Source organism: Naasia sp. SYSU D00057, from assembly GCF_017916505.1.
Taxonomy (GTDB): domain Bacteria; phylum Actinomycetota; class Actinomycetes; order Actinomycetales; family Microbacteriaceae; genus Naasia.
Genome location: NZ_JAFMSZ010000002.1, coordinates 446,700 through 499,897 on the forward strand (window position 1 = coordinate 446,700; position 53,198 = coordinate 499,897).

Consider the following 53,198-nt stretch of genomic DNA (forward strand, 5'->3'; position numbering starts at 1 on the left):
ACGCCCGCCATGTTCACCTTGATCGGGATGTACGTGTTGTTGCCGCCGTAGGTGCGGCGGCCGACCATCCGCTTCGCGTACTGCACCGGGATGCGCCGCTGGCTCTGCTCGACGAACACGACGAGGCCGACGATGACGAGGCCGATCGCGATGACGAGGACCATGACCTCGATGCCCTGCGCCTGGCCGATCAGCCAGATGGAGTTGGGGAAGCTCGCCGCGATCGACGTGAAGATCAGCAGGGACATGCCGTTGCCGATGCCGCGCTCCGTGATGAGCTCGCCGAGCCACATGATGAGGCCGGTTCCCGCGGTCATCGTGACGACCATCAGCAGGATGGCGTACCAGGCGTCGTTCGTGATCAGCTGCGAGCACGACGGGTCGCTGTTCTGCGGGAACAGGGCGCCGCTGCGCGCGACGGTGATGAGGGTCGTCGACTGGAGGACGCCCAGCGCGATCGTGAGGTAGCGCGTGTACTGGGTCAGCTTGGCCTGGCCGGCCTGACCCTCCTTGTACAGCGTCTCGAAGTGCGGGATGACCACGCGCAGCAGCTGGGTGATGATCGACGCCGTGATGTACGGCATGATCCCGAGGGCGAAGATGGACAGCTGCAGCAGCGCGCCGCCGCTGAAGAGGTTGACGAGCTCATAGAGGCCCGAGGTGCCCTGGTTCTGGGCGAGGCACGCCTGCACGTTCGCGAAGTCCACGAACGGGGCCGGGATGAACGATCCCAGCCGGAAGAGGGCGACGATGCCCAGCGTGAAGCCGATCTTGCGTCGCAGATCGGGCGTGCGGAAGATCCGCCCTATAGCTCTGAACACGCTGGTCTGCCTGCTTTCAAATGGGGGTGAAACACGACGTGGCCGGGGTTGTCCCCGGCCACGTCGTCACTAGCGTTCGGGAGCAGTCGCTCCGCGGCGGCTACTTGATCGAGCCGCCGGCGGCGACGATCTTCTGCTCAGCGGAGCCGGAGACCTTGTCGACAGCAACGTTCAGCTTAACCGCAATGTCCCCGGTGCCGAGCACCTTCACCTTCTCGTTCTTGCGAACGGCGCCCTTGGCGACCAGGTCGGTGACGGTGACGTCCCCACCCTGCGGGTAGAGCTCGGCGAGCTTCTCCAGGTTCACGACCTGGTACTCGACGCGGAACGGGTTCTTGAACCCGCGCAGCTTCGGGGTGCGCATGTGCAGCGGCATCTGGCCGCCCTCGAAGCCCGCCTTGACCTGGTACCGGGCCTTGGAGCCCTTGGTGCCGCGGCCGGCGGTCTTGCCCTTCGAGCCCTCACCGCGGCCGACACGGGTGCGCTCCTTGCGGGAGCCCGCGGCGGGGCGGAGGTGGTGCACCTTGAGGACGCGCTCGCGGGCGGCGACCGTCTCCGGCTCGCTCGCGGCGGCCTTCGCGGCACCGGCCTTGGGGGCCTTCGCGGTGGTGGCGGGAGCCGCCGCGGCGGCGGTCTCCTGCTCCGCGGCCGGCTTGCGGGCGCGCGGCTTCTTCGGGGCCGCCTCGGCGGCCTGGTTGGTGGCGTCGTCGGCCATCAGTCGATCTCCTCAACCTTCACGAGGTGAGCGACCGCGCGGACGTAGCCGCGGTTCTGCTCGTTGTCCTCGCGCTCGACGCTGTCGCCGATGCGCTTCAGACCGAGCGAACGCAGCGTGTCGCGCTGGTTCTGCTTCTCGCTCACCTTGGACTTGATCTGGGTCACCTTGAGGGTGGCCATCAGGCACCTGCCTTCACGTCGGCGGCGTGGGCCGCTGCATCGGTCTCGGCGCGCTGCATGCGGGGCGTGAGCACCTGGTCGAGCTCGAGCCCGCGGCGCGCGGCCACGGCGGCCGGCTCCTCGAGGCGCTTCAGCGCGTCGACGGTGGCGTGCACGATGTTGATCGTGTTGCTGGAGCCGAGCGACTTCGAGAGGACGTCGTGGATGCCGGCGCACTCGAGGACGGCGCGGACGGGGCCGCCCGCGATGACGCCGGTACCGGCGGCGGCGGGGCGCAGCAGGACGACGCCGGCCGCGGCCTCACCCTGCACGGGGTGCGGGATCGAGCTCGCGATGCGGGGGACGCGGAAGAAGTTCTTCTTCGCCTCCTCGACGCCCTTGCTGATGGCGGTCGGGACCTCGCGCGCCTTGCCGTAGCCGACGCCCACGAGGCCGTTGCCGTCGCCGACGATCACGAGAGCGGTGAAGCTGAAGCGACGACCACCCTTCACGACCTTGGAGACGCGGTTGATCGTGACGACGCGCTCGAGGAACTGGCTGTCCCGGCCGCCGTCACGGCCGCCCCGGTCGCTGCGGGGGCTGCGCTCACGGCTGCCCCGGCGCTGCTCACGCGGCTCGCTGCGGGTGTCCGTCGACGGAGCGGAGCCCGCCGAGGTCTCGACCAGCGTCTCGCTGGTCTCGTTGTTCGTGCTGCTGACGTCGCTCACAGGCTGAGCCCACCTTCCCGAGCTCCTTCGGCGATAGCCGCGACGCGGCCCGCGTACTTGTTTCCACCGCGGTCGAACACGACCGCGTCGATGCCCGCCGTCTTCGCGCGCTCGGCGACGAGCTCGCCGACCTTGCGCGCCTTGGCGGTCTTGTCGCCCTCGAACGCCCGCAGGTCGGCCTCGAGCGTGGACGCCGACGCGAGGGTGTGGCCCTTGCTGTCGTCGACGACCTGCACGAAGACGTGCCGGGCGGAACGGGTCACGACCAGGCGCGGCCGGACGGCCGTGCCCTCGATCTTCTTGCGCAGACGGCTGTGGCGACGGATGCGCGCAGCAGACTTCGTCTTGCCACGGGTGACAGTGGCCATGATTACCTACCTGACTTTCCGGTCTTGCGGCGAACGGCCTCGCCCGCGTAGCGGACACCCTTGCCCTTGTAGGGCTCCGGCTTGCGGATCTTGCGGATGTTCGCGGCCACCTCGCCGACGGCCTGCTTGTCGATGCCGGTCACCGTGAGCTTGTTGTTGCCCTCGACCTGGAACGTGATGCCGGCCGGCGGCGTGACGACAACGGGGTGGCTGAAGCCGAGCGCGAACTCGATGTCAGTTCCCCGCGCCATGACGCGGTAACCGGTGCCGACGACCTCGAGGCTCTTGGAGTAGCCCTGGGTGACGCCGACGATGTTGTTGGCGATGAGGGTGCGGGTGAGGCCGTGGAGCGAACGCGACTCGCGCTCGTCGTCCGGACGGGTCACGAGGACCTGGCCGTCCTGGACGGCCACCTCGATGGGACGGGCGACGGTGAGGTTCAGCTCACCCTTCGGGCCCTTGACGGTGACGGCGCTGCCGTCGACCGTGACGTCGACCCCCGCGGGGATCTCGATGGGAAGTCTGCCGATACGCGACATCTCAGGTCACCACACGTAGGCGAGGACTTCCCCACCCACGCCCTTCTTCGACGCCTGGCGGTCCGTGAGGAGGCCCGACGAGGTGGACAGGATCGCGACGCCCAGGCCGCCAAGGACCTTGGGGATCTCGTTCGACTTGGCGTAGACGCGCAGGCCGGGCTTCGAGACCCGCTTGATGCCGGCGATGGAGCGCTCGCGGTTCGGGCCGTACTTGAGGTCCAGCACGAGGGTCTGGCCGACGCGCGCGTCCTCGACGCGCCAGTCGGCGATGTAGCCCTCCGCCTTCAGGATGTCGGCGATGTGACCCTTGAGCTTCGAGTGCGGCAGGGACACCGTCTCGTGGTAGGCCGAGTTCGCGTTGCGCAGCCGCGTGAGCAGGTCTGCGACCGGATCGGTCATGGTCATGGAGTGTGTTTCCTTACGGTCACCAGGTTTCGCAACACCGCCGTGCGGAGCACTGCACGGTGGACGACCTGTGGTGGGTTGTGGTCCGGGGAAGCCAACGCCGCGGGGCGGCGCCGGCATTCCCGGATCACGAGATCTCGTTCAGGCGAACGCGATCGTCAGTTGGAGTTCTCGGCCGTCCGGAACGGGAACCCGAGGGCGCGGAGCAGGGCCCGGCCCTCCTCGTCCGTCTTGGCCGTGGTCACGACGGTGATGTCGAAGCCGCGGACCCGGTCGATCCGGTCCTGGTCGATCTCGTGGAACACGCTCTGCTCCGTGAGACCGAAGGTGTAGTTGCCGTTGCCGTCGAACTGCTTGTCCGACAGGCCGCGGAAGTCGCGGATGCGGGGCAGGGCGAGCGAGATCAGGCGGTCCAGGAACTCCCAGGCGCGGTCGCCGCGCAGCGTCACGTGGGCGCCGATCGGCTGGCCCTCGCGGAGCTTGAACTGGGCGATCGACTTGCGCGCCTTCGTGACCTGCGGCTTCTGGCCGGTGATCTTGGTGAGGTCGGCGACCGCACCGTCGATGATCTTGCCGTCACGCGCGGCGTCGCCGACGCCGGTGTTCACGACGACCTTCACGAGGCCCGGCACCTGGTGCACGTTCGAGAACCCGAACTGCTCCTTGAGCTGCGGGAGGATCTCGCTGCGGTACTTCTGCTTGAGGCGAGGCTGCACCTTGACAGCCGTCGCGGCAGTGGTATCGGTCATTACAGGTCCTTACCTGACTTCTTGGCGTAGCGGACGCGCACGTTCTTGGTGACGCCGTCCTTCGTGACCTGCTCCACCCGGTGGCCGACGCGGGTCGGCTTCTTGGTCTCCGGGTCGACGAGGGCCACGTTCGAGATGTGGATGGGGGCCTCGTGCGTCTCGATGCCGCCCGTCTTGGTGCCGCGCTGGGTCTGGCCGACGCGCACGTGCTTCGTGACGAAGTTGACGCCCTCGACGACGACGCGGTTCTGGTCCACGAGGACCTCGATCACACGACCCTGCTTGCCGCGGTCACCGCCGCGGGCCTGGCTGGCGCCCGAGATCACCTGGACGAGATCGCCCTTCTTGATCTTGGCCATTGGTCAAATCACCTCCGGGGCGAGCGACACGATCTTCATGAACTTCTTGTCGCGCAGCTCGCGGCCCACCGGGCCGAAGATGCGCGTGCCGCGCGGGTCGCCGTCGTTCTTGAGGATGACGGCGGCGTTCTCGTCGAACTTGATGTACGAGCCGTCCGGGCGCCGCGTCTCCTTGACGGTGCGCACGATGACGGCCTTGACGACGTCGCCCTTCTTGACGTTGCCGCCCGGGATCGCGTCCTTGACGGTCGCGACGATCGTGTCACCGAGGCCGGCGTAGCGGCGGCCGGAGCCACCGAGCACGCGGATGGTGAGCAGCTCCTTGGCGCCGGTGTTGTCGGCGACCTTGAGCCGGGATTCCTGCTGGATCACTTGGCCTTCTCCAGAATCTCGACGAGGCGCCAGCGCTTCGTGGCGGACAGCGGACGGGTCTCGCTGATCACGACGAGGTCGCCGATGCCCGCGGTGCCCTGCTCGTCGTGGGCCTTGACCTTCGACGTGCGGCGGATGACCTTGCCGTAGAGGGGGTGCTTAACGCGGTCCTCGACCTCGACGACGATGGTCTTCTCCATCTTGTCGCTGACCACGTAGCCGCGGCGGACCTTGCGGTACCCGCGCTCGCCCTCGACCTTGACATCGTGGGCGGCGGACTCGTGGCCGGTCGGCTTCACGTCGGTGGACGCGGACGCGGCGGCCGCGCCCTTCGTCTCTGCCTTCGCCATTACTTGGACTCCTCAGCGGTCTCGGGAGCCGCGGTGTCGTCGGCCTTGGCCTCCGACTTCTTGGTGCGGCTCTTCTTCTCCGCCTTCGCGGGAGCCTCGACAGGCGCCGGGGTGGCGCGGATGCCGAGCTCACGCTCGCGGATCACGGTGTAGATGCGGGCGATGTCCCGCTTGACGGCCTTCAGGCGGCCGTGGCTCTCGAGCTGACCGGTGGCCGACTGGAAGCGCAGGTTGAACAGCTCCTCCTTGGCCTTCTTCAGCTCTTCGACGAGACGCTCCGCCTCGAAGGTGTCGAGCTCTGCGGAGGCGAGCTCCTTGGATCCGACGGCCATTACGCGTCGCCCTCCTCGCGCTTGATGATGCGTGCCTTCAGGGGCAGCTTGTGGATGGCCCGGGTGAGGGCTTCGCGAGCGAGCTCCTCGTTGACGCCGGCGACCTCGAAGAGAACGCGGCCGGGCTTGACGTTGGCGACCCACCACTCGGGGGAGCCCTTACCGGAACCCATGCGGGTCTCGGCGGGCTTCTTCGTGAGCGGACGGTCGGGGTAGATGTTGATCCACACCTTGCCGCCACGCTTGATGTGACGCGTCATGGCGATACGAGCGGACTCGATCTGACGGTTCGTCACGTAGGCGGGCGAGAGGGCCTGGATGCCGAACTCACCGAAGCTGACCTTCGTGCCGCCGGTGGCCTGGCCACTGCGACCCGGGTGGTGCTGCTTGCGGAACTTGACCTTGCGGGGGATCAGCATTACGCGCTCGCTCCTTCTGCGGCCGGCGCACCGGCGTCGTTACGAGGGCCACGACCGCGGCCGCCGCCATCGCGGCTGTCGCGGCGGTCGGGGCGCTGGGACCGCTGGCTCGCCTGCTCGCGCGCCAGCTCCTTGTTCGTGATGTCGCCCTTGTAGATCCACACCTTCACGCCGATGCGGCCGAACGTCGTCTTGGCCTCGTAAAAGCCGTAGTCGATGTTGGCGCGGAGCGTGTGCAGGGGCACGCGGCCCTCGCGGTAGAACTCGCTGCGGCTCATCTCCGCGCCGCCGAGGCGGCCGGAGACCTGCACGCGGACGCCCTTGGCGCCGGCGCGCTGAGCGCCCTGCAGGCCCTTGCGCATGGCGCGACGGAACGCGACACGGGCGGAGAGCTGCTCGGCGATGCCCTGGGCGACCAGCTGAGCCTCGGCCTCGGGGTTCTTCACCTCGAGGATGTTGAGCTGGATCTGCTTGCCGGTGAGCTTCTCGAGGTCGGCGCGGATGCGCTCGGCCTCGGCGCCGCGGCGGCCGATGACGATGCCGGGACGGGCCGTGTGGATGTCCACGCGGACGCGGTCGCGGGTGCGCTCGATCTCGATGCGCGCCACACCGGCGCGGTCGAGCGAGGTCTGCAGCATGCGGCGGATCTTCACGTCCTCAGCGACGTAGTCGCTGTACTTCTGACCGGCCTTGGTGCTGTCCGAGAACCAGCGCGACACGTGGTCGGTGGTGATCCCGAGACGGAAACCGTACGGATTGACTTTCTGTCCCATTACTTGCTCGCCTTCTTCGCAGTGCGGGTCGCCGCGACGACGTCGGGGGTGGCCAGCACCACGGTGATGTGGCTGGTGCGCTTGTTGATCCGGAACGCACGGCCCTGGGCCCGCGGCTGGAACCGCTTGAGGGTCGTGCCCTCGTCGACGAACGCGCGGGCCACGACGAGGTCCTGCTCGTCGAGGTACGTGTTCTCGGCGTCGGCCTTCACCCGTGCGTTGGCCATCGCCGAGGCGACCAGCTTGTACACGGGCTCGCTCGCGCCCTGCGGCGCGAACTTCAGGATCGCGAGGGCCTCAGTGGCCTGCTTGCCCCGGATGAGGTCGACGACACGACGAGCCTTCTGGGGGGTCACGCGGATGTGTCGCACTCGGGCGATCGACTCCACCATCTCTTCTCCTCCTTCGTCACCGCGACTAGCGGCGACGGCCCTTCTTGTCGTCCTTCTCGTGTCCACGGAAGGTGCGGGTCGGGGCGAACTCGCCGAGCTTGTGCCCGACCATGGTCTCCGTCACGAAGACGGGGATGTGCTTGCGGCCGTCGTGCACGGCGATCGTGTGCCCGAGCATGGCCGGGACGATCATCGAGCGGCGCGACCAGGTCTTGATCACGTTCTTGCTGCCGGCCTCGTTCGCCACAACGACCTTGCGAAGCAGGTGGTCGTCGACGAAGGGGCCCTTCTTGAGACTGCGCGGCATCTTCTTCTCCTACTAGCGCTTCTTGCCGACGTTGCGACGACGAACGATGAGCTTGTCGCTCTCCTTGTTCCGATCACGGGTGCGGCCCTCGGGCTGACCCCACGGGCTGACCGGGTGGCGACCACCGGAGGTCTTGCCCTCACCACCACCGTGCGGGTGGTCGATCGGGTTCATGGCGACACCGCGGACGGTCGGGCGGACGCCCTTCCAGCGCTTGCGGCCGGCCTTGCCCCAGTTGATGTTCGCCTGCTCGGCGTTGCCGACCTCGCCGATGGAGGCGCGGCAGCGCGCGTCGACGTTGCGGATCTCGCCGCTCGGGAGACGCAGCTGGGCGTACGGGCCGTCCTTCGCGACGAGGCGGACGCTGGCGCCGGCGGAGCGGGCCATCTTCGCGCCGCCGCCGGGGCGGAGCTCGATCGCGTGGATGACGGTACCCACCGGGATGTTGCGCAGCGGCAGGTTGTTGCCGGGCTTGATGTCCGCGGCGGGACCCGACTCGACGATGTCGCCCTGGCGCAGCTTGTCCGGCGCGAGGATGTAGCGCTTGGTGCCGTCCACGAAGTGGAGCAGCGCGATGCGCGCGGTGCGGTTCGGGTCGTACTCGATGTGTGCGACCTTGGCGTTCACGCCGTCCTTGTCATTGCGACGGAAGTCGATGACGCGGTACTGGCGCTTGTGGCCGCCACCGATGTGACGCGTGGTGATGCGCCCCTGGTTGTTGCGGCCGCCGGTCTTCGACAGGGGCTTCAGCAGCGACTTCTCCGGAGTGGTCCGGGTGATCTCCGCGAAGTCCGCGACGGACGAGCCACGGCGACCGGGGGTCGTCGGCTTGTACTTGCGAATAGCCATTGTTCTGTTCCTCCCGGGCCTAGCCGACAGCCGTGAAGATGTCGATGGAGCCCGACTTGAGCGTGACGATGGCGCGCTTGGTGTCCTTGCGCTTGCCGAGACCGAACTTGGTGCGGCGCGTCTTGCCCTGACGGTTGATGGTGTTCACCGAGGCGACCTGGACGTTGAAGATCTTCTCGATGGCGAGCTTGATCTCCGTCTTGTTCGACCGGGGGTCGACGACGAAGGTGTACTTGCCCTCGTCGATCAGGCCGTAGCTCTTCTCGGAGACGACGGGCGCGATGATGACGTCGCGCGGGTCCTTGTTGTAGCCGCTCACGCGGAGACCTCCGTGTTCTTGCTCTTCGCGGCCACGAAGGCCTCGTAGGCGGACTGCGTGAAGACGATGTCGTCGGAGACGAGCACGTCGTACGCGTTCAGCTGGTCCCAGGCGAGGACGTGCAGCGACTTGAGGTTGCGCACGCTCTTCCAGGCGACCTCGTCGGTGCGCTCGAGGACGACGAGCACGTTCTTGCCGGGCGCGACGCGGGCGAGCAGCTCGGCGGCGGCCTTCGTCGACGGGCTCTCACCCGGGACGAGGGACTCGACCACCTGGAGCCGGCCACCGCGGGCGCGGTCCGAGAGAGCGCCGAGCAGAGCCGCGGCGATCATCTTCTTGGGGGTGCGCTGCGAGTAGTCGCGCGGCACCGGCCCGTGGACGATGCCACCGCCGCGGTGCTGCGGCATGCGGACCGAACCCTGACGGGCGCGGCCGGTGCCCTTCTGCTTGAAGGGCTTGACGCCGGAACCGGACACCTCGCCGCGGTTCTTGGCCTTGTGCGTGCCCTGGCGGGCGGCGGCGCGCTGGGCGACGACGACCTGGTGCATCAGCGGCACGTTGGCCGGCACGTCGAAGATCGCGGCGGGCAGGTCGACCGAGCCGGCCGAGGAGCCCGCGGCGGTCTGGATGTCGAGCGAAGCCATGGTCGTCAGGCTCCCTTCACAGCGTTGCGGACGAAGACGAGGCGGCCACGAGCACCGGGGACGGCGCCCTTGACGAGCAGCAGACCCTTCTCGGCGTCGACGGCCTGGACCTGCAGGTTCAGGACGGTGGTGCGGTCGCCGCCCATGCGGCCGGCCATGCGCATGCCCTTGAAGACACGGCTGGGCGTCGAGGACGCACCGATCGAGCCGGGCTTGCGGTGGTTGCGGTGCGCACCGTGGGAGGCGGAGACGCCCTTGAAGTTGTGGCGCTTCATGACGCCGGCGAAGCCCTTGCCCTTGCTGGTGCCGACGACGTCGACCTTGGCACCGGCCTCGAACACGTCGACGGAGATCTCCTGGCCGAGCGAGTAGTCGGCGGCGTCCGCGGTGCGGAGCTCCGTCAGGTGGCGGCGCGGCGTGACGCCGGCCTTGTCGAAGTGGCCGGCGGAGGGCTTGTTGACCTTGCGCGGGTCGATGGCGCCTGCGGCGATCTGGACGGCGGCGTAGCCGTCGACCTCGGGGGTGCGGATCTGGGTCACGACGTTCGGCGTGATCTGGATCACGGTGACGGGCACGAGCTTGCCCTGCTCGTTCCAGACCTGCGTCATCCCGAGCTTCGTGCCGAGCAGACCCTTGAAAGTCTTGGTGGCGGTAGACATGCGGTTCCTCAGTGCTTCGCTCTGGCTCAGAGCTTGATCTCGATGTTGACGTCGGCGGGGAGGTCGAGGCGCATGAGCGAGTCGACCGCCTTCGGCGTCGGGTCGATGATGTCGATGAGGCGCTTGTGGGTGCGCATCTCGAAGTGCTCGCGGCTGTCCTTGTACTTGTGCGGCGAGCGGATCACGACGACCACGTTCTTCTCCGTGGGCAGCGGGACCGGTCCGACGACGCTCGCGCCCGCACGGGTCACGGTGTCGACGATCTTGCGCGCCGAGGTGTCGATGACCTCGTGGTCATACGACTTGAGTCGGATGCGGATCTTCTGTCCGGCCATCAGTCACTCGCTCTCTTTCGTTGCTTCCGCGGACCCCCTGGCCCGCGAAGTTCCTGCTTCCGCGACCTGGGTCGCGATGCGCTTCCTGCACCGGGCCTCGCGACCCGGCGGACCCCGCACACCGGATGGCCGGCGCGCGGAAACTCGCAGCACTGTTCTTCTGTCAATGTGGCTGTCCACCCCGGACGCCCGGCGCGCGCGTGCGCGCCACGATGTTCTGGAGTGGGTCGGCCTGCATCCCCGGATCCGCTCTGCGGAGGGACTGCCTGTTCTGCTGCCCGCGGCCTAGCTCTCGTCCCCAAGGGGAAGCTATGCACTGCCTGGCAGTGATCCGGACTGCGCGCCTCGCACAGCGGTCCGGAATGTGGAACTTGAAGAGTTTAGCCTCCGCCTCGGGGTCCCTGCAACCCGGGCGTGTCGCGCCCGGCTGCGGGGGTTGAGGCTGCGCTCCGGAGGAGCTGCTCGGAGCCCCTCGAGAGACGCTCCGCCATGGTCCAACGGCTGCTCCGGTCCCGTACTTCCCGCGTTCGCGCCCCCGTTCCGCGACGGATGCGCCCCCGTACCGCGCCGCTGCCGCGGGGCCTCAACGCCGAGCGCGCCCGGCCTCCGCCGAACGCACCTTGAAACGCCGAACGCACCGCGTGCACACGGCGCGTTCGGTGCGTGAGGGTGCGTTCGGAGAGGGTCGGGCGCGCGCGGTGATCAGCCCCGGGTCCGGCGCGGCACGCCGGCGGAGGCGAGCAGGTCCTCGAGACGGCGTCGGTCGCGGAGGTCGTCCCAGGTCCACCGGATCACGCCCCGGCGCACCCGACGGATCTCGTTCTCACGATTCTTCTCGTCGATCACGACCTGCTCGGGCGTCCTGCCTCGCCGGTAGTCGAGGCGCCGATACTTCACCTCGCCGTCGAACTCACCGACCAGTCCCGCCTCCGCCCACTCGAAGTCGACCACCGCGACGCGTTTGCGGCCGACGTGCACGGGCGCCTGCAGCTGCGGTCGTGAGAAGCCCAGCTCGGAGATGAGGACACGCGACCAGGACTCCCCCGGCGATCCGGACAGGGGATCCGCGAAGGCGAGCACGCGAGCGGCGCGACGGATTCCCCGCGTGCCGGGTGCCAGCTCGGCGAGGAGCTCCGCGAAGTCGTCGCGCGCGCCCGGAAACCGGGCGAAGACCGCATCGGCGACCACCACCGCGTCGGCGAAGGTGCGGGACAGTGCCATGTCGAGCGCGGTCCGGGCCGGCGAGGTGCAGGCCAGCGCTCCGACCGGCACCACGTCGACCGGGTTCACGCCTATGCAATGGCGGACGACGTCGCCTTTCGTGCGCCCGCCAGGGCTCGAGGGTGCGATCACGTGGACCATCGACGGCCACGGTCGCAGCGCGGGCAGGCCCAGCATGCGCAGGGCGGATTCATGGGAGAAGACGAGGGGGCCCTGCACCCGCTCACCCACTGCGCGGATCCGCAGACGGTACTGCTCGTCGAGCGTCGCCGTCCGCCAGTTGCCGGCGTCGGCGTAGACCCCTCGGCGCAGCCGCTCCAGGTCGCCGCCATCGCGGGCGCGGCGTTCCGGGTGCGCCTCCCCCAGTGCCCTCAGTCCGGTCGTGGTGAGCAGCGGTGCCTCGGAGTCCATCCCCCGATGCTCGTTCCGGCAACCGCGCTCAGGAACGGGCGGGGCGGAGCCGGTGGAGTTCCGCCGACGCCGTCATGGTGAGGAGGACCGACGTCTCAGCGCTGCGACGCCGAGCGCACCCTTCCGGCACCGAACGCGCCTCTGAGCACCGAGCGCACCTTGTGCACGGGGTGCGCTCGGTGCTTCAGGGTGCGCTCGGCGGACGAGGGGCGCACTCGGCGAAGCGTCGCCTCAGTCGCCCGGGTACAGGAGGGCGCGGACCTCCTTCTCCGGGGAGCGCTCCGGGTCGATCGTCTCGCCCTCGAGGTAGTGCTCCACGACGCGGGGGTCGACGTAGCTCGCCTTCGCGATCGACGGGGTGTTGCCGAGCACCTCGGACGCGTCGCGCATCGCCTGCGCGACCGCCTTCTGGCGCTTCGTCTTGCTCTCCTCCGGGCCGTGCTCGGCGAGGCTCTTCGCCGCCTCCACGGTGCCGTGCAGCGTGCGGAAGTCCTTCGCGGTGAAGCCCTCCCCCGTGTGCTCCTTCACGTACTCGTTGATGTCCGACGCCGACACCGGGTGCCAGCCCTTCTCGTCCTTGAACGCGAGCAGCCGCGCGTTGGCGCCACGGCGCTTCAGCGCGCGCACCACCCGCGCGAGGTCCGGGTCCCGGATCTCCGACTCCCACTCCTGGCCGCTCTTCGCGGGGAACCGCAGCCGCACCACATCGTCGGCGGTCACGGTGGCGTGCGAGCACAGGAGGGTGGACAGCCCGTGGCTGCCGTTCTCGGTCGCGTACCGCTCCGAGCCGACGCGCAGGGAGCCGGTGTCGAGCATCCGGAACGCGGCGGCGAGGGCGCGGTCGCGCGTGGGTCCGTCGGAGCGGAGGTCCATGGTCACCCGTCGCCGCGCGTTCGTCAGCGCCTCGGACAGGCGCAGGGCGCGGTCGTACTTGACCTTGTCCTTCTTCTCCCGCCAGTACGGGTGGTAGAGGTACTGCTTCCGGCCCTGGCTGTCGAAGCCGATCGCCTGGATGTGGCCGTTGTCGTACGGGGCGATCCACACGTTCTTCCAGGCCGGCGGGATCGCGAGGGCGTCGAACCGCGCCTTCAGCTCGGGATCGGTGACCGGCTTCCCGTTCGAGATGGCGTGATACGAGAAGCCCTTGCCGCGGCGCTTCCGCGTGTACCCGTCGCGGGCACCCACCTTCGACCGGCGCAGGTTCGGCATCAGGCCACCGCGGGGCCGGCCCCGGACCGGCGCCGGAACAGAACGAGGGACGTGACGGCCAGCGCCGCGATCGCCGCGGCGGCGAAGAGGGCGACGTGGACGAGGGCGACGGGCACGAGCAGCATCCCGAACTCGCCGGAGGTGAGACCGATGAGCGCCCAGAAGGCCAGCGCCAGCAGCGCGACGGCGAGGGTGAGCACGATGGCCGGGCCGAGCCGCAGGCGCCCGCCGGTCCGGCCCGCCCGCCGCGCGGCGACGAGGATCGCGACCGCCCAGAGGAGGAACGGGATGCCGAGGAGGGTGGCCGCGTTGCGGGGCCCGGCGCCGAGGAACGCGTCCGCCGGCGACCCCTCGCCGCCGAGGGCGATGAGGCCGGCGCCCAGCAGCACCAGCACCGCCGTGAGGGCAACGGCGGCGACCGCCTCTGCCACCGCTCGTCCGGTCATGCTCCGCATTCTACGGCGCACCCCTGCGGGGGCGCCCCGAGGCTTGCAACCGGACGACCGCTCTGCAACGGCGCGCGGTTGCGAAACGGTCGTTCTGTTGCGGAACGGGTGGAGGCGGGCGGATCAGGACGCCAGGTCGCGGGAGGGCGCCGCCTGGTATCCCGCCTCCTGAAGCGCGGAGCGGGCCTCGTGGCGCGCCGAGTAGGGGGTGCGGACGCCCTGGATGTCGCGGTAGTTCTGGTGGCCCGGTCCCGCCCAGAGGATCGAGTCCTCGGGCGACGCGAGGGAGACCGCGAGGCGGATCGCCTTCTTCGGGTCGCCCTCCTCGTACAGCGGATGCTCGGGCGCCGCCTCCTGCGCCGCGGCCATCAGCGTGGCGCGGATGCTCGCCGGGTCCTCGAAGCGCGGGTGGTGGTCGGTGATGACGAGGATGTCGCTGCCCTCGACCGCGGCGCGCGCCATGTCGGCGCGCTTCGTCGTGTCCCGGTCGCCGTCCGCGCCGAACACCATGATCACCTTGCCGGTGGCCACCGCGCGCACGGCGGCGAGGGTCTCACGGAAGGCGTGCGGGCTGTGGCCGAAGTCGACGTAGATCGAGGGGGCGCCGGGGCCGGACACGAGCTCCGTGCGGCCCGGCAGGTGGGTTGTGATGCCGTCCGGGCCGCCGAGGGCGGCGCTCAGCCGGTCGAACGGGAAGCCGGCCTCGAGCAGCATGACGATCGCGAGTCCCGCGTTCGCGGCCATGTGCTGGCCGAGGACCGGGATCTTCGTCGCGAGAGTCTCGCCCGCCGGCCCGCTGAGCGTGAGCGCGGTGTGCTCACGGGTCTCCGCCGTGACCTCCACGGTCCAGTCCGCCGCGGCCCGGCCCTTGAGGGAGATCGTGGTGACGGGTACGCCCGCCTCCGCCACGACCCGGGCGCCCCACTCGGTGTCGAGGGAGACGACGGCCCTTCGGGAGCGGTCGGGCTGGAAGAGCACCGCCTTCGCCGCGAAGTACGCGTCGAGATCCGGGTAGTCGTCGAGGTGGTCGTGGCTGAGGTTGGTGAAGCCGGCGACGTCGAACACGACGCCGTCGAGCCGGTGCCGGCTGAGGCCCTGGGCGCTCACCTCGATGGCCGCCGCCTCGACGCCCGCCTCACGCATGCGCGCGATGAGGGCGTGCAGCTCGGTGGCTTCCGGGGTGGTGAGGCCGGCGACGCGCCGCTCGGCGCCGACGTGGCGCTCCGCCGTGGAGCTGAGCCCGGCGGGCACGCCGACCTGGTCGAGGATGCCGCCGATGAGGTGCGCGGTCGAGGTCTTGCCGTTCGTGCCGGTCACCCCGAGGAGCAGCGGGCGGTCGACGTCGGTGTGGTAGAGCCACGCGGCGACGTCGCCGAGGATCTCGCGCGGCTCCGGAGCGACGACGACGGGGAGCCCGCTCGCGAGCGCCTCGTCGGCGCCGGCGGCGTCGGTGAGGACCGCGACGGCGCCGTTCGCCGCGGCCGAGGCGGCGAAGCGGGCGCCGTGCGCGCGCACGCCCTGCAGCGCGACGAAGAGGTCACCGGGGCCGGTCGCCTCGCTGTTGAGGGTCACCCCGGTGAGGAGGACGCCGCCGTCCCCGGTCGTCGCGAGGCCGAAGCGGTCGGCGAGCTCGTCGAGCCTTCTGGGCTCCACGCGGGCAGGACGGAAGGCTGCAGGCATCGCACACATGTCCCCTCCAGCCTAGATGCGGCCGTCGGGCGGGGGCGCCGCACGAAGCTGCGGGCGCGGGACCGTTCGATCCGGCCCTGAGCTTCGAGACGCCCGCCGCGGCGGCCCGCACCGGAGAGAAGCCGCTTAACGCACTGACGGGGCCGGGCCCGAAGGCCCGACCCCGTCGGAGTGCAGTCGCAGGACTACTTGATGATCTTCGTCACCGTGCCGGCGCCGACGGTGCGGCCGCCCTCGCGGATGGCGAAGCTCAGGCCCTCCTCCATGGCGATCGGCTGGATCAGCGCGACCGTCATGTCGGTGGTGTCACCCGGCATGACCATCTCGGTGCCCTCGGGCAGCGTGATGACGCCCGTGACGTCCGTGGTGCGGAAGTAGAACTGCGGACGGTAGTTCGCGTAGAACGGGTTGTGACGGCCACCCTCGTCCTTGGACAGGATGTACGCGGTGCCCTCGAACTCGGTGTGCGGCGTGACCGAACCCGGCTTCACGACGACCTGGCCGCGCTCGACGTCCTCGCGCTTGGTGCCGCGGAGGAGCAGACCACAGTTCTCGCCGGCCCAGGCCTCGTCGAGCTGCTTGTGGAACATCTCGATGCCCGTGACCGTGGTCTTCTGCGTCGGGCGGATGCCGACGATCTCGACCTCGGAGTTGATCTTGAGGGTTCCGCGCTCGGCGCGGCCGGTGACGACGGTGCCACGACCGGTGATCGTGAACACGTCCTCGATCGGCATGAGGAACGGCTTGTCCTTGTCGCGCACCGGGTCCGGGATGGACTCGTCGACGGCGTTCATCAGCTCGACGATGCTCTCGGTCCACTTCTCGTCGCCCTCGAGCGCCTGGAGACCGGAGACACGGACCACGGGGGCGTTGTCGCCGTCGAAGCCCTGGCTGGAGAGCAGCTCGCGGACCTCGAGCTCGACGAGCTCCAGGATCTCCTCGTCGTCGACCATGTCGGCCTTGTTGAGCGCGACGAGCAGGTAGGGCACGCCGACCTGCTTCGCGAGCAGCACGTGCTCGCGGGTCTGGGCCATCGGGCCGTCGGTCGCCGCGACCACCAGGATCGCGCCGTCCATCTGGGCGGCACCGGTGATCATGTTCTTGATGTAGTCGGCGTGGCCCGGGGCGTCGACGTGCGCGTAGTGGCGCTTCGGCGTCTCGTACTCGACGTGGGAGATGTTGATCGTGATGCCGCGCTGGCGCTCCTCAGGAGCGGAGTCGATCGACGCGAAGTCGCGCTGCTTGTTGGTCTCGGACGGGTACTTGTCCGCCAGAACCTTCGAGATCGCCGCCGTGAGCGTGGTCTTGCCGTGGTCGACGTGACCGATCGTTCCGATGTTGACGTGCGGCTTGGTCCGCTCGAACTTGGCCTTGGCCACTGTGTGTCCTCCTTAGGACGAATCTCTTGCAGCCTCGGATCGCAGGCCGCGACCCAGAGAGGATACAGGGGGTTGTGTACTTATGTTACCGAGGTGTTGCGCCCTCCCCGACCGGCGGGGGCCCGTACGGAACGGACCCCCGGCCGGCGGGGCGGGTGTCGGGCTACTCGCCCTTGTTCTTCTGAATGATCTCGTCGGAGACGGCCTTCGGGACCTCGGCGTAGCTGCCGAAGACCATCGAGTAGACCGCGCGGCCGGAGGTCCGGCTGCGCAGGTCGCCCACGTACCCGAACATCTCGGACAGCGGGACGAACGCCCGGATGACCTTGACGCCGGTCGCGTCGTCCATGGACTGGATCTGACCGCGGCGGGAGTTGATGTCGCCGATGACGTCGCCCATGTACTCCTCGGGCGTGCGCACCTCGACGTCCATGATCGGCTCGAGCAGCACCGGGTTGGCGCGGCGGGCGGCCTCCTTGAACGCGATCGAGCCGGCGATCTTGAACGCCATCTCGGACGAGTCGACGTCGTGCGCCGCGCCGTCGACGAGGGTGGCACGGACACCGACCGTGGGGTAGCCGGCGAGCACGCCGACCTGCATCGCGTCCTGGATGCCGGCGTCCACCGAGGGGATGTACTCGCGGGGGACGCGGCCACCGGTCACCGCGTTCTTGAACTCGTACGAGGTCTCGGCGGTCACCTCCATGGGCTCGATCGTGATCTGCACCTTGGCGAACTGGCCGGAGCCACCCGTCTGCTTCTTGTGCGTGTAGTCGTACTTCTCGACGGTCTTCTTGATCGTCTCGCGGTACGCCACCTGCGGCTTGCCGACGTTCGCCTCGACCTTGAACTCGCGCTTCATGCGGTCGACGAGGATGTCGAGGTGGAGCTCGCCCATGCCCTTGATGATGGTCTGGCCGGTCTCCTGGTTCTGCTCGGTGCGGAACGTCGGGTCCTCTTCGGCGAGCTTCTGGATCGCGGTGCCGAGCTTCTCCTGGTCGGCCTTGGTCTTGGGCTCGATGGCGACCTCGATGACCGGCTCCGGGAACGTCATCGACTCGAGGACGACCTGGTTGTTCGCGTCGGACAGGGTGTCACCGGTGGTGGTGTCCTTCAGGCCGATGACCGCGTAGATGTGGCCGGCGGTGACCGAGTCGACCGGGTTCTCCTTGTTGGAGTGCATCTGGAAGATCTTTCCGATGCGCTCCTTGCGGCCCTTGGTCGAGTTGATGACCTGTCCGCCCGACTCGAGCTGGCCCGAGTAGACGCGGATGTAGGTGAGGCGGCCGAAGAAGGGGTGCACGGCGACCTTGAACGCGAGGGCCGCGAAGGGGTCCTTCGGGTCCGGGTGGCGCTCGATGACGATCTCCTCGTCGCGGACGTCGTGACCCTGCGTGGCGGGCACGTCGAGCGGCGAGGGGAGGTAGTCGACGACCGCGTCGAGCATCGGCTGGACGCCGCGGTTCTTGAACGCGGAGCCGCAGAGGACGGGGTAGATCTCGCTCTTGACCGTCATCTTGCGGATGGCGCCCTTGATCTCCTCGGGCGTGAGCTCCTCGCCGCCGAAGTACTTCTCGAGCAGCGCGTCGTCGCTCTCGGCGACGGTCTCGATGAGCTTGGCGCGGTACTCCTCGGCCTTCTCGACGAGGTCGGCCGGGATCTCCTCGATCTCGTACTTGGCGCCCATCTGCACGTCACCCTTGGCGTCGCCGCGCCAGGTCAGCGCGCGCATGTAGACGAGGTCCACGACGCCCTCGAACGAGCTCTCGGCGCCGATCGGGATCTGCAGCACGAGCGGCTTCGCGCCGAGGCGCTTCACGATCGTGTCGACCGTGTAGTAGAAGTCGGCGCCGAGCTTGTCCATCTTGTTGACGAAGCAGATGCGCGGGACGTCGTACTTGTCGGCCTGACGCCAGACGGTCTCGGACTGGGGCTCGACGCCCTCCTTGCCGTCGAAGACGGCGACGGCGCCGTCGAGCACGCGGAGCGAGCGCTCCACCTCGACGGTGAAGTCGACGTGACCGGGGGTGTCGATGATGTTGATCTGGTGGTCGGCCCAGAAGCACGTCGTCGCGGCGGACGTGATCGTGATGCCGCGCTCCTGCTCCTGCGCCATCCAGTCCATCGTGGCGGCGCCGTCGTGCACCTCACCGATCTTGTGGGTGATGCCCGTGTAGAACAGGATGCGCTCGGTGGTGGTGGTCTTGCCGGCATCGATGTGCGCCATGATGCCGATGTTGCGGACCTTGTTCAGGTCGGTGAGCACGTCGAGTGCCACAGGGGTCCTCCGGAAGAGTTTGAAGTGGTTTCACTAGGAAGAACGGCCGACCGGGGGAAGGAATTCCCCCCGACCGGCCGCTTCCCGATGGGGCGTGAGGCCCGGATCTACCAGCGGTAGTGGGCGAAGGCCTTGTTCGACTCGGCCATCTTGTGCGTGTCCTCGCGGCGCTTCACGGCGGCGCCGAGGCCGTTCGAGGCGTCGAGGATCTCGTTGGTGAGACGCTCGGTCATCGTCTTCTCGCGGCGGGCCTTGGCGTAGCTCGTCAGCCAGCGGAGGGCGAGGGTGTTGGCGCGGTGCGGCTTGACGTCGACCGGGACCTGGTAGGTCGAGCCGCCGACGCGGCGGGACTTGACCTCGATCGAGGGGCGGACGTTGTCGAGCGCCTTCTTCAGCGTGGCGACGGCGTCCTGGCCGTTCTTCGCCGCGACGCCCTCGAGGGCACCGTAGACGATGCGCTCGGAGAGGCCCTTCTTGCCGTCGAGCAGGATCTTGTTGACCAGCTGCGAGACGACCGGGGCGCCGTACACCGGGTCGGCGACGACGGGACGCTTCGGGGCGGGACCCTTGCGGGGCATTACTTCTTCTCCATCTTCGCGCCGTACCGGCTGCGAGCCTGCTTGCGGTTCTTCACGGCCTGGGTGTCCAGCGCGCCGCGGACGATCTTGTAGCGGACGCCGGGGAGGTCCTTCACACGGCCGCCGCGGACGAGCACCATCGAGTGCTCCTGGAGGTTGTGGCCCTCACCGGGGATGTAGGCGGTGACCTCGACGCCGTTCGACAGCTTCACGCGCGCGACCTTGCGGAGCGCCGAGTTCGGCTTCTTCGGGGTGGTGGTGTACACGCGGGTGCACACACCGCGCTGCTGCGGGTTCGCGTTCAGCGCCGGCGCCTTGGTCTTGGTGACCTTGGGCGAGCGCCCCTTGCGGACCAACTGCTGGATCGTTGGCACTTGTTGACTCCTCGTCGTCGTACTGCTCGGCTGCCCGCCGCACCGAGCACGATGCGGTCAGGCTCCTCTGGACAACCGGCAATACGGGGTCTAACTCATATCGCTGGTGGTGTGGCGGTGGGGGCGTCAGCGTCCGATGATCGGATGCTCTTCACCCAGCGTCGCCGGAGATCGGAGAGTGTGCACACGGGCACACACCCCGGAAATGTTAGCCGCCGGACCGGAGGCGGTCAACCTGACCGCTCCGCACCGGAGCGCTTCCGGCAGGCCCCACCCGGACCCCGAGCGAGACTACCGCACCGGTCTCAACCGGCGGTGGACAGCAGGAATTCCGCCAGGATCCGGGCGAGCTCGTCCGGATCCCAGCGGTGGTCGCGCCCGGCGACGTCGACGCGGCGAGCGCCGGGGACGGCCGCCGCGATCGCGTCCGCGGCGGGCGGGAAGAGCGGGAGCGTGTCCGCCCCGACGAGCGCGAGCACGGGGACGCGGATGCCGCCCCACAGCTCCCGGTGGGGGCGGCTCGCCGCCACGGCCAGCGACTCGGAGTCGACCTCGAGGGTGGGACCCACGGCGGTCATGCCCACCCAGGCCGGGCTCGCCTTGGCGCCGGCGATCCACTCCGGTGGGAAGTCCTGCATGAAGTACTCGACAGTGGCGTCGCCGTCCCCCTCGCGGATGCGCTGCCGCAGGCCCTCGAGGAACCGCTGCGGCCGCTCGGCGCCCTCCGGGTCGAGCGGCACCTCCCACAGCGCGAGGGCGGTGACCGGCAGGCCGGCGGCGGCCGCCGCGAGGCTGATCGACCCGCCCGAGGACATGCCGAAGAGGGCGGCACGGCCCCCCGCCGCGTCGAGGAGCGCCCGCAGGGCCGTGATCTCGTCCGCGAGCGTGAAGGGCGCCGCTCCGCCGCTCTCGCCGCGGCCGCGCCGGTCGTAGTTGAGCACGGTGAGGCCGCGGGCGGCGAGGCGTGAGGCGAGCTCCCGGCTCTCCGGATCCATGGCGCGGTGCTGGAAGGCGCCGCCGACGAAGATGACAGCGGGCCCCTCCCCCTCGCGGTCGAAGGCGATGCGGGTGCCGTCGTCGGCAGTGACGAACTCGGTCATGTGGACACCGTACACAACAGGACCGACGCTGTCGTCGGTTCCCGAGCCCAGGATCAGGCGTCGTCCGGGCTCTCCCAGGGCCAGCGGGGGCGGCTCGCGCCGCGCTTCTCCGCGCCGCCGATCGAGCGGGCGAGGAGGGCTGCGACGCCGGCGAGGACCGCCGCGAGCACGATGAACGGGCTCGCCGCGTACTGCAGGGGGAAGCCGAGCAGCCAGAAGAGCTCGGCCCGGATGAGGGTGTAGCCGACGCCGCCGATGGCGAGGAGCACGAGGAAGACGGCCGCCGTGCAGCCGAAGAAGGCGATGCCCGGCCGCTCATCGGTGCGCAGCACCCGGAGGAGGAGCAGGAACAGGGCGGCCGCGGCGACCGCGACCATGGCCGGGCCGAGGTAGGGACCGGCGTCGCTCTCGCGGATGACGTCCACGTCGAGCAGGAGGCTCGTGAGTCCCCACACCGCGATGACGACCGCGATCCAGGCGGCGGTCACGAGCGCGGCGAGCAGCCCGAGGCGTGGCGCCGCGGCGGACTCGGACACGGCTACTCCCCCGCCGGCTCCGCGGGAGCGGGGCCCGACGAGGACGTGCTCGGCTTCGCCGGGGAGGACGCCGCAGGGGCGGGCTGGGCGGCGGCGTCAGCTGCGGGCTGGCGGAGCAGGCCGACGAGGCGCTCGCCCTCGGTCGCGCCGATGCCTGCGGCCTCCGTGTTCGCGGCCGACACCGCGGAGATGACCTCGGCGCGCTGGATGGGGACGCCGCGCGGGGCGTCGAAGCCGATCCGGATGCCGTCGCCCCGGATGTCGATGACGGTGATGACGATGTCGTCCCCGATCATCACCCGCTCGCCCTTCTTGCGCGTCAGGACCAGCATCCGGCCAGCCTAACCCACGCGGTCCGACCAGCCCTCGGGCAGGCCGATCTCGGCGACGGCCTGTCGATCGGTCGTGAACCGGCCGGCGACGGTGGCCATGGCGGTCACGTCGGCGACCGCCCGGACGGCGTTGACCCAGCGCGCGCTGTCGACCGTCTTCCGCGACACGTCGACCACGACCCACACCTGGTCCGCGCCGATGCCGGGGAGCGCGGCGATGCGGGGATCGGCCGGGTCGCCCCTGCCGAGGCCGTAGGCGACGAGCACGGTCTGGCCGCTCTGCACCCCGTACGCCCGGGCGGCGAGTGCCCCCCGACGGTCCTCGACCCGCCGCCGAGTGTGCCCCTCGATCGAGCCGCCGTCGCAGACGTGCGCGCGGCCGAGCCCGCGGCCGAGCGCGTGCGCCACGTCGAGCGCGTCGTCGCCCAGGCCGGCGATGACGACGAGGTCGCCGGGCCGGCCGGGGAGGACGGGCGGCACGCGGGCTCCCGCCGCCGGCGGCAGCAGGGGCGCGGGCGGCACGAGGGACGGCAGCACGGGCGGGACCGGGGGCGGCGGATCGGACTCCGGCCGCGCCTGCCTCAGGGGCTCGGCGCGGTACACCGGCTCGAGACGGGCGCCCGGCTCCGCGCGGAACGCCTCGGGCCGGGGCGCCGGGGCGGAAGCGGGAGGCGGGGCGACTCCGGCGCGGAGACCGTCGAGCACCCGCGCGAAGTCGATGCTCTCGGTCGAGACGGGAGGCTCGGCCTGGGGCAGCACGGCCTCCCGCTGCTCCACGTCGTCGAGCAGCTGGGCCAGGCCGACTCGGGCGGGAACGTCGAAGGAGTGCCCCTGCGGGTTCGCGACCGGATCGGGGATCTCGACGGTGACGTCGATCACGCGCTTCGCGAAGAACCCGCCGAGTCCGCCGACGAGCGACTCGTCGGTGGCGACGATGCGCGCGGTCGGACCGTACTCGGCGCGCACGCGCTCAGCCAGACCCGTCAGGGTCGGCTGCTCAAGCCGGAATCGGATCGAGGGCACGGACCACTCCGACGGTCTCGATGGCGACGTCCGACGTCGTCACCTCCTGATAGGACAGCACCGGCAGACCTCCGGTCTGCGGGGCGACGAGGCGCCGGACGGCGGGCCGCAGCGCGGGGGCGCAGACGAGCACCGGCGACCAGCCGCGGCTCTCGGCGGCCTGCACCGCGCCCCGCAGCGAGGCGAGCATCGCCTCGAGGCGGTTCGCGTCGAAGAGGATCTGGGTGCCGCCGTCGCCCGGGCGCAGCGCCTCCAGCATCGACTGCTCGAGCGGCGGGTCGATCATGATGACCCGCAGGGTGCGGTCGTCGAGATGCCCGGCGACGAGGGCGGGCCCGAGCGCGAGGCGCGCGGATTCGACGAGGCCTTCCGGGTCGGTCGAGACGCGAGCGCGGAGGGTCAGCGCCTCGTAGATGCGGGCGAGGTCGTTGATCGGCACCCGCTCGGCCAGGAGGCCCTGGAGCACCCGGTGGACCTCGGCGAGGGTGAGGAGATTCGGCACGAGCTCGTCGACCGCGGCCGGACTGACCTGCTTGACGCCCTCGGTGAGCACGCGGACGTCCTCACGGCTGAGCAGGCGTGCCGCGTTCGCCGTGATGATCGCGGACAGGTGGGTGATGACGACGGAGCCGCGGTCGATGACGGTCGCGCCCGTCAGCTCCGCGCTGTGCCGCATCTCGGCGGGCACCCACTTGCCGGCGAGCCCGAACACCGGCTCCACGGTCGGCGTGCCGGGAAGCGAGTCGAGCGCGTCGCCGAGCGCCAGCACGCGGCCGGCGGGCGCGGTGCCGCGGCCCATCTCGACGCCCGCCACGCGGATGACGTAGGTGGAGGGCGGCAGCTCGATGCTGTCGCGCGTGCGCACCGGCGGGACCACGATGCCGAGCTCCATCGCCACGCGGCGGCGGAGGCTCTTGACCCGCGCGAGCAGGTCGTCGCTCACGCCGGAGACGAGGTCGACGAGGTCGGCGGCGAGCTGGATCTCGAGCGCGTGGACGCGCATCTGCTCGACGAGGTCCTCGGTCGTCTCGGCGGGCGCCGCGGCGGCGGCCGCGGCCTCCGCCTGCGCCGCCTCGGCCTTCGCCTTCTCGCCCGCCTTCACCCGCTGGGCGAGGAGGAGCAGGCTCCCGCCGACGAGGACGAACGGCAGGAACGGCATGCCGGGGATGAACGCCATCGCGATGGCGGCGCCGCCCGCGATGATCAGCGCGAGCCGCGACTGGGCGAGCTGCGCGGAGGCGGTCGTGCCCATCTCCGCCTCGGCGCCGGAGCGGGTCACGATCATGCCGGTGGACACCGCCATGAGCAGGGCGGGCACCTGGGTGACGAGGCCGTCCCCGATCGTCAGCAGGCTGTAGGTGCTGACCGCGTCCTCGACGCTCTGCCCGTGCTGCAGCATCCCGATCGCGATGCCGCCGACCAGGTTGATGATGATGATGATGATCCCGGCGATGGCGTCGCCCTTGACGAACTTGGAGGCACCGTCCATCGCGCCGTAGAAGTCCGCCTCGGCGGAGACCTCCGCGCGCCGGCGGCGGGCGTCCTCCTCGGTGATCAGACCCGAGTTGAGATCCGCGTCGATGGCCATCTGCTTGCCGGGCATGGCGTCGAGGGTGAAGCGCGCGCCGACCTCGGCGACGCGCTCGGCGCCCTTCGTGACGACGACGAACTGGATGACGACGAGGATCAGGAAGATGACGGCGCCGATGATGAGCGAGCCGCCGATCGCGACGTGGCCGAACGCCTCGATCACCTGGCCCGCGTAGCCGTCGCCGAGCACGAGGCGCGTCGAGGCGACGTTGAGGCCGAGCCGGAACAGGGTGGCGACGAGCAGCAGCGACGGGAAGATCGAGAAGTCGAGCGGCCGCTTGGCGAACATCGTCGTGAGCAGGATCACGAGCGCGAACAGGATGTTCACGGTGATCAGCACATCGAGGAGCCAGGTCGGCACCGGCACGACGAGCAGCATGATGATCGCCACGACCCCGATCGGGATCGCGAGCGCCGTCAGCGTCTTCTTCATCGGGACATTCCTCTCATGCCGCCGACCCCGCGAGGTGGTGGACACCGAGTGACGCGCCGCGCGACTTCAGCGACATCACGAAAGCGAGCACGCGGGCGACGGCCCCGTAGAGCTCGACGGGGATCTCCTGGCCGACCTCGCACGCCGCGTACAGGGACCGCGCGAGCGGCACGTCCTGCACCATCGGGACCCGCGTGTCGGCGGCGCGCTCGCGGATCTTCGCGGCGACGGCGCCCGCGCCCTTCGCGACGACGCGGGGGGCGCTCTTGCCCGGCTCGTACTTGAGGGCGACGGCGACGTGGGTCGGATTGAGGAGCACGACGTCCGCGCCGGAGACGGCGGCGATCATGCGGTTGCGCGACATCGAGAGCTGCCGGGCGCGGCGCTGTGCGCGCACCATCGGGTCGCCCTCGGTGTTCTTGTTCTCGTCGCGCACCTCGCGCTTGGTCATCCGCGTGTGCTTGCGGTTGCGGCGCATCACGACGAACACGTCGACGAGCGCGAGCGCGATGCCCGAGACGACGGCGGCCTGCAGCAGGGTGCCGACCGCGCCGGCCGCGGCGTCGAGGAGGCTCGACACGGGCATCCCGCCGGCCGACATCAGCAGCGGGACGAGGCCCTGGATCGCCGCCACGAGCACGATGCCGACCACCGCGGTCTTGAGCAGCGCCTTCGCGCCCTCCCACAGCGCCTGCTTGCCGAAGATGCGGGTGACGCCCTTCACGAGGTTGAAGTGCTCGCCGCTGAACTTCAGCTGCTTGAACCGGATCCCGCCCTGGACGGCCGCGCCGGCGACCGTGCCGACGAGGACCGCGACGAACAGCGGGGTGAGGATCGGCACCACCTGGGTGAGCGCGTTACCGACCCAATCGAGCGCCACCTCGGGGGTCGGCTTCGCGGCGACCACCCGGAAGGCCGCGACCATCCCGGTGGTGGCGTCCGTGCCGCTCGAGAGGACCGCGGGCAGCGCGAGCACGCCGGCGGCCATGCCGAGCCAGCCCGTGAGGTCGCGCGAGCTCGAGAGCTGGCCCTTCTTGCGGACCTCCTTCATCCGCTTCGGGGTGGCTTGTTCGGTGCGCTCTCCGGCGTCGCTCATCAGCCGCTCACCCCCATCAGCGCGAGGGCGTCGTCGACGAGGGCGGCGACGATGCGGGGCAGGGCGAGGAACACGACGCTCGCGAGCAGGAGCGTGATGAGGATCTTGAGCGGGAAGCCGAGCTGGAACGCATTCATCTGCGGGGCGACGCGGGTGAGGAGGGCGAGTCCGACGTCGGCGAGGAACAGCACGAGCAGGATCGGCCCGGCGATCTGCACGGAGGCGAGGAACATCTGCGTGACCCCGCCGACCAGAGCGGCGCCGGGGTCCGTCATGTCGAGCATGCCGGTGACCGGGAGGGCGTCGAACGTGCGGACCAGGCCGCCGATGATCATCTCGGCGCCGCCGCTCGTGAACAGCAGCGCGAGGGCGACGAGGTGCATCAGGCGCGTGAACTGGGCGCCGTTGAGAAAGGAGCCGGGGTCGAAGGCCTGCGCCATGGAGAATCCGGCGAAGAGGTCGATGAGGGCGCCGGCGGACTGGATCGCCGCGAACACGAGGTAGACGAGGAAGCCGAGCACGCCCCCGATGACGACCTGGGCGACGAGCGCGAGCAGGAACGGGCCGGTGTCGAGCGGCGCGTAGCCGGGGGTGACGCGCGGCGCGACGACCATGGCGAGGGCGATCGCGAGCATCCCCTTGATGCGCATCGGGAAGCCGTTGTAGGAGAAGGGCGGGGCGATCACGAGGAACGCGATCATCCGCACGCCCGCGAGCATCGTCGCCTCCAGCCAGGCGAAGTTGACCGCGAGCTGCATCAGCCCCCCTCGAGCAGCCGTGGGAGGAGCGCGAAGAGCCCGTTCGTGAAGTCGACCGCCTCGGTGATCATCCAGTGGCCGCAGACGAGCAGCGCGACCGACACCGCGACCGCCTTCGGCACGAAGGAGAGCGTGACCTCCTGGATCTGGGTGATCGACTGGAACACCGAGATCGCGAAGCCGACGACGAGGCTCGTGACGAGCATGGGCGCACTGAGCTTGGCCGCCAGCATGAGTGCCTGCAGCGCGATGTCGAGGACGGCGTTCTGATCCATGCTCAGGTCCCGTAGCTGCGGATGAGGGACGTGATGATGAGACCCCAGCCGTCGACGAGGATGAACAGCAGGATCTTGAACGGCAGCGAGATCATCACCGGCGGGAGCATCATCATGCCCATCGCCATGAGGCCGGACGACACGACGAGGTCGATCACGAGGAACGGCACGAAGATGACGAGCCCGATGATGAACGCCGCCCGCAGCTCCGAGATCATGAACGCGGGGATGAGGGTCACGATGGGCGTCGCCTCGGGGGTCGCGGGGTTCTCCTGACCGGCGGCCCGCGTCATCAGCGCGATGTCCTCCTCACGGACGTGCGCGAGCATGAAGTCCTTGAGCGGCCCGGTGGCGAGGTCGAGCGCGGTGCCGAAGTCGATCGCTCCGGCCATGAAGGGCTGCACGGCCTCGGTGTTCACGACGGTCAGCACCGGCCACATGATGAACAGGGACAGGAAGAGCGCGAGGCCCGCGATCACCTGGTTCGGCGGGATGGTGTTCACCCCCAGCGCGTTCCGGGTGAGGGCCAGCACGACGAAGATCTTCGTGAACGAGCTCATCATCAGCAGCAGCGCGGGCGCGACCGACAGCAGCGTGATGCCGAGGAGCACGACGATCGAGCTCGACGGGCCGCTGCCGCCGTCGATGTTGATCGAGATGTCGCCGGGAGGCGTCGGGGTCGGCACGACAGGCGCCACCGGGTCGACGGGAGCGGCGGAGGCGAGCTCCGGCATCCCGACGGCGAGCACGCCGCCGAGGATCAGGGCGGCGCCGAGGAGGGCGCCGATCCGGAGGACTCCCGCTCCTCGTTCCCGGGGAGCGGCGGCCCTCACCGGGCCCGCCGCAGCGCCATGGCGGTCTGGCGCCAGGTGTCCGGGGAGAGGATCGAGCCGCTCGCGGCGGGCTTCTGCCCCTGGGCGGCCTCCGCCTCGCGCGCGGCCCGGCGGGTCGCGGGGAGGAGCGGGATCGGGTCGCGCGGCGGCTGCGGCGCGCTCTGCGCCTCCTCGAGCGCGCGGGCGAACGACGGCAGCGGGATGGGCCTCGTCGCCACCTCCGCGGGCGCCGGGTCGAGCTGGTCGAGCACCGACACCGCGTGCTCGGTGACGCCGAGGAGGTAGCGGCGGCCGTCGGCCTCCACCACCGCGATGGTCGCCTTCGCGCCGACCGCCTGCTTCGCGAGCACCGTGACGTGGCGCGTGCGGGCGCGCGCCTTCGCGCCGCCGGTGAGCCACCGGCGCGCGAACCAGATCACAGCGAGGACCGCGCCGAGGGAGACGACGACGCGGAGCGCGAGGAAGACGGTGTCCATGAGGGGTCAGTCGGCCTCGACGGCGTCGAGGATCTTCGTGATCCGCACGGCGAACTCCTGGTCGACGACGACGATCTCGCCGTGGGCGATGAGCCGGCCGTTGAGCATCACGTCGGCGGGGGTGCCGACGGAGCGGTCGAGCTCGACGACGGCGCCGGGCTCCATGGCGAGCAGGTCGCGGACCGACATGCGCGTGCGGCCGATCTCGACCGCCAGCGTCATCTCGACGTTGTTGATGCGGCCGAGCTTCCCACCGAGCACCGGGTTCACGGTCGTCCGGGGCGCCCCGCCGCGGACGCCGACCGCGAACCAGCCGGCGACGCCGCTCTCGCCGACGAGCTCGAAGACCGCACTGTCGGGGGCGGCGAAGAGCGCGCTCGCGTCACCCTCGCGGGCGTCGCCGAGCATCCCGTCGCCGAGGGCGGCCGCCGCCTGCTCGAGGGCGGGACGCAGCACGTCCCCGGCGTCGACGACGACGCCGCCGGCCGCCTCGGCGAGGCCGTCGCGGTCGAGGAGGATCAGCGCGAGCTCGGCGGAGCGTGAGCCGACGAAGGTGGCGCGCACGGCACGCGAGAGCTCACGCGGCGGGATGGGGCCCCCGGCGTGCCGAGTGGCCATGAGGGCGGGACCGGGCAGGTGACGGACGAGCGCATCCGCGATCGGAGCGCCCAGCGAGGTGTCGGCAACGGGAGCGGGGAAGTTCATGACGCCTCCTGGGAGTCGACGATCACGCAGGCGAGCCGGCTGCCGTTGGCGCCGACCGCGGCGCGGGCAACGGGCTGGCCGGCGACGGTCAGCGTGAGCGGGCGGTGCTGGGGGTGGACGAGCCGGATGAGGTCGCCCTCGGCGAGGCCGAGCACGACGCGGGGGTTCACCGGGGTGGGATCGAAGGCGAGGGCGACCTCGACGGGTGCCGCGGCGAGGTGGGCGCGGAGATTGACCTGCCCCTCGGCGACCGACTGCTGCGGCTCGAAGCTGCCCACCTGCGGCAGGAGTGCCTCCGCGGGCAGGGCCAGGGTGGCCGACGTGGTGCGGTCGCCGACCTCGATGTCGAACAGGGCCACGATCATGAGGTCGGTGGTCGCCGCCGCCTGGGCGAACTGCGGGTTGTGGTGGAAGGTCTCGACCGACACGGCGAGAGGCAGCAGCGGCCCCATCGAATAGCGGAGGTCCTCGAGGGCGTCCTCCGCGAGACGGCGCACGAGGGCCTGCTCGATCTGGGTGAAGGGGCGCTCCCTGCGCTCCCCGCCGCCTGCGCCGCCGAGCATCCGGCCGATCCAGCCGAGGGCGGCTGCGCCCGGGAACTGGAGGATGCCGCGGGCGGCCACGCCCTCGAGGGCGAGCAGCACCATCGCGCTCGTCTCGGGCAGCCGGGAGATGTACTCGTCGTACGTCTGCAGGGAGGTGACACCGAAGGTGACCCGGGACACCACCCGCACCTTCGCGGTGAGCTGCGTGCCCCACTGGCGGGCGAAGGTCTCGTAGACGAGCTCGAGCATCCGCGACTGGTCACGGCTGAGGGCTGCCGGCCGGTAGAAGTCGTAGGGCTCGACGCTCAGCTCCGCGCCGCGCACGCTCGCGCCCAGCCTCTTCCGTACCCCCACTTCGGCATTATGCGGGGGCGGCTGGAACCCGGGTCGGGATTGGCGCGGTGTGTTCCCTAGGCGGCGCCTCCCACGGTCGCGGCGAGGCCGTTTTGCCCCCCGTTGCGGGGGGTGCGGGCGAGGGAAAGAGCAGGTAGGGCGGCGATCTGCGCCGCGGCTGAGCCGGGCACGGGAAAGTGCGAGCGGCGCCCGATGCGGGAAGGCACCATTCAGTGCCCCCCGGTGCCGGCGGCTTCGGTGTGCGTGTCGGCCTCGTGCTCCTCGGCCTTCGCGTGCTCGTCGCCCGCCTCGTCGGTGGCGCCGGCCACCACGTCGGGGATCAGCGCGCTCACCTCGTCGGTGCTCGTCGGGTGGATGACGATGTCCACGCGGCGGTTCTCCTGTCCGGACTGCTGTTCGGCCAGCTTGTTGGGCCGGGTGGAGCCGTAGGAGACGGACGAGATGCTGGTGCCCTGCACCCCTCCGCCCTCGACGAGGAAGCGGAGGACGGCCGTCGATCGAGCGGCGGAGAGCTCCCAGTCGGTGGCGAACGGGGCCGGTGAGCCGTGCGGGTCGGCGTGGCCCTCGACGGTGATCTGGTTGGCGAGCGGTGCGAGGACCGGCGCGATGCTGCGCAGCACCTCCTCCGCCGTGGCCTTCAGCTGAGCGCTGTTGCCGTCGAAGAAGGTGTCCTCGCCGACGAGGCCGACGGTGAGGCCGTCCGCGTCGATGATGGAGATCGCCTCGGCCGCCACCCCGGCCTCGTCGAGTGCCAGGTCGATGCGGTGCTTGATGTCCTCGAGCTCGTGCACCTGCAGCTGGGCGAGCTGGAGCGGGGTGAATCCCTCGCCCTGGCTGTCCACCAGGTCGGCGGGCACGACGACCCCCTCGGCCGTGTCGACCGTCTGGCTCGGCGTCTGTCCGAACCCGGTGGCGAGCGAGTTGGCGAGCTTCTCGAACTTCGCCTGATCCACCGACGACATCGCGTACAGCACGATGAAGAGGCACATGAGGACGGTGACCATGTCGGCGTAGGACGTCATCCAGCGCTCGTCCATGTGGAACTCGCCGCCGTGGCCGCCACGGCGCTTCTTATGGCCGCTCACGCCGCCTGCTCCTCGGCCTTCTCGGCCTTGCCGCCCTTGTCCCTGCCGCCCTTGCCCTGCTGGTGCTCGGGGACGAGGGCGAGGAGCCGCTCGCCGAGCAGACGCGGCTGGCTGCCGGCCTGGAGCGCCATGACGCCCTCGATGAGGAGGGTCATCTGCTCGCTCTCGAGATCGGTGAGCTTGCCGATGCGGCCGCCGATCGGCAGCCAGAGGAAGTTGGCGGAGAGCACTCCCCACAGGGTGGCGACGAAGGCCGCCGCGATCGCGTGACCCAGGGTCTCGGGGTTGGACAGCTGCTCGAGCACGTGGGTCAGCGAGACGACGGTGCCGATGATGCCGATCGTCGGGGCGAACCCGCCGAGTGAGTTCCAGAACTTGGCGGCGGCGCGTCCTCCGCGCTCGCGGGTGGCCGCCTCGTCCTCCATCATGATGCGCAGGTCGTCGGCGTCGACGCCGTCGGCGATGTTCTGCAGCGCCCGCTTGAGGAACGGGTCGGTGACTCCCTCGGCCTCCTGCTCGAGGGCGAGAAGACCGTTGCGGCGTGCCACCTCGGCGAGCCCGACGACCTGGTCGATGACGGCGCGAGGCGGCGTCACCTTGCCGAGGAAGGCGCGCGGAAGGGCCTTGAGTGCCTGGATGGCGTCGGGGAGCGTGGTGCTCGCGATGCCGACGGCGAAGGTCGCGCCGAACACGAGGATCATCGGGGCCGGCAGGATGAGGGCCGACGGGCTCGCACCCTCCATGAAGATCATCGCGAGGAGGGAAGCGAACGCGAGGACGATGCCGATCAGGGTGGCCGGATCCATCAGCGCGCTCCCTTGCGGGCGTGCGGGGCGACCCGATCGCCGTCGACGACGCCCAGCTGAGCGCGGCGCGGGGCGTCGCCCTCGCTGCTCAGCGTGGAGGCGAGCGCGATGACTCTCGCGCGGTAGTGCGCGATGAGGTCGATGACGTCCTCGACCGACTCCCGCACGATGAACGTGGTGCCGTCGACGAGCACGATGCTCGTGTCGGGGCTCGCCTGGATCCGCTCGATCAGATCCGGGTTGACGGCGAACGTGCTCGCATTGAGCCTCGTCAGCACAATCATCGGTTTCCCCCATCCGTGGGCGTCACGCGGCCCCGTCCGTGGGGTCGTCATAGGTGTGACAGAGGGAACAATCGGCACGCGACAGCCCCGTGTAAGCGCGTTCGATACCCCTCTAGGGGGCACTTCCCGGCGCGACACGCCGGAATCCCGTGCCCTGACCGGGGGTTCCGCTCCCCCGGCCAGGCGGCGGGACTACCGCTTGAGGTTGGTGAGCTCCTGCAGGACCTCGTCCGAGGTCGTGATGATCCGGGCGTTCGCCTGGAAGCCGCGCTGCGCGACGATCAGGTTCGTGAACTCGGCCGAGAGGTCGACGTTGCTCATCTCGAGCGCACCGCCGGAGAGGGTGCCGAAGCCGTCGGAGCCCGCCGTGCCGAGCGCCGGGTCGCCCGAGTTGACGGAGGCCCGGTAGGAGGAGCTGCCCGCCTTCTCGAGTCCGCTGGGGTTCACGAAGGTGGCGAGGGCGAGCCGAGCGAGCGGCTCGGTCGCACCGTTGCTGAACGAGCCGACGAGCGTGCCGTCCGCCGAGATGTTGAAGCTCTGCAGCGATCCGGCGGGCTGTCCGTCCTGGCGCACGATGCCGACCGTCTTGAGCTGGGCGAAGCCGGACACCTTGGTGAGGTCGAGCGTGACCCCGTTGATCACGACGGAGGTGCCGCCGGTGGCCACGCCGTCGGTGAAGGACAGCGTGCCGGTCACCGGGGCGCCCGTCCCGTCCGAGGCGGAGATGCCCCAGGTTCCTGCGCCCTTGTCGAACGTGAAGTCGACCGAGAGCGTGCGGGAGTTGCCGACCGCGTCGTACACCTGCACGTCGCTGCGGATGACGGTGCCGTTCGCCGCGTCAGAGGGCAGGTTGCCGGAGACGGCGGCGAGGGTGCTCTGCTTCGCCTGGCTCACGGTGCCCTTGGGGATGAGGATGGGTCCGACGACCCCGCCGGGGGCGATGGAGCCGTTCGCCGCCGACCAGCCCTGCAGCAGTGAGCCGTCGGCGGTCGTGAGGCGCCCGAGGGAGTCCCAGTTGAACGACCCGGCCCGCGTGTAGAGCGTCTCGCCCGCCTGCTCGGTGACGAAGTACCCGTCGCCTGAGATCATCATGTCGGTGTTGCGGCCGGTCGCCTGCGTGGAGCCCTGCGTCAGGTTGGTGGAGATGCCCGCCACCTGCACACCCAGGCCGACCTGCGACGGGTTGGTGCCGCCGATGTCCGCGCCGGCCAGGCCGGCGCCCGCGGTGAGCTGGGACAGGGTGTCCTGGAAGAGGACGGACGACCCCTTGAACGCGGTCGTGTTGACGTTGGCGATGTTGTTGCCGGTGACGTCGAGCATCGTCTGGTGGGCGCGGAGACCGGAGATGCCGGAGTAGAGCGAGCGGAGCATGGCGGAAGCCTTTCTGAGGAGGTGTGTCAGGACGCTGTCGGGCGTGCGATGGCGGTCAGCTTCGACAGCTCGACCGACTTGTCGCCGACGGTGACGGTGGGAGTGGTGCCGGCGAACGAGACGCTCGTGGCGAGGCCGCTGACGGTGCTGCCGTCCTCGGCCTGGTAGGAGACCTGCGTGCCGATGATCGAGGACGCGGCGATGCGCTGCTGCAGCGCGTAGCTGTCCTGCGTCACGGTCGCGAGCGAGGTGAGCTGTTCCATGGAGGCGAGCGACGCCGTCTGCTCGATCATCCCGTTCGTGTCGAGGGGCGAGCTCGGGTCCTGGTTGCGCAGCTGGGTGACGAGCAGGGAGAGGAACATCTCCCCGTCCATCGTCTGCTTGGGTGCGCGGGTGACGGGGCTCGCGTAGAGCGAGGTCCCGGCCGCGGTCACGGCGTCGGTCATGTGTCTCCTGCCTTAGGCCAGTACGTCGAGGACGGATCGGGGGTCCACCGCTCGCGGGACGCGTGCGACGGGCGAGGCGGCCGTGGAGGCGGGCGCCGAGAACGGGAAGGCGGGCTGCGGGGCGTTCCGGCGGTCGCCGCGCGAGCCGCTCGAGGTGCCCGCGTCGCCCGCACCGAGGCCGACGCTCGTGCCGGGCCCGGACTGGGCGAGGTCGCGGCGCAGGTCCGGAAGGATCGACTTGAGCGCATCCCGCGCCTGGTCGGTGGGCGCGAACAGCTCCACCCGCATGCCCTCGGCGGAGACGTGGGCACGGACCGTGACCGGGCCGAGGTGGTCGGGCGCGACGCGGACGGTGACGATGTGCTCCCCGGGCCCCGCGGTGGCGAGCTCCAGGATCGGCGCGGCCAGCTGCTGGGGCAGCGGCGGGGGCTGCGGGGCCGGTGCCGGTGCGGTGGCCGCCGGCGCTGCGACGGTCGACGGAGCGGTCGTGACCGGAGGGGCGGGGACGCCGGCGGCGGGCAGTGGCAGCGTGTCGGACGCGACCACCGCGGAGGTGGCGGCCGGTGCCGCGGCTCCGGAGACGGGGGCGTCCGGTGCCGTGGACGGGGCGGCGGCGCGCGGCGCTGCGGCAGCCGCGGGAAGGGCGGTCGTCGCGTCGGCAGGAGCCGCCGCCGGACGCGCCGCGTCGGCCGCGGGCGCCGCGGAGGCCGCGGTGATCGTGGCACTGGACGCCGGAGCCCCTGCGGCCGCGGGCAGCGGAGCGGCCGCGGGCTCCGCCGGCGCGGAGGCGGGGACGGCCGAGGCGATCGGCGACGCGGCAGCGCTCGCGACGCCGGCCCGATCGGCGGCAGGGGCGGACGGAGCCGGGGTCGCGCCGGTCGCGGCGGCGGCGATCGGAAGGGCGGCAGCCGCGGCCGGCGGGCCTGCGACGAGAGCCGCTGCGCCCGCGGCGTCGGGGTCGGTGGGTGCCGCCTCAGCGACGGCGGCAGCCGGGTCGACGGCGGTCGCCGCAGCGGCTGCGGGCTCGGCGGTCCCGGGCACGGCGGCGGTCAGGGCGGCAGCGAGGAACGGCAGTGCCTCCGGCGCGACCAGGGGCGCGGTGGGCGTCGTCGCCGGCGCGGCGCCGCCGGTAGCGGGCAGGGGGCCGACGGAGGCGCCCGGCGCTGGAGCGTCGGGGGTTGAAGCGCCGGGCGTCGACGCGGCGTCGGTGCCGGGCTGGTCGCCCGGCCCCTCCGGCCGCGCCTCCCGCTTCTCGACTGCCGGCTCGCGGCGAGCGGAGACGGCCTGATCGAGGGCGGCGCCGAAGCCGACGCCGGAGTCGGGTGCGGCGGCGCCGGGGGTGCTCGGCACGAGGACGTCCGCGCCACGCGGCGCGGCGGCGACAGGGATCACGAGAGGCTCCCGGAGAGGAGGGCGGAGCGCGCCGCCATGAGCTGCTGGGCGGTGGACGAGTTGACGCTCGTGCCCCCGCCGAGGAGGGCGGACAGCGAGTCCAGCGACGACGTCGACGCCGATCCGCCGAGGAGCGAGGCGAGGTCCGGCGTGCGCGCGGCGGTCTCGGGCACGACGCGGCGGATGGTGGTGATGCCCTCCTCGCCGACCCACAGCTTCTGGACCGACACGTCCCGTCCGGCGTAGGGCGCGTGGATCACCGTGTTGTTCCCGAGGTAGATGGCGATGTGGTCGCCGCCCTCGAGGACGATGAGGTCGCCCGGCTTAGCCTCGGCCAGGGAGGGGACCTCGGTGCCGATGTCCTCCTGGTCGCGCACGAGGCGCGGCACGTCGATGCCGAGGTCCTTGAACACGGTCTGCACGAGGCCCGAGCAGTCCATGCCGCTCGAGGTCGTGCCGCCGAAGACGTAGGGGACGCCGACGTACTTCTGCGCTGCGGCGGCGACGTCCTCGCCGGTGACGGTGCCGTCCCCGAGCAGCGCCGACGACGGATCGGCACCGGCCGCGGCCTGCAGGGCGTCGGCGAAGGCGGCCGGCGCGGTCGCGGTCGACGCGCGGGCGCCGCTCCCCTCCACGAGGGAGACGATCTCGGCGATGCGCGACTGCACCGCCTGCACGGAGGCGGGGACGGTCATCGCTCCTCCTTCCCGGTGCGCACGCGGCCCGCGAGGTCGTCGAGGACGGCCTGCTCGGCGCGCAGCTCCGCGGCTGCCTCCGCCGAGGCGTGGCGGCTCTCGAGCTTCTCGATGGCCTTGCGGGCGGCGCGCGCCTTCTCGTGGGCGGCGCGGGCGCGCTCGACCTCGGCGTCCTGGTCGACCTGCAGCGTCCGGAGGTCCGCGAGCATGCTGGACGTGGAGGCGCGGGCGGCCGCGATCGCGTGCAGCGCCTCGATGGAGCCGACCTCCTCGTCCTGCCCGAGCATCGCCTCACGCACCCCCGTGCGCTGCGCGGCGAGCTCGGAGGCGCGGGACCTGGCGCGGAGGAGCGCGCCGGCGGCCTGGTCCTCCTGGCGGCGGCGCAGCCGGAGCAGTCCGGCGAGCGAGAACTCAGCCATGCGCCGCTCCCCTCAGGCGAGCGGCGAGGTCGGCGAGCCGGTGCCAGGACAGGGCGACCGGGGCGGCCTCGTCGATCCGCTGCTGCAGGAAGGCCGCGATCTCAGCGTCGAGGGCCAGGGCGGCGTCGACGAGCGGGTTGGCCCCGCGGCTGTAGGCGCCGACGTCGATGAGGTCCTGCACGTCGCGGCGGGCGGCCATCGCCTGGCGGAGCATGCGGGCGGCGGCGAGCTGCTCGGGCGAGCACACCTTGCCGGCGACGCGGGAGACCGAGCTCAGGACCTCGACGCTCGGGAAGTGGCCGCCGGAGGCGAGGCGGCGGTCGAGGGTGACGTGGCCGTCGAGGATCGAGCGGGCGGTGTCGGCGATCGGCTCGTTGTGGTCGTCGCCGTCGACGAGGACGGTGTAGATGCCGGTGACCGAGCCCTGCTCGGCGGTGCCGGCGCGCTCGAGGAGGCGGGCGAGCAGCCCGAAGACCGAGGGCGGGTAGCCGCGGGTGGCGGGCGGCTCGCCGACGGCGAGGCCGATCTCGCGCTGCGCCATCGCGACCCGCGTCAGGGAGTCCATCATGAGGACGGCGTGCGAGCCGGCCTCGCGGAACGACTCGGCGATGCGCGTGGCGGTGAAGGCGGCGCGCACGCGCATCAGGGCCGGCTGGTCGGCGGTCGAGACGATCACGACCGACCGAGCGAGCCCCTCGGGTCCGAGGTCGTCCTCGAGGAACTCGCGCACCTCACGGCCGCGCTCGCCGATGAGGGCGATGACGGAGACCTCGGCATCGGTGCCGCGGGCGATCATCGACAGCAGCGAGGACTTGCCGACGCCGGAGCCGGCGAAGAGCCCGATGCGCTGGCCGCGGCCGACCGTGGTCAGGGTGTCGAGCACGCGGACGCCGAGCGGGAGGGCGGAGTCGACTCGCGTGCGGTGCAGCGCGGAGGGCGGGGCGTTGTCGATGGTGGCCGTGCCGGCGGCGTCGACCGGTCCGCCCCCGTCGATCGGGCGGCCGGTGGCGTCGAGCACGCGGCCGAGCAGTCCTGCGCCGACCGGGATGCGCATGGCGGCGCCCGTGGAGCGCACCGGCGCGCCGGCGGGGATCCCGTCCAGCGGGTCGAGCGGCATCGCGGTGAGGCCGGCGCCGGAGACGGCGACCACCTCGGCTCGGGCACGGCCGTCGCCGATCAGGAGCAGATCGCCGATCGCCCCGGGCAGCCCGCGCACCTCGGCGCCGATGCCGGCGAGGGAGGCGACGGAGCCGATCCGCTCGGGCAGGGCCGCGGCGCGGACGGCGTCGAGAGCCGGCGGGCGCCGGGTCAGCAGCGCGGTCACCGTCCCTCCCCGAGGACGGCGCGGGCGCGGTCGAGCGCGGCGGCGATGCGGGCGTCGAGGATGCCGTCGGGCAGCTCGACAACGGCATCGCCCCGGTGCAGGGCGGCGTCGGCGAGGACCGCGATCCCCTCGAGCTCCGTGCCGGCGAGCTCTGCGTCGGCGGGCGCGAGGCGGACGCGGACGGGAAGCTGCTCGGTGGCACCGTCGAGCACGCGGCGCACGCGGTCGAGCGGGGCGTCCGGAGCGGAGGCGAGCTCGCGGTCGACGAGCGCCTCGGCGAGCTCGACGGATGCCGCGAGCAGCGAGGCGTCCACGGCGGCGAGCACGGGCGCGGTGGCGGCGTCGAGCCGCGCGGCGGCCAGGGTGAGCGCTTGCGCCGCCGCAGCGAGCCGTGCGCGGCCGGCGGCGATCGCCTGGTCGTGCTCCGCCTGCTGGGCGAGCCGCTCCGCCTCGACCGCGGCGGCCGCCGCCCGTCGGCCCGCGGCGTATCCGGCGGCGTGGCCGGCGATGCGCGCGCGCTCCTCGGCGGCGCGGGCGGCGTCGTCCCGGAGGACCGGATAGGCGAGGGGGGCGAAGTCAGTCGACATACTCCTCCTCCTCGGCGGCGCGGTGGACGGTGATCGTGCCCGAGGCCTCCAGATCGCGGATGGCGCGGACCACCTGGCTGCGCGCCTCGTCGACCTGGCCCTTCAGCACGCGGCCGAGCAGCTCGGTCTCCTCGTCGAGGGCGGTCCGGTTGCGCTCGGACATGTTGCCCCGCACGGTCTCGATGACCGACTGGCTGGCGCCCTTCATGGCGATGGCGAGCATCGCGGGGTCGAGGCTGCGCAGCACCTGCTGCACGTCGCGCTCCTCGAGTGTGACGATGTCGTCGAAGCCGAGCATGCGCGACTTGACCTGCTCCGCGAGCTCGCTGTCACGCTCCTCGAGCGCGGCGAGCAGGTCGCGCTCGGTGGCGGCGTCGGAGCGCTTGATGATGTCGACGAGGGGCTGCACGCCGCCGGAGGCCTGCACCTTCTCCTGAGGGAGCACGATGGCCCGGGCCCGCTGCTTGAGCACGGCCGTCACGATGCTGACCGCCTCCGGCGTCGGGGTGCCCATGGTCGCGATGGCCTGGGCGACGTCCACCCGGACCGACGGCTCGAGCCGCGCCAGCACTGCGGACGCGAGATCGGTGCGCACGCGCGTCAGCACGAACGCGGTCGTCTCCGGCAGCTCGCCGTCGAGAAGGGAGGACACCTGCACTGCGTCGGCGCCGTCGAGGAACTCGAAGCTGGACCCGGAGTCGAGGCGCTCGAGGAAGCCCTGGGCGCGCTCGGCGCCGAACGACGCCTCGAGCAGGCCCGCCGCGAAGTCGCGGCCGCCGCGCGAGTTGGCGGCGCGGCCGATGCTCCGCTCGCTGAACTCGCGGATCGCGGTCTCCGCCGTCTCGGCGTCGACGTTGCGGAGCCGGACGATCTCCGCCGTGATCTCCTCGGCCTCCTGCTCGCTGAACTGCCGCATGACGACGGCCGCGTGCTCGGTGCTGAGATTCATGATGACGAGCGCCGCCTTCTGGGTGCCCGTCAGGGTGCGTGTCGCGGTCACACGGTCTGCCGATCATCCATGAGAGCCCGCAGGTAGTCCGCGGTCTTCCCGGGGTTCGCGCCGGCGAGGGCGTTGATGTCGGCCTGCAGGCGCTCGAACTCGGTGGGCGCCTGTGAGGCGAGCGGACCGAGCGGCACCGTCGCCGCGTCGCCGAGGGCCGGCGGGTTGGCGCCGGGTGCAAGCGGCCAGGCGCCGGCGGCGGCGTCCAGGCCGGCCGCGCCCGCGGGGGCGACGGCGAGGCTGCCGACGTCGATGGGCGCGGGGGTGCGGCGGGACCGGCGCCGGAAGAGGATGAGCGCGATGATCGCGACCGCGATCACGGCCGCCGCGATGGCCCCGGTCGTGATGAGGCGGAGGATGTTCTCCTGCTGCTCCGCCGCCTTGGCGCTCTCGATGGCCTCGGCCGCCCGGTCGGCGGCGTCCGTCGAGAACGACGTGAGCTCCACGGTGACGCGGTCGCCGCGGGCGTTCTGGATACCGGCGGCGGTTGCGACGAGGTCGGTGATCGTCTGCTCGTTCACCTTCGTGACCGCGTCCCGGTTCACCGCGACCGAGACGGACTGGCGCGAGACCGCGCCGGCGGGGATGTCGGTGGTCTCGGTCACTTTGTCGAGCGCGTTGTTCTTCGTCGCGCTCTCGTTGACGTAGCCGTCGCCGCCCTCGCCGGCCGGCACCGCGATGTTGTCCGGGCCGAGCACGCCGGTCTCGGTGCCGTTCCCGGTGCCCGAGTACGACTCGGTGCTGGTGGACTCGCTGGTGGTCGGCGCGCCCTCCGGCACCTGGTAGGTCTCCTCGACGCGCTGCGCCGACTCGTTGCTGACGACCGCGTTGACGACGACGGTGGAGTTGCCGGGACCGACCACCTGGTCGAGCATCGACTGCACGGTCTGCCGGACGCGCTGCTCGTAGTCGCTCGCCTGCTGCGCCGAGTTGCCGACGGTGCCCTCGCCGACGACGGAGAGCAGGGTGCCCTTCGAGTCGACGACGGAGACGTTCTCGGGCAGCAGCCCGTCGATCGCGGCGGACGTGAGGTGCACGATCGCCTGGACCTGGTCCTCGGACAGCGTGGCCGACGTCTCGAGGAAGACCGAGGCCGTCGGGTCCGCCTGCTCGGAGACGAAGACGCTCTCCTCGGGGATCGCGAGCTGAACGGACGCGGCCTTGACGCCGCGGATGGACGAGATGGTCGAGGCGAGCTCACCCTCGATCGCGCGCTTGTAGGTGACGTCCTGCTGGAACTCGCTCGCGGTGACGCCCATCGAGTCGAGCAGCTGGTAGCCGCTCGTGCCCTGCGCCGGCAGGCCGGCGGCGGCCGCGGCGATGCGCTCCTGGTCGACCTTGTCGGCGGGCACCAGGATCGTGCTGCCCCCGTCGGCCAGCTGGTAGGCGACGCCGTCGGCCTCGAGCTGGTCGACGATCGCGCTCGCATCCTCGCCGGCGAGGCCCGAGAACAGCGGCGAGTACTTCGGCTGGGCGAGCCAGGCGCTGAGCGCGACGCCGCCGAGCACGAGCACGGCGACGCCGAGCAGCGCGAGGGTGCGCTGGGCGATCGTGAACTCGCGGACCGCGGCGAGGAGGCGCGACATCGCCCCGGAGACCTGTGCCGGCATCAGGCCTGCATCCTCATGATCTCGTTGAAGGCCTCGACGCCCTTGTTGCGCACGGTGGAGACGAGCTCGAGGGTGACCGCGGCGCGGGTCGACGCGATGGTGGCCGCGTGGATGTCGCCCAGGTCACCGGTCACGGCGGCGACGGCGAGCTGGCTCGAGGTCCGCTGCAGACCCTGCAGGCTGCCGACCGCATCGGAGAGCATGTCGCCGAAGGATCCGCCGGACGCGCCGGTCGCGGCCTGGGTCGCGGATGCCGGAAGCGCCGGGGTGATCCCGGAGACGCCGGAGATGCCGGAGACGGGCATCAGGACCTGCCGATCTGCAGTGCTGCCTCGTAGGTGCTCTTCGCCCGGTCGACGACCGCGGCGTTCGCCTCGTACCCGCGCTGGGCCATGATCAGGTTGCTCATCTGGGCGGAGAGGTCGATGTCGGGCATCCGAACCAGCCCGTCCTCGTCGGCGAGCGGGTTGGCGGGGTCGTAGGCGAGCCGGCCCTCGGCGCTGCCGAGGGCGGTGCCGGCGACGTTGACGCCGCCATCCCGGGTGTTCGCCCGCGCGATGACGTAGCGCTCCTGGAAGGCGTCGCCGTCGGTCGCGGACGCGGTGTTGACGTTGGCGATGTTGTCGGAGATGGCGTCGAGCCACTTCCGGTGCACGGTGAGGGCGGAGCCCGCGATCCCGATCGCGTCGAACGTCATCAGCTGGTCCTCATCGCCGTGCGGGCGGAGTTGAACTCGCCCTCGACCGCGCGGGCGGCGAACTGGTAGCGGAGGACCGTGTCGATGTTGGAGAGCGTCTCGGTGTCGAGGTTGACGTTGTTGCCCTCGGTGTTGGTGGGCTCGAGGGAGACCTTCGTGGTGATCTCCGCGATGCCGCTGCCGCGGCGGACGCTCTGCGCGAGCGCGTCCTCGAACTGCACGCGCTTGGCCTGGTAGCCCGGAGTGTTGACGTTCGCGATGTTGTCCGCGATGGCGCGCTGGCGCGCCGAGAGACCGCTGAGCGCGGTCGTGAGCGCGGTCGTAGTGAGGGAGTCGAACACGACGTCGTCCTGTCCATGCAGAAAGGAGGGCGGCGGCCGATCCGTGGCCGGAGAAGTGAGCGATCCGTGCTCTAGGGTCAACTCTCGGTTGAAGGAAGCGCGCAGGTTAGCTGCGCCGCACCCCCCGACCAGGGGGCAGTGCTACGCGACGGTGTCGATGAAGGCCGGAAGGTGGGAGGGCTGGACGGCGGAGGGCCGGCGCAGCGCGGCGAGCTCCCCGCCCACGCGGGCGAGCTCCGCCTCTGCGGCGGTGAGGGCGTCCTGCTGGCGGGCGAGGAGGACGCGGGCGCGCTGCTCGAGCCTCCGCGGCATCGGGTCCAGCCCGGCCGGCGGGGCCCATTCGGCGAGGTCGCCGACGGCCAGCCGGTGCTCGAGGTCCTCGAGGACCGCGTCCCAGCGATCAGGCAAGAGCCTGGCCGCGTCCGTCGTACGCGGGGGTCGCGGCCTCCGCCGCGGCCTGGTGCCAGGCGGAGCGGAGCGGCTCGAGCAGCGCGATGCATTCGCGGGTGCGCTCGACGTCGCGGTGGACGTTGGCGTGCTGCAGCGACCGGGTCACGAACTGGTAGATGCCGAGCAGGCCGGGCCCCCCGTCCCACAGCTCGGGCTTCAGCGTCTCGACGAGGTAGGCCACGATCTCCTGCGCGTGCAGAAGGTGAGTGGACGCGGTGCCCCAGGAGCCGGCGACCTGTGCCGTCTCGGCGCGCTGCAGGTCGAGCAGCAGGCGGTCGTAGAGCATCGTGAGCAGCCGCGCGGGGGACGCGGACAGCACTGCGTCGCGGTTGTAGAGGGCGCGGGCGGCGGCGAGATCGTTCATCGGCTCAGTTCGACGTCGGAGTGAGGGCGGCAAGCTGCGAGGCGAGCCAGTTGGACTGGGACTGAATGGAGCTCATCGCGGTCTCCATCGCGGTGTACTGCCGCTGCAGCATGTCCTTGCGCTTGGCGAGGCGGAGATCCCACGCGGCGATGTTCTCGTTCAGGGACTTGACGGCATTCTCCTGGCCGGTCACCTTGCTCGTCAGGAAGCCGTCGAGCGAGTCGGACGCGTCCTCGGCGACCTCCTGCACCCGCGCCGCCGCAGCCGAGAACATCCGCTGCGTGCCCGCCGGGTCGCTCTTCAGCGCCTCGCCGAACTTCGCGGCGTCGAAGCTGACGGAGCCGTCCCGGGTGACCGAGATGCCGATGGTGGAGAGCGACTTGCCCTCGACCGGGTCGATGACCGCGGTGAGGAGGGCGTCCTTCAGCTGCCGGACCGTCGAGTCGCCGGTGAAGCTGCCCGCGCTGACGATCGGGGTGCCCGCCGCGTTCGTGGACGGCGTCACCTTCGACTTCACCGAGATGGTGCCGAACAGGGCGGACAGCTTGGCGACGAAGCCGCTGGCGACCGCCGAGGCGGCGTTCCCGTCCTGTGCGACCGTGACGGTGACGGGCTCGGTCGCGGCCTTGGCGACCGTGATGTCCGTCCCGCCGAGGACCTCGGCGAAGGTGTTGGTCGACGAGGTGAGCGTCTGCTCCGCCGAGCTGCCCTCCCAGAGGACGATCGAGGCGTCGCGCGCCGCAGCGACCTGGTCCGCTCCCGACTCGGCGAGCAGGGACGGCGCCGTGCCGGCCGCCACGTCCGCCTTCGCGCCGCGATAGGCGGTGAAGGCCCCCGCGCTGCCGGTCTGGGCGGCGGTGAGCTGGAGCCGGTACTGCGCGGTGCCGTCTGCGGCCTTGCCGGAAGCGACACGCGTCGCCGTGACACCGGCGCCGGCGGAGTTGATGGCGGCCGCGACGTCCTCGAGCGAGGTCGACGCTGCGGTGATCTCGGTGAGCGTGCCGTCGGCGCCCTTGATGGTGAGGACTGCGGGGTCGGAGCCCCACTTCGTCATCGCGCCGGTGACGATGGACTGGGCCTGCGCCGTCTGCTGCACCCGGAAGGTGACGCTGCCGGCTGAGGCGCCGGTGCGTGCGGTTGCTGTGGCGGCGTCACTGGAGGCGGTCGCGCTGAACAGGGCGAGCGAGGCGCTCGAGCCCACGTCCTTGGCGCTCGTCGCGATGCCGGCGACGGCCGTGTTGAGGGACCGGAGGTCCGCGAGGAAGCTGGTGGTCGCGGTCAGCTTCGTCTTGAGAAGCGTCTGCGGACGCGCCTCCAGCTGCATGAGCTGCGTGATGATCGACGTCGTCTCCAGGGAGCTCGCGAGTCCGTCGATGCCCAGACCGGCCATGCGGTTCCCCTTCCCTCGCCGTCGGTGGTGCTTGTGGTGCGGGTGGTGCGCCGAGCGGCGCGACAGCGAAGCTGCCGCGCCGCCCGGTCAGTGCTGGATCAGCCCAGGAGCTTCAGCGCCATCTGCGGCATCTGGTTGGCCTGCGCGAGCATCGAGGTGCCCGACTGGCTCAGGATGTTCGCACGGGTGAAGTTGACCATCTCCGCCGCCATGTCGACGTCGGTGATGCGGCTCTTCGAGGCGGACAGGTTCTCGACCGAAACGTTGATCGTGTTGATCGCGCTCTCGAACCGGTTCTGCAGCGCACCGAAGTTCGAGCGGGCGGTCGAGACAGCGGTCAGCTGCGCGTCGATCGACCGGATCGCCGCCTGCGCCTCGTCGGCGGTGCTGAAGCTCAGTCCACCCGCGACTGCGGTGCCCTCGTCGATACCGGTACCCGGAGCAGCGGCGGCACCGGCGGCGCCACCGGAGACGGTCCCGCCGGCCTTCGAGGTGACCACAAGCTGGTTGTCGTCGTTCACTGAGGCCGAGAAGTTCGTGGCGAAGTTCGCGTCCTTGTTCAGCGCGTCGGCGACATCCCCGACGGTCTTGTAGGTCCCTGCGCCACCAAGGGTGACGGTGACGTCGGTGGTGCCGTTGGTGAACTTCATCGCCCCGGTGACCTCGGTCGGCGTGAGGACGTCGAACTTGGCGCCGGCGGCGCCGAGGTTCGACGCAATCGACTTGAGGTCGGTCATCGCGACATCGATCTGGCTGTTGGCGTCGCCGCTCGCACCGACCTGGAACTTCAGGGTGCCGGCGTTGCCGTCGAGCAGCTTCTTGCCGTTGAAGTTGGTCGAGTTGCTGATGCGGGTGAGCTCGTCGGTGAGGCTCGTGGCCTCCTTCGAGATCGCGTCGCGGGCGCCGGTGCTGTTCGAGTCGTTGCCTGCCTGCACGGCGAGGTCACGCAGACGCTGAAGGATCGACTGCGCCTCCCCAAGCGCACCTTCCGCGACCTGCACGACCGAGATGCCGTCCTGGGCGTTGCGAGCGGCGACGTTGAGACCGCCGATCTGCGACTTGAGACCCTCGGCGATCGTCAGACCGGCCGCGTCGTCGGACGCGCGGTTGATCCGGAGACCGCTGGACAGCTTCTCGAGCGACTTGCTCAGGCTGTTCTGGGTGTTCGTCAGGTTGCGGTACGTGTTGAGCGCACTGACGTTGGTGTTGATCTGCATCCCCATTGCATTTCCTCCATGAGTAGGGTGTTCTGCCGGTCCATCCGTGGTCCGACGTGATCACCTATCGGCTGCGCCTCGCGGCGCGTTAGCGTTCGCCCCGATCGGGGGTCACGACGCTGCGGAGCGGACGGCGACCGGTCCGCTGAGCTGCCTGCTCATCGCTGCGCTCGCATTCTCGGCGAGGCGGGCGAGGTAGGCGCTGCGCCTCGCCGGGGCGATGCGGGAGGAGGCCTCCTGCTCGGCCGCCGGCTCGTCGGCGTAGTGGGCGGTGAGCCCGTCGCGCATGAGGCGGACCGCCTCGGCGCGCTGCTGGGACACGGCGGAGTGAGTGGTGCCGAGCTCCTCGGCGAGCTCCTTCACCGACCGGTCCTCGTAGTAGATCTGCTCCACGATGTAGCGCATGCGCTCGGGCAGCGATCGGACGGCGGCGAGCACATACCCCGTCCGCTCGGTCTCGAGCAGGCTGTCCTCGGGGCTCGCGACCTGCGCCGCCATGGTGTCGGCGATCGTGTCGTCGAGCGAGGAGACGGTGCGCGCGGCGTCCGCGAGCGCCTCGGTCACCGAGGCGCGATCGACACCGAGCGAGACGGCGACCTCGTCGACGCTGGGGGTGCGGCCCAGGGCGGCGGTCAGCGACTCCTGCACCGCGAGGGACTCCTTGATGCGCTTCCGAGCGGTGCGGGTCGCCCAGTCGGCGGCGCGCATCTCGTCGGCGATCGCGCCGAGGATCCGGCGGCGGGCGAACGCGCCGAAGGGCACGCCGAGGGACGGGTCGTAGGAGTCGGCGGCGAGCACGAGGCCCATCGCGCCGGCTGACGCCAGGTCGTCGCGGGAGAGGTGCGTCGCGCGGGCGCACACGTCGTTCACGAGGTACCCCACGATGGCGAGGTTGTCCTCGACGAGCCTGTTGCGCTCGGAACGGTCCACGTGATGCTCCCCCGGCATTCCATTCGGGCGCACGGAAGGGCGCCCCGGATCCGCCCCATATCCACCGCCCCCGGCGGACACGGATCCGTCAGCTCATTCTCAGGAGATGGGGGGTAGGCGAGATAGACCCCATAAGTGGTTGCGTCGACCTCCCGTGTCGGGGAGGGAGGGACGTCTACGATGCGGCCGCCGTTCCGCACGGATACGGCCTCGCATCCTTACCTATCGGCACGGACTGCCGAATGTGAAAGGAGATCGGGGAAGAAAATCTCCGGATCCGGCGCAGTGCCCGATCTGCGCCTCGCAGGCAGGAAGGACACCGGCATGAGCGCGAACGACCTCTCGACGCTCCTCTGGCGCGAGCGGGAGCTGCTCGAGCTGCTGCTCTTCAAGCTCGAGGAGGAGCAGCTGCTGCTCAGCGCGGGCAAGGCCAAGTGGCTGCCGTTCGCGACTCGCGAGGTCGAGCAGGTGCTCGTCCGGCTGCGCCAGGCCGGCATCGAGCGCACGGTCGAGTCCGCCGCGCTCGCTCAGGAGTGGGGCGCGGGCGACGAGGCGACCCTGCGCGACCTGGTCCGGCACGCGCCGGCCGACGCGTGGCGCGACATCTTCCAGTCTCACCTGACGGCCCTCACGGCCCTCACGGCCCAGATCGCCGATATCCGCGATGCGAACCTGACGCACCTGCGCGCCGCCGCCCGCTCCACGCAGGAGACGCTCGCGAACCTCGAGCCCGGCGGGGGCATGTACGACGGGCGGGGCGCGCCGGCGATGGCGTCGTCCGGCAGCCACCTCTTCGATCGGCGGTTCTGACATGAGCACCTTCGGCGCCCTCCACACCGCCTACTCCGGACTCCAGGCCGCCCGCGCCGGCATGGACGTCACCGGTCAGAACGTCGCGAACGCGACCACCGCCGGGTACACCCGCCAGCGGGTGAGCCAGGCCGCCGTCGGCTCTGCTGCCGCCGCCTCCAGCGTCTTCCGCACGGGCGTGAACATCGGGCAGGGCGTCCAGGTCACGGGCGTCGACCGGCTGAGCGACTCGATCCTCGACACGCGTGTGCGCTCCGCCGCGTCCACCGCCGGATACTGGTCGGTCACCTCGGCCGCCGTGTCCACGATCGAGACCTCCCTCAAGGAGCCCGGGACGAGCGGCCTCCCGGCGACCCTCGCGAGCTTCTGGGCCTCCTGGCAGAACCTCGCCAACAATCCCGGTTCGGCCGGCCACGCCGCGACCGTCCTCACCGAGGCCGGCCAGGTGGCCTCCCGGATCGCCGCCGGCTACAGCGAGGCGACCGCCGGCTGGGACAGCCAGCTCACCGCGGCCAAGACCACGGTCGCGACCATCAACGACACCGCGGCGCAGGTCGCGCGGCTGAACGAGCAGATCCGGCGCACGGTCGGCGCGGGCGGCTCGGCGAACGAGCTCCGCGACCAGCGCGACCTCCTCGTCACCGACCTCGCCCGCCTCACCGGCGCCACCGTCCGCGACAACGGCGACTCCACGGTCGACGTGCTGCTCGGCGGCAGCGCCCTCGTCGCGGGGACCACGTCCCGCACCCTCGCCGTCGCCGGCGCCGCCCGCCTCGAGGAGGCCGCGACCAGCCCGGTCCGCCTGGAGTGGAAGGGCGAGGGACGCCCGGTGGACGTCGAGGGCGGCGCCCTCGCCGCGCATCTCGCGCTGCTGGCACCCGCCGACGGAAGCGGCGGAGGCGGTCCGTGGGCCGAGGAGGCCGCCGTGTACAACAGCCTCGCGACGGGTCTCGCCGAGACGGTGAACCTCCTGCACCAGCAGGGCGACCTGCCCGACGGAACCTCGGGCGCCTCGTTCTTCGGCTTCAGCGCCGACGCGACGGTTCCCGCGGCGCTCGGGCTGACCATCCTGCCCACCGGCGTCTCCGGCATCGCCGCCGCCCTGCCGGATGCCGGCGGCGGCAACGGCGGGATGGCCGACAGGATCGCCGGCCTCGGCCGCGCCCCGGAGGGGCCCGACGCCGCCTGGGCCGCGCACGTCGTCCAGCTCGGAGTGCTGTCCCGCACGACGGCACAGCAGGCGAGCCTCGGCCACCAGGCACTGGCCACGGCCAGCGGCGCCCAGGCGTCGCAGGCCGCCGTCGACCTCGACGAGGAGACGACCAACCTGCTCGTGTACCAGCACGCCTATCAGGGCGCGGCGCGCGTCATGACGGCCATCGACGAGATGCTCGATGTGCTCATCAACAGAACCGGGATCGTCGGAAGGTAGCACCCATGCTCGGCCGGATCACCAACCAGCAGATGCTGGTCTCATCGCAGCGGAACCTCACGTCCTCGCGCGCCCTGCTCGTCCAGCTGCAGGAGCAGGCGTCGAGCGGCCGCGCCGTCACGAAGCCCTCCGACGACCCCTCCGCCACCGCGTCGATCATGCGGCTGCGCTCGGAGCAGCGGTCGGTCACGCAGTACGGCACGAACATCTCGGACGGCCTCGCGTGGATGTCCACCCTGGACAACGCGCTCACCCACACCGAGGACCTCCTGCGCCAGGCGCGCGAACTCACGCTCCGGGGCGCCAACAGCGGCGTGATGACGCCGGCGACCCGAGAGGCGATCGCCACCCAGCTGGACGGCCTCAAGTCCGACCTGCTGCAGCAGGCGAACACCACCTACCTGGGCCGTCCCATCTTCGCCGGCAGCTCCAACGCGGGCAGCGCATTCACGGGCGCCGACTCGGTGACCCCCGCGCCGTACACCTTCTCCGGGGCCGACGGCGCGACCGTGACCCGGCGGATCAACGACACGGAGACGATCGTGGTGGACGCGAACGGGGAATCGACCTTCGGGAGCGGGGCGGGCTCGCTCTTCGCCTCGATCGACTCGATCGTGCAGGACCTGCGCGACGGCAAGGACGTCTCGGCCCGCCTCGCCGAGCTCGACGCCCACCGCGAGAACATCACCACCCAGCATGCGCTCGTGGGCGCGCGCTACGCTCGGATGGAACAGGCGCAGGAGACCAACCTCTCCCAGTCGGTGGCCCTCGAGACGCAGCGGTCGGGCATCGAGGACGCCGATCCGGCCAAGACCATCATCGATCTCAAGGCCCAGGAGCTGACCTACCAGACGGCCCTGGCGGTCACCGCCCGCGCCCTCCAGCCGACCCTCCTCTCCTACCTCTCGTGAGCACCATGGCCCCCACCCTGCCCGGCACGACTCTCAACCTCACCTTCACCGCGCCTCCGCCCGGCCTGTCCCCCGTCGTCGACTTCGTGCTCTCGCCGGTCGAGGGCGCGATCGGCCTCTTCACGCTGCGCGACACCGCGGGCGCAGACCTGCGCCTGTTCCTCGTCGACCCCGCCGTCTTCGTCCCCGAGTACGCGCCCGTCCTCACGGAGGAGCACTCGGCCGCCGTCGGCGCCCCGGCGGGCTCGCCGCTCAGTGTCTACGTCGTCGCCACCATGTCGGAGGCGGGCCCCGTCGTGAACCTGCTCGCGCCGATCCTCGTCGACGAGGAGAACGGCGCCGCTGCCCAGGTGATCCTCGACGGCGACTGGCCGCTCCGCGCGGAGCTCGTCGCCCCCGCCGCCTGACTCGAACGCGAAACGGGCCGATCCGGCGTTTCCGGGCCTCCTAGGAAGCCCGGATCTGCCGGATCGGCCCGTTCGTCGTTCTGCGCTACTCGGCGATGCCGGAGCGGGCGCGGTCGTACTCCGCGCGGCGCTCGGCCGACTCACGGTCGAACTCGGCGCGCGCCTCCGCGTTGCGGGCCTTCACCTTGCGGCCGCGGGCCGACGTCGCTAGCCCGAACCAGATCGACACCTCGCGGGCGATGACACCGCTCGCGATCGCGAGGGGGCTGAGGGCGATCGTGCCGAGGAAGCCCTGCACCTCGTTCGGCGTGATCCGCGGGGCCACGGTGGCGAGGGCGCTGCCGAGGTAGCCGAAGTACACGGCGACGGCCACGAGGAAGCCGCCGATGAGCCACCAGGCCCAGCCCCCGCGGTTGACGATGAGCGACAGCACGATCATGCCGATCAGGAACACGATCACCGGGCCCCAGTAGGCGGGGCTGACGAGGAAGCTCGTGAACGAGCCGCCGAACCGGTCCGCCGTGCTGTTGACGGCGATGATCAGCGCCGCGACGCCCGCCCAGACGAGGGCGTAGACGATCGCTGCGAGCACCGACATGAGGATGCCGAAGCCGCGGTTGCCCTTCTTGCGGGGCGGGACCGGCGAGTCGAGGAACGCCGGACGCGAGGGCGGCGGCGCGGCGACCGGCGCCTCCCCTGTGGTCTGCACCGGAGCGGTGGGGGCGGGGATCGGCACCGGCGCCTCCGCGGGCGGCGCGACGGCGCCGCGCGGCTGGGCCTCCTCGGGCCGGGCGTCCCGGATGCCGGCGGTGTCGCCGCTGTCGGCGGTGTCCTCGGTCCGCTTGTCGTCCCCGGGGGCGGGCACCGCGGCGACCGCGGTGCGCTCCTGCTCGGCGCTGTCGCGCGGGGCGTCGTCGGCGGGGCGATCGTCGCGGGGCTCGGTGCGCGACTCGCCGGCGCTCCGCTCGTCCGCCCGCTCGGGCGCCGGCGGGACGGGCGGCACGGCGGCGACCGACGGCTCCGCTGCCGACGTCTGGTCCGGCACCGCGGCGGCGCGCGCCTGGGAGAGGCGCGGGGCCTCTGTGGTCGGCTGCTCGGCCGGCGAGAGCTCCCCGTCCCGGTGTGGACCGGAGCCGAAGGCGGCCACGGGCGGGGCCGGCTGCTCGAGCCGCTCCGTCCGGTCAGCGGTCTCGGACTGCCCGGCGGGAACGGCGCCGCCGCGGCGGACGGGCGGCGCGTCCTGCTCGGCGTCCGCCGGCCGGTCGCTCTCGAGCTCGGCACGCGGGTCCTCCGCTGCGGGGGTCACCGGCGCCGCGTCGCCTGCCGGGCGCGCGTCGACGGGCGCGTCCGCGCGGTGCGCGGGGCCCTCCGGCTCGGCGTCCTGGGCGGGGGCGGAGGAGGTCACCGCGACGGGCACCTCACGGGACTCGACCACCGAGATCGGCTCCCCGACAGTGGCGGGATCGGTGCCGGGAGCCGGCTCCTCGGTCCTGCGAGTGGGCTTGTCGTCGCTCATGCTGCCTCCGCGCGTGGGTCGAGGGGGCGAGCCCCCCGGATCGGTCGCCAGTCTAGGGTTGCGGCGACACGTAGGCGAGGACGGACAGGGTGACCTGGCGCTCGTCCGCGTTCTCCGGTAGGGAGAGCGTGAGCGCCGAGGGCAGCAGCAGCCGGTCGGCGTTCTGCACCCGTCCGACGAAGTCGATCAGCTGGTCGCCGTCGCCTTCCGCGGTGATCTGCAGGGGGATCGCGATGGTGGTGGACGACGCCGCAGGTGCCGCGGCTGCGGGCTCCTCCCCCTCGGCAGGGGCGGAGTCGGCCGGCGCGGAGTCGGCAGCGGCGGTGCCCGCCGAGCTCGCCAGCTGCTGCGCCTCGCTCGTGCCGAGGTCGGTGATCCGCACCCCGGCCTCCCCGGCCAGGTCGGCGAGCTCGCCGACGAGGTCCGGCATGGCGGCGCCCGCGGGCAGCGCGGCCCTCAGCTCGGCCACGTCGTCCTCCAACCGGTCCCGGTCGGCGGCCTGACGCTTCAGCTCGGCCAGCTGCTGCTCCTGCGTGGCGACCAGCGCCGCCACGGACGCCTGCTGGGCGCGGTTGTCGTCGGCGGCGGCGAGCATCGGCTGCACGGCGAGGAGCCAGCCTCCGGCGAGGACGGCGGCGACCGCGAGCACGCCGCCCGCGATCCAGATGCGCGTGAGGTTCATCGGTCGCCCTCCGGGTCGAAGCGGTGCGAGTAGGCGGCGTCGCTCACGCCGACCGTCACCTGCGCCTGCAGGTTCCCGTCCTGGTCCACGGTGATCGCGCCGGGGATCGCGTCCGCGTAGCCGGGGAGCGTCTGCAGGTCGGCGAGCCACTGCTCGACGGCGGGGAGGTCGGGGGCGGAGGCGGTGAGCACGAGGGTCGCGACGCGAGCGCTCTGGAGCGGGGCGGTGGGCTGAACGATCTGCTCGAGCGGCGTGGTGGCGGTGACGTCGGCGCCCACGAGGGCCATCCCGTCCGCCAGCGTGCCGCGCACGAGGAGCAGGTAGGCGGCCCAGTCCACGTCGGTCGCCGCGGCGAGCGCGCGCTCCGAGGTGAGCCGGGTGCGGTCGGACAGCAGCGCGGTCACGTCGCTGTACTCGGCCTGCTCGGCGAGCAGGGCGTCGCTCTTCGCGCGCTCGGCCTGCAGCGATGCGGCGCTGCCGGCGACGGCGAAGGAGGCGCCGCCGATCGCGAGGGCGACGACGACCGCGGCCGCGACGACGGCGAGGAGCAGCAGGCGCAGCACGCGGCGACCGCGGCGCGCGGCGACGACCGACGGCGGCAACAGGTTGGCGCGGGGCGCGGCGCCGAGCACGAGCTCGGGACGCCGGGTCAGGGCGAGGCTCATGCCGTGCCCCCGCTCGCGAGGCCGACGGCCACGGTCATGGAGCCCCACCCGGTGGCGGGCTCCCGCTCCTGGAGTGCGCGGGCGAGCGTGATGCCCTCCAGCGGGTTGCCCTCGCGGACCGGGACGCGGG

69 protein-coding genes (2 of these 69 cut by a window edge) are annotated in these 53,198 nt (G+C 71.4%); 4 read left to right on the forward strand and 65 right to left on the reverse strand.

What is annotated here, in order from left to right:
* The 61 genes from secY to J3P36_RS09725 all read right to left on the reverse strand — a co-directional run.
* Nucleotides 1–821, reverse strand: the 5' portion of a protein-coding gene (gene secY, locus J3P36_RS16340) for a preprotein translocase subunit SecY (RefSeq protein ID WP_307807026.1). Its footprint begins 502 nt before the window's first position; only the first 821 of its 1,323 coding nucleotides appear in the window; it begins with the start codon at nucleotides 819–821; its stop codon lies off the left edge, out of view.
* Nucleotides 822–921: 100 nt separating this feature from the next.
* Complete coding sequence (gene rplO / locus J3P36_RS09430; protein ID WP_210507417.1) at nucleotides 922–1,536, reverse strand: 50S ribosomal protein L15; 615 nt, start codon at nucleotides 1,534–1,536, stop codon at nucleotides 922–924.
* A complete protein-coding gene (gene rpmD / locus J3P36_RS09435; RefSeq protein ID WP_210507419.1) occupies nucleotides 1,536–1,718 on the reverse strand; it encodes a 50S ribosomal protein L30 in 183 nt (60 codons plus the stop codon). Before rpmD ends, rplO begins: the two co-directional genes overlap by 1 nt.
* A complete protein-coding gene (rpsE, locus tag J3P36_RS09440) occupies nucleotides 1,718–2,425 on the reverse strand; it encodes a 30S ribosomal protein S5 (protein WP_210507421.1) in 708 nt (235 codons plus the stop codon). The genes rpmD and rpsE overlap by 1 nt, the downstream gene beginning before the upstream one ends.
* The gene (gene rplR, locus J3P36_RS09445) at nucleotides 2,422–2,793 is read right to left on the reverse strand and encodes a 50S ribosomal protein L18 (RefSeq protein ID WP_210507423.1); all 372 of its coding nucleotides are present in this window, start codon (nucleotides 2,791–2,793) and stop codon (nucleotides 2,422–2,424) included. The genes rpsE and rplR overlap by 4 nt, the downstream gene beginning before the upstream one ends.
* A 2-nt stretch (nucleotides 2,794–2,795) precedes the next feature.
* Nucleotides 2,796–3,332, reverse strand: coding sequence for a 50S ribosomal protein L6 (gene rplF, locus J3P36_RS09450; RefSeq protein ID WP_210507425.1), 537 nt, complete (start codon nucleotides 3,330–3,332; stop codon nucleotides 2,796–2,798).
* A 6-nt stretch (nucleotides 3,333–3,338) separates the two neighbouring features.
* A complete protein-coding gene (gene rpsH, locus J3P36_RS09455; protein WP_210507427.1) occupies nucleotides 3,339–3,737 on the reverse strand; it encodes a 30S ribosomal protein S8 in 399 nt (132 codons plus the stop codon).
* Nucleotides 3,738–3,895: 158 nt separating this feature from the next.
* Nucleotides 3,896–4,486, reverse strand: a complete 591-nt coding sequence (gene rplE / locus J3P36_RS09460) for a 50S ribosomal protein L5 (RefSeq protein WP_210507429.1) — start codon at nucleotides 4,484–4,486, stop codon at nucleotides 3,896–3,898.
* A complete protein-coding gene (gene rplX / locus J3P36_RS09465) occupies nucleotides 4,486–4,845 on the reverse strand; it encodes a 50S ribosomal protein L24 (RefSeq protein ID WP_210507431.1) in 360 nt (119 codons plus the stop codon). The genes rplE and rplX overlap by 1 nt, the downstream gene beginning before the upstream one ends.
* Nucleotides 4,846–4,848: 3 nt before the next feature.
* Nucleotides 4,849–5,217, reverse strand: coding sequence for a 50S ribosomal protein L14 (gene rplN / locus J3P36_RS09470; protein WP_210507433.1), 369 nt, complete (start codon nucleotides 5,215–5,217; stop codon nucleotides 4,849–4,851).
* Nucleotides 5,214–5,567, reverse strand: coding sequence for a 30S ribosomal protein S17 (rpsQ, locus tag J3P36_RS16585; protein ID WP_282595139.1), 354 nt, complete (start codon nucleotides 5,565–5,567; stop codon nucleotides 5,214–5,216). Before rpsQ ends, rplN begins: the two co-directional genes overlap by 4 nt.
* Entirely contained in the window at nucleotides 5,567–5,899 is a 333-nt protein-coding gene (rpmC, locus tag J3P36_RS09480) for a 50S ribosomal protein L29 (protein ID WP_210507435.1), read from the reverse strand. Before rpmC ends, rpsQ begins: the two co-directional genes overlap by 1 nt.
* Nucleotides 5,899–6,318, reverse strand: coding sequence for a 50S ribosomal protein L16 (rplP, locus tag J3P36_RS09485; RefSeq protein ID WP_210507437.1), 420 nt, complete (start codon nucleotides 6,316–6,318; stop codon nucleotides 5,899–5,901). The genes rpmC and rplP overlap by 1 nt, the downstream gene beginning before the upstream one ends.
* Nucleotides 6,318–7,091, reverse strand: a complete 774-nt coding sequence (gene rpsC / locus J3P36_RS09490) for a 30S ribosomal protein S3 (RefSeq protein WP_210507439.1) — start codon at nucleotides 7,089–7,091, stop codon at nucleotides 6,318–6,320. Before rpsC ends, rplP begins: the two co-directional genes overlap by 1 nt.
* On the reverse strand, nucleotides 7,091–7,483 hold the full coding sequence (rplV, locus tag J3P36_RS09495) for a 50S ribosomal protein L22 (protein ID WP_210507441.1): 393 nt from the start codon (nucleotides 7,481–7,483) through the stop codon (nucleotides 7,091–7,093). Before rplV ends, rpsC begins: the two co-directional genes overlap by 1 nt.
* A gap of 25 nt (nucleotides 7,484–7,508) precedes the next feature.
* Nucleotides 7,509–7,790: a 30S ribosomal protein S19 gene (rpsS, locus tag J3P36_RS09500; protein ID WP_210507443.1), complete on the reverse strand. Its 282-nt coding sequence runs from the start codon at nucleotides 7,788–7,790 to the stop codon at nucleotides 7,509–7,511.
* A gap of 12 nt (nucleotides 7,791–7,802) precedes the next feature.
* Nucleotides 7,803–8,639 carry a 50S ribosomal protein L2 gene (gene rplB, locus J3P36_RS09505; RefSeq protein WP_210507445.1) on the reverse strand — a complete coding sequence of 279 codons (837 nt, stop codon included), beginning with the start codon at nucleotides 8,637–8,639 and terminating at the stop codon, nucleotides 7,803–7,805.
* Between the two features lie 19 nt (nucleotides 8,640–8,658).
* A complete protein-coding gene (gene rplW / locus J3P36_RS09510; protein WP_210507447.1) occupies nucleotides 8,659–8,958 on the reverse strand; it encodes a 50S ribosomal protein L23 in 300 nt (99 codons plus the stop codon).
* On the reverse strand, nucleotides 8,955–9,602 hold the full coding sequence (gene rplD / locus J3P36_RS09515) for a 50S ribosomal protein L4 (protein ID WP_210507449.1): 648 nt from the start codon (nucleotides 9,600–9,602) through the stop codon (nucleotides 8,955–8,957). The genes rplW and rplD overlap by 4 nt, the downstream gene beginning before the upstream one ends.
* Nucleotides 9,603–9,607: 5 nt before the next feature.
* Nucleotides 9,608–10,261 (reverse strand): 50S ribosomal protein L3, encoded by a 654-nt coding sequence (rplC, locus tag J3P36_RS09520; protein WP_210507451.1) that lies wholly within the window; start codon nucleotides 10,259–10,261, stop codon nucleotides 9,608–9,610.
* Between the two features lie 26 nt (nucleotides 10,262–10,287).
* Nucleotides 10,288–10,596, reverse strand: a complete 309-nt coding sequence (gene rpsJ, locus J3P36_RS09525; RefSeq protein WP_210479779.1) for a 30S ribosomal protein S10 — start codon at nucleotides 10,594–10,596, stop codon at nucleotides 10,288–10,290.
* Nucleotides 10,597–11,298: 702 nt separating this feature from the next.
* On the reverse strand, nucleotides 11,299–12,228 hold the full coding sequence (locus J3P36_RS09530; RefSeq protein WP_210507453.1) for a hypothetical protein: 930 nt from the start codon (nucleotides 12,226–12,228) through the stop codon (nucleotides 11,299–11,301).
* Between the two features lie 231 nt (nucleotides 12,229–12,459).
* Complete coding sequence (locus J3P36_RS09535; RefSeq protein WP_210507455.1) at nucleotides 12,460–13,437, reverse strand: DNA topoisomerase IB; 978 nt, start codon at nucleotides 13,435–13,437, stop codon at nucleotides 12,460–12,462.
* Nucleotides 13,437–13,883, reverse strand: coding sequence for a hypothetical protein (locus tag J3P36_RS09540; RefSeq protein ID WP_210507457.1), 447 nt, complete (start codon nucleotides 13,881–13,883; stop codon nucleotides 13,437–13,439). The genes J3P36_RS09535 and J3P36_RS09540 overlap by 1 nt, the downstream gene beginning before the upstream one ends.
* Before the next feature lie 123 nt (nucleotides 13,884–14,006).
* Entirely contained in the window at nucleotides 14,007–15,572 is a 1,566-nt protein-coding gene (locus J3P36_RS09545; protein WP_210507459.1) for a UDP-N-acetylmuramoyl-L-alanyl-D-glutamate--2,6-diaminopimelate ligase, read from the reverse strand.
* Nucleotides 15,573–15,757: 185 nt separating this feature from the next.
* Nucleotides 15,758–16,951, reverse strand: a complete 1,194-nt coding sequence (gene tuf / locus J3P36_RS09550) for an elongation factor Tu (RefSeq protein WP_210507461.1) — start codon at nucleotides 16,949–16,951, stop codon at nucleotides 15,758–15,760.
* 163 nt (nucleotides 16,952–17,114) lie between these two features.
* Entirely contained in the window at nucleotides 17,115–19,229 is a 2,115-nt protein-coding gene (fusA, locus tag J3P36_RS09555) for an elongation factor G (protein ID WP_210507463.1), read from the reverse strand.
* A gap of 107 nt (nucleotides 19,230–19,336) precedes the next feature.
* Nucleotides 19,337–19,807 carry a 30S ribosomal protein S7 gene (gene rpsG / locus J3P36_RS09560; protein ID WP_210507465.1) on the reverse strand — a complete coding sequence of 157 codons (471 nt, stop codon included), beginning with the start codon at nucleotides 19,805–19,807 and terminating at the stop codon, nucleotides 19,337–19,339.
* Nucleotides 19,807–20,181 (reverse strand): 30S ribosomal protein S12, encoded by a 375-nt coding sequence (gene rpsL / locus J3P36_RS09565; protein WP_210507467.1) that lies wholly within the window; start codon nucleotides 20,179–20,181, stop codon nucleotides 19,807–19,809. Before rpsL ends, rpsG begins: the two co-directional genes overlap by 1 nt.
* Nucleotides 20,182–20,486: 305 nt before the next feature.
* Nucleotides 20,487–21,281, reverse strand: coding sequence for an alpha/beta fold hydrolase (locus J3P36_RS09570; protein ID WP_210507469.1), 795 nt, complete (start codon nucleotides 21,279–21,281; stop codon nucleotides 20,487–20,489).
* 53 nt (nucleotides 21,282–21,334) lie between these two features.
* Nucleotides 21,335–21,817: a DUF6121 family protein gene (locus J3P36_RS09575; RefSeq protein ID WP_210507470.1), complete on the reverse strand. Its 483-nt coding sequence runs from the start codon at nucleotides 21,815–21,817 to the stop codon at nucleotides 21,335–21,337.
* Nucleotides 21,818–21,819: 2 nt separating this feature from the next.
* Complete coding sequence (locus J3P36_RS09580) at nucleotides 21,820–22,149, reverse strand: carbon storage regulator (RefSeq protein ID WP_210507472.1); 330 nt, start codon at nucleotides 22,147–22,149, stop codon at nucleotides 21,820–21,822.
* 9 nt (nucleotides 22,150–22,158) lie between these two features.
* Nucleotides 22,159–23,172 carry a hypothetical protein gene (locus tag J3P36_RS09585; protein WP_210507474.1) on the reverse strand — a complete coding sequence of 338 codons (1,014 nt, stop codon included), beginning with the start codon at nucleotides 23,170–23,172 and terminating at the stop codon, nucleotides 22,159–22,161.
* Nucleotides 23,147–25,195, reverse strand: coding sequence for a flagellar biosynthesis protein FlhA (locus J3P36_RS09590; protein WP_210507476.1), 2,049 nt, complete (start codon nucleotides 25,193–25,195; stop codon nucleotides 23,147–23,149). Before J3P36_RS09590 ends, J3P36_RS09585 begins: the two co-directional genes overlap by 26 nt.
* Nucleotides 25,196–25,208: 13 nt before the next feature.
* Nucleotides 25,209–26,291, reverse strand: a complete 1,083-nt coding sequence (locus J3P36_RS09595; protein WP_210507478.1) for a flagellar biosynthesis protein FlhB — start codon at nucleotides 26,289–26,291, stop codon at nucleotides 25,209–25,211.
* A complete protein-coding gene (locus tag J3P36_RS09600; protein WP_210507480.1) occupies nucleotides 26,291–27,049 on the reverse strand; it encodes a flagellar biosynthetic protein FliR in 759 nt (252 codons plus the stop codon). Before J3P36_RS09600 ends, J3P36_RS09595 begins: the two co-directional genes overlap by 1 nt.
* A complete protein-coding gene (gene fliQ, locus J3P36_RS09605) occupies nucleotides 27,049–27,324 on the reverse strand; it encodes a flagellar biosynthesis protein FliQ (protein WP_210507482.1) in 276 nt (91 codons plus the stop codon). The genes J3P36_RS09600 and fliQ overlap by 1 nt, the downstream gene beginning before the upstream one ends.
* Before the next feature lie 2 nt (nucleotides 27,325–27,326).
* Nucleotides 27,327–28,157 carry a flagellar type III secretion system pore protein FliP gene (gene fliP / locus J3P36_RS09610; protein WP_307807028.1) on the reverse strand — a complete coding sequence of 277 codons (831 nt, stop codon included), beginning with the start codon at nucleotides 28,155–28,157 and terminating at the stop codon, nucleotides 27,327–27,329.
* Entirely contained in the window at nucleotides 28,154–28,633 is a 480-nt protein-coding gene (fliO, locus tag J3P36_RS09615; protein ID WP_210507484.1) for a flagellar biosynthetic protein FliO, read from the reverse strand. Before fliO ends, fliP begins: the two co-directional genes overlap by 4 nt.
* 6 nt (nucleotides 28,634–28,639) lie before the next feature.
* Nucleotides 28,640–29,338: a flagellar motor switch protein FliN gene (gene fliN, locus J3P36_RS09620; protein WP_246854481.1), complete on the reverse strand. Its 699-nt coding sequence runs from the start codon at nucleotides 29,336–29,338 to the stop codon at nucleotides 28,640–28,642.
* Nucleotides 29,335–30,237 carry a flagellar motor switch protein FliM gene (locus J3P36_RS09625; protein WP_307807029.1) on the reverse strand — a complete coding sequence of 301 codons (903 nt, stop codon included), beginning with the start codon at nucleotides 30,235–30,237 and terminating at the stop codon, nucleotides 29,335–29,337. Before J3P36_RS09625 ends, fliN begins: the two co-directional genes overlap by 4 nt.
* A 209-nt stretch (nucleotides 30,238–30,446) precedes the next feature.
* Nucleotides 30,447–31,322, reverse strand: a complete 876-nt coding sequence (locus tag J3P36_RS09630; RefSeq protein WP_307807030.1) for a flagellar motor protein MotB — start codon at nucleotides 31,320–31,322, stop codon at nucleotides 30,447–30,449.
* Complete coding sequence (locus tag J3P36_RS09635) at nucleotides 31,319–32,128, reverse strand: motility protein A (RefSeq protein WP_210507486.1); 810 nt, start codon at nucleotides 32,126–32,128, stop codon at nucleotides 31,319–31,321. Before J3P36_RS09635 ends, J3P36_RS09630 begins: the two co-directional genes overlap by 4 nt.
* A complete protein-coding gene (locus J3P36_RS09640; protein ID WP_210507488.1) occupies nucleotides 32,128–32,412 on the reverse strand; it encodes a flagellar FlbD family protein in 285 nt (94 codons plus the stop codon). The genes J3P36_RS09635 and J3P36_RS09640 overlap by 1 nt, the downstream gene beginning before the upstream one ends.
* Nucleotides 32,413–32,604: 192 nt before the next feature.
* On the reverse strand, nucleotides 32,605–33,783 hold the full coding sequence (locus J3P36_RS09645) for a flagellar hook protein FlgE (protein WP_210507490.1): 1,179 nt from the start codon (nucleotides 33,781–33,783) through the stop codon (nucleotides 32,605–32,607).
* Between the two features lie 26 nt (nucleotides 33,784–33,809).
* Complete coding sequence (locus tag J3P36_RS09650; protein ID WP_210507492.1) at nucleotides 33,810–34,229, reverse strand: flagellar hook capping FlgD N-terminal domain-containing protein; 420 nt, start codon at nucleotides 34,227–34,229, stop codon at nucleotides 33,810–33,812.
* A 12-nt stretch (nucleotides 34,230–34,241) separates the two neighbouring features.
* The gene (locus tag J3P36_RS16805) at nucleotides 34,242–35,621 is read right to left on the reverse strand and encodes a flagellar hook-length control protein FliK (RefSeq protein WP_210507494.1); all 1,380 of its coding nucleotides are present in this window, start codon (nucleotides 35,619–35,621) and stop codon (nucleotides 34,242–34,244) included.
* Nucleotides 35,618–36,316, reverse strand: a complete 699-nt coding sequence (locus tag J3P36_RS09660; protein WP_210507496.1) for a C40 family peptidase — start codon at nucleotides 36,314–36,316, stop codon at nucleotides 35,618–35,620. The genes J3P36_RS16805 and J3P36_RS09660 overlap by 4 nt, the downstream gene beginning before the upstream one ends.
* Nucleotides 36,313–36,735, reverse strand: a complete 423-nt coding sequence (locus tag J3P36_RS09665; protein ID WP_210507498.1) for a flagellar FliJ family protein — start codon at nucleotides 36,733–36,735, stop codon at nucleotides 36,313–36,315. Before J3P36_RS09665 ends, J3P36_RS09660 begins: the two co-directional genes overlap by 4 nt.
* Nucleotides 36,728–38,059, reverse strand: coding sequence for a FliI/YscN family ATPase (locus J3P36_RS09670; protein ID WP_210507500.1), 1,332 nt, complete (start codon nucleotides 38,057–38,059; stop codon nucleotides 36,728–36,730). The genes J3P36_RS09665 and J3P36_RS09670 overlap by 8 nt, the downstream gene beginning before the upstream one ends.
* On the reverse strand, nucleotides 38,056–38,646 hold the full coding sequence (locus J3P36_RS09675; RefSeq protein WP_210507502.1) for a FliH/SctL family protein: 591 nt from the start codon (nucleotides 38,644–38,646) through the stop codon (nucleotides 38,056–38,058). Before J3P36_RS09675 ends, J3P36_RS09670 begins: the two co-directional genes overlap by 4 nt.
* Nucleotides 38,636–39,646: a FliG C-terminal domain-containing protein gene (locus tag J3P36_RS09680; RefSeq protein WP_210507504.1), complete on the reverse strand. Its 1,011-nt coding sequence runs from the start codon at nucleotides 39,644–39,646 to the stop codon at nucleotides 38,636–38,638. The genes J3P36_RS09675 and J3P36_RS09680 overlap by 11 nt, the downstream gene beginning before the upstream one ends.
* Nucleotides 39,643–41,256 carry a flagellar basal-body MS-ring/collar protein FliF gene (gene fliF / locus J3P36_RS09685; protein WP_210507505.1) on the reverse strand — a complete coding sequence of 538 codons (1,614 nt, stop codon included), beginning with the start codon at nucleotides 41,254–41,256 and terminating at the stop codon, nucleotides 39,643–39,645. The genes J3P36_RS09680 and fliF overlap by 4 nt, the downstream gene beginning before the upstream one ends.
* Nucleotides 41,256–41,561 carry a flagellar hook-basal body complex protein FliE gene (gene fliE, locus J3P36_RS09690; RefSeq protein ID WP_210507519.1) on the reverse strand — a complete coding sequence of 102 codons (306 nt, stop codon included), beginning with the start codon at nucleotides 41,559–41,561 and terminating at the stop codon, nucleotides 41,256–41,258. The genes fliF and fliE overlap by 1 nt, the downstream gene beginning before the upstream one ends.
* Nucleotides 41,561–41,953 carry a flagellar basal body rod protein FlgC gene (locus tag J3P36_RS09695; RefSeq protein WP_210507521.1) on the reverse strand — a complete coding sequence of 131 codons (393 nt, stop codon included), beginning with the start codon at nucleotides 41,951–41,953 and terminating at the stop codon, nucleotides 41,561–41,563. Before J3P36_RS09695 ends, fliE begins: the two co-directional genes overlap by 1 nt.
* Entirely contained in the window at nucleotides 41,953–42,294 is a 342-nt protein-coding gene (gene flgB / locus J3P36_RS09700) for a flagellar basal body rod protein FlgB (RefSeq protein ID WP_210507523.1), read from the reverse strand. Before flgB ends, J3P36_RS09695 begins: the two co-directional genes overlap by 1 nt.
* A 141-nt stretch (nucleotides 42,295–42,435) precedes the next feature.
* The gene (locus tag J3P36_RS09705; RefSeq protein WP_210507525.1) at nucleotides 42,436–42,702 is read right to left on the reverse strand and encodes a hypothetical protein; all 267 of its coding nucleotides are present in this window, start codon (nucleotides 42,700–42,702) and stop codon (nucleotides 42,436–42,438) included.
* A complete protein-coding gene (gene fliS / locus J3P36_RS09710; protein WP_210507526.1) occupies nucleotides 42,695–43,108 on the reverse strand; it encodes a flagellar export chaperone FliS in 414 nt (137 codons plus the stop codon). Before fliS ends, J3P36_RS09705 begins: the two co-directional genes overlap by 8 nt.
* A gap of 4 nt (nucleotides 43,109–43,112) precedes the next feature.
* Nucleotides 43,113–44,498 (reverse strand): flagellar filament capping protein FliD, encoded by a 1,386-nt coding sequence (gene fliD, locus J3P36_RS09715; RefSeq protein WP_210507528.1) that lies wholly within the window; start codon nucleotides 44,496–44,498, stop codon nucleotides 43,113–43,115.
* A gap of 98 nt (nucleotides 44,499–44,596) precedes the next feature.
* Nucleotides 44,597–45,721: a flagellin gene (locus J3P36_RS09720; RefSeq protein ID WP_210507530.1), complete on the reverse strand. Its 1,125-nt coding sequence runs from the start codon at nucleotides 45,719–45,721 to the stop codon at nucleotides 44,597–44,599.
* A 105-nt stretch (nucleotides 45,722–45,826) separates the two neighbouring features.
* Entirely contained in the window at nucleotides 45,827–46,645 is an 819-nt protein-coding gene (locus tag J3P36_RS09725; RefSeq protein WP_210507532.1) for a sigma-70 family RNA polymerase sigma factor, read from the reverse strand.
* Between the two features lie 324 nt (nucleotides 46,646–46,969).
* Here J3P36_RS09725 and flgN point away from each other — a divergent pair, with 324 nt between their 5' ends.
* The 4 genes from flgN to J3P36_RS09745 are packed head-to-tail and all read left to right on the forward strand — an operon-like array spanning nucleotide 46,970 to nucleotide 50,205.
* Nucleotides 46,970–47,455: a flagellar export chaperone FlgN gene (flgN, locus tag J3P36_RS09730; RefSeq protein WP_210507534.1), complete on the forward strand. Its 486-nt coding sequence runs from the start codon at nucleotides 46,970–46,972 to the stop codon at nucleotides 47,453–47,455.
* Between the two features lies 1 nt (nucleotide 47,456).
* Nucleotides 47,457–48,887 (forward strand): flagellar hook-associated protein FlgK, encoded by a 1,431-nt coding sequence (gene flgK / locus J3P36_RS09735; protein ID WP_210507536.1) that lies wholly within the window; start codon nucleotides 47,457–47,459, stop codon nucleotides 48,885–48,887.
* Between the two features lie 5 nt (nucleotides 48,888–48,892).
* Nucleotides 48,893–49,798, forward strand: a complete 906-nt coding sequence (gene flgL / locus J3P36_RS09740) for a flagellar hook-associated protein FlgL (RefSeq protein ID WP_210507538.1) — start codon at nucleotides 48,893–48,895, stop codon at nucleotides 49,796–49,798.
* Between the two features lie 5 nt (nucleotides 49,799–49,803).
* On the forward strand, nucleotides 49,804–50,205 hold the full coding sequence (locus tag J3P36_RS09745) for a flagellar assembly protein FliW (protein ID WP_210507881.1): 402 nt from the start codon (nucleotides 49,804–49,806) through the stop codon (nucleotides 50,203–50,205).
* Nucleotides 50,206–50,290: 85 nt separating this feature from the next.
* Here J3P36_RS09745 and J3P36_RS09750 read toward each other — a convergent pair whose 3' ends face one another.
* The 4 genes in view from J3P36_RS09750 to pilM are tightly spaced (at most 52 nt apart) and all read right to left on the reverse strand, a layout consistent with a single transcriptional unit that may run on beyond the window.
* A complete protein-coding gene (locus J3P36_RS09750; RefSeq protein WP_210507540.1) occupies nucleotides 50,291–51,721 on the reverse strand; it encodes a hypothetical protein in 1,431 nt (476 codons plus the stop codon).
* 52 nt (nucleotides 51,722–51,773) lie between these two features.
* On the reverse strand, nucleotides 51,774–52,403 hold the full coding sequence (pilO, locus tag J3P36_RS09755; RefSeq protein ID WP_210507542.1) for a type 4a pilus biogenesis protein PilO: 630 nt from the start codon (nucleotides 52,401–52,403) through the stop codon (nucleotides 51,774–51,776).
* Nucleotides 52,400–53,068 (reverse strand): hypothetical protein, encoded by a 669-nt coding sequence (locus J3P36_RS09760; protein WP_210507544.1) that lies wholly within the window; start codon nucleotides 53,066–53,068, stop codon nucleotides 52,400–52,402. Before J3P36_RS09760 ends, pilO begins: the two co-directional genes overlap by 4 nt.
* On the reverse strand, nucleotides 53,065–53,198 hold the 3' end of the coding sequence (gene pilM, locus J3P36_RS09765) for a type IV pilus assembly protein PilM (RefSeq protein ID WP_210507546.1). The gene runs 931 nt beyond the window's last position; only the last 134 of its 1,065 coding nucleotides appear in the window; its start codon lies beyond the right edge, outside the window — the gene reads right to left on this strand; it ends in the stop codon at nucleotides 53,065–53,067. The genes J3P36_RS09760 and pilM overlap by 4 nt, the downstream gene beginning before the upstream one ends.

Coding starts and splice junctions, on each gene's coding strand:
- J3P36_RS09535 (WP_210507455.1), bottom strand. CDS start 13,437: ATGCCGAACCTGCGCCGGTCGAAGGTGGGTGCCCGCGACGGGTACACG.
- rplC (WP_210507451.1), bottom strand. CDS start 10,261: ATGTCTACCGCCACCAAGACTTTCAAGGGTCTGCTCGGCACGAAGCTC.
- fliO (WP_210507484.1), bottom strand. CDS start 28,633: ATGGACACCGTCTTCCTCGCGCTCCGCGTCGTCGTCTCCCTCGGCGCG.
- J3P36_RS09530 (WP_210507453.1), bottom strand. CDS start 12,228: ATGGACTCCGAGGCACCGCTGCTCACCACGACCGGACTGAGGGCACTG.
- fliS (WP_210507526.1), bottom strand. CDS start 43,108: ATGAACGATCTCGCCGCCGCCCGCGCCCTCTACAACCGCGACGCAGTG.
- flgK (WP_210507536.1), top strand. CDS start 47,457: ATGAGCACCTTCGGCGCCCTCCACACCGCCTACTCCGGACTCCAGGCC.
- J3P36_RS09640 (WP_210507488.1), bottom strand. CDS start 32,412: ATGATTGTGCTGACGAGGCTCAATGCGAGCACGTTCGCCGTCAACCCG.
- J3P36_RS09695 (WP_210507521.1), bottom strand. CDS start 41,953: ATGACGTTCGACGCGATCGGGATCGCGGGCTCCGCCCTCACCGTGCAC.
- rplX (WP_210507431.1), bottom strand. CDS start 4,845: ATGGCCAAGATCAAGAAGGGCGATCTCGTCCAGGTGATCTCGGGCGCC.
- J3P36_RS09750 (WP_210507540.1), bottom strand. CDS start 51,721: ATGAGCGACGACAAGCCCACTCGCAGGACCGAGGAGCCGGCTCCCGGC.
- rpsJ (WP_210479779.1), bottom strand. CDS start 10,596: ATGGCCGGACAGAAGATCCGCATCCGACTCAAGTCGTATGACCACGAG.
- J3P36_RS09660 (WP_210507496.1), bottom strand. CDS start 36,316: ATGACCGTCCCCGCCTCCGTGCAGGCGGTGCAGTCGCGCATCGCCGAG.
- pilO (WP_210507542.1), bottom strand. CDS start 52,403: ATGAACCTCACGCGCATCTGGATCGCGGGCGGCGTGCTCGCGGTCGCC.
- J3P36_RS09600 (WP_210507480.1), bottom strand. CDS start 27,049: ATGCAGCTCGCGGTCAACTTCGCCTGGCTGGAGGCGACGATGCTCGCG.
- J3P36_RS09720 (WP_210507530.1), bottom strand. CDS start 45,721: ATGGGGATGCAGATCAACACCAACGTCAGTGCGCTCAACACGTACCGC.
- rplP (WP_210507437.1), bottom strand. CDS start 6,318: ATGCTGATCCCCCGCAAGGTCAAGTTCCGCAAGCAGCACCACCCGGGT.
- fliF (WP_210507505.1), bottom strand. CDS start 41,256: ATGCCGGCACAGGTCTCCGGGGCGATGTCGCGCCTCCTCGCCGCGGTC.
- rpsS (WP_210507443.1), bottom strand. CDS start 7,790: ATGCCGCGCAGTCTCAAGAAGGGCCCCTTCGTCGACGACCACCTGCTT.
- rplE (WP_210507429.1), bottom strand. CDS start 4,486: ATGACCGATACCACTGCCGCGACGGCTGTCAAGGTGCAGCCTCGCCTC.
- fliN (WP_246854481.1), bottom strand. CDS start 29,338: ATGAACTTCCCCGCTCCCGTTGCCGACACCTCGCTGGGCGCTCCGATC.
- rpsC (WP_210507439.1), bottom strand. CDS start 7,091: ATGGGACAGAAAGTCAATCCGTACGGTTTCCGTCTCGGGATCACCACC.
- J3P36_RS09580 (WP_210507472.1), bottom strand. CDS start 22,149: ATGCTGGTCCTGACGCGCAAGAAGGGCGAGCGGGTGATGATCGGGGAC.
- rplF (WP_210507425.1), bottom strand. CDS start 3,332: ATGTCGCGTATCGGCAGACTTCCCATCGAGATCCCCGCGGGGGTCGAC.
- J3P36_RS09635 (WP_210507486.1), bottom strand. CDS start 32,128: ATGGATCCGGCCACCCTGATCGGCATCGTCCTCGCGTTCGCTTCCCTC.
- rplR (WP_210507423.1), bottom strand. CDS start 2,793: ATGGCCACTGTCACCCGTGGCAAGACGAAGTCTGCTGCGCGCATCCGT.
- rplO (WP_210507417.1), bottom strand. CDS start 1,536: ATGGCCGACGACGCCACCAACCAGGCCGCCGAGGCGGCCCCGAAGAAG.
- rpsH (WP_210507427.1), bottom strand. CDS start 3,737: ATGACCATGACCGATCCGGTCGCAGACCTGCTCACGCGGCTGCGCAAC.
- J3P36_RS09760 (WP_210507544.1), bottom strand. CDS start 53,068: ATGAGCCTCGCCCTGACCCGGCGTCCCGAGCTCGTGCTCGGCGCCGCG.
- rpmC (WP_210507435.1), bottom strand. CDS start 5,899: ATGGCCGTCGGATCCAAGGAGCTCGCCTCCGCAGAGCTCGACACCTTC.
- J3P36_RS09645 (WP_210507490.1), bottom strand. CDS start 33,783: ATGCTCCGCTCGCTCTACTCCGGCATCTCCGGTCTCCGCGCCCACCAG.
- rpmD (WP_210507419.1), bottom strand. CDS start 1,718: ATGGCCACCCTCAAGGTGACCCAGATCAAGTCCAAGGTGAGCGAGAAG.
- J3P36_RS09570 (WP_210507469.1), bottom strand. CDS start 21,281: ATGACCGAGTTCGTCACTGCCGACGACGGCACCCGCATCGCCTTCGAC.
- J3P36_RS09650 (WP_210507492.1), bottom strand. CDS start 34,229: ATGACCGACGCCGTGACCGCGGCCGGGACCTCGCTCTACGCGAGCCCC.
- rplV (WP_210507441.1), bottom strand. CDS start 7,483: ATGGTGGAGTCGATCGCCCGAGTGCGACACATCCGCGTGACCCCCCAG.
- fliD (WP_210507528.1), bottom strand. CDS start 44,498: ATGGCCGGTCTGGGCATCGACGGACTCGCGAGCTCCCTGGAGACGACG.
- J3P36_RS09665 (WP_210507498.1), bottom strand. CDS start 36,735: ATGGCTGAGTTCTCGCTCGCCGGACTGCTCCGGCTGCGCCGCCGCCAG.
- J3P36_RS09540 (WP_210507457.1), bottom strand. CDS start 13,883: ATGACCGGACGAGCGGTGGCAGAGGCGGTCGCCGCCGTTGCCCTCACG.
- J3P36_RS09595 (WP_210507478.1), bottom strand. CDS start 26,291: ATGAGCGACGCCGGAGAGCGCACCGAACAAGCCACCCCGAAGCGGATG.
- flgL (WP_210507538.1), top strand. CDS start 48,893: ATGCTCGGCCGGATCACCAACCAGCAGATGCTGGTCTCATCGCAGCGG.
- J3P36_RS09675 (WP_210507502.1), bottom strand. CDS start 38,646: ATGTCGACTGACTTCGCCCCCCTCGCCTATCCGGTCCTCCGGGACGAC.
- J3P36_RS09590 (WP_210507476.1), bottom strand. CDS start 25,195: ATGAAGAAGACGCTGACGGCGCTCGCGATCCCGATCGGGGTCGTGGCG.
- fliQ (WP_210507482.1), bottom strand. CDS start 27,324: ATGGATCAGAACGCCGTCCTCGACATCGCGCTGCAGGCACTCATGCTG.
- J3P36_RS09545 (WP_210507459.1), bottom strand. CDS start 15,572: ATGTGTGCGATGCCTGCAGCCTTCCGTCCTGCCCGCGTGGAGCCCAGA.
- rpsG (WP_210507465.1), bottom strand. CDS start 19,807: ATGCCCCGCAAGGGTCCCGCCCCGAAGCGTCCCGTCGTCGCCGACCCG.
- flgN (WP_210507534.1), top strand. CDS start 46,970: ATGAGCGCGAACGACCTCTCGACGCTCCTCTGGCGCGAGCGGGAGCTG.
- rplB (WP_210507445.1), bottom strand. CDS start 8,639: ATGGCTATTCGCAAGTACAAGCCGACGACCCCCGGTCGCCGTGGCTCG.
- J3P36_RS09745 (WP_210507881.1), top strand. CDS start 49,804: ATGGCCCCCACCCTGCCCGGCACGACTCTCAACCTCACCTTCACCGCG.
- rpsQ (WP_282595139.1), bottom strand. CDS start 5,567: ATGGCGAAGGCAGAGACGAAGGGCGCGGCCGCCGCGTCCGCGTCCACC.
- rplD (WP_210507449.1), bottom strand. CDS start 9,602: ATGGCTTCGCTCGACATCCAGACCGCCGCGGGCTCCTCGGCCGGCTCG.
- fliE (WP_210507519.1), bottom strand. CDS start 41,561: ATGCCCGTCTCCGGCATCTCCGGCGTCTCCGGGATCACCCCGGCGCTT.